General features: G+C 41.4%; 47 protein-coding genes and 1 pseudogene. 27 read left to right on the top strand and 21 right to left on the bottom strand.

The genetic code is table 11. The features are described from left to right. Positions 1 to 782: 782 nt before the first annotated feature. From aceB to L2735_RS17325, 3 genes are all read left to right on the top strand, one after another. Entirely contained in the window at positions 783 to 2,438 is a 1,656-nt protein-coding gene (gene aceB, locus L2735_RS17335; RefSeq protein WP_248985898.1) for a malate synthase A, read from the top strand. A gap of 327 nt (positions 2,439 to 2,765) precedes the next feature. Then, entirely contained in the window at positions 2,766 to 4,241 is a 1,476-nt protein-coding gene (locus L2735_RS17330) for an HDOD domain-containing protein (RefSeq protein ID WP_428848330.1), read from the top strand. Positions 4,242 to 4,346: 105 nt separating this feature from the next. Beyond that, positions 4,347 to 5,288 carry an alpha/beta hydrolase gene (locus L2735_RS17325; RefSeq protein ID WP_248985897.1) on the top strand — a complete coding sequence of 314 codons (942 nt, stop codon included), beginning with the start codon at positions 4,347 to 4,349 and terminating at the stop codon, positions 5,286 to 5,288. Between the two features lie 116 nt (positions 5,289 to 5,404). On the opposite strand, the gene L2735_RS17320 is transcribed toward L2735_RS17325, so the two are convergent. From L2735_RS17320 to L2735_RS17305, 4 genes are all read right to left on the bottom strand, one after another. Continuing rightward, complete coding sequence (locus L2735_RS17320; RefSeq protein ID WP_248985896.1) at positions 5,405 to 5,881, bottom strand: nuclear transport factor 2 family protein; 477 nt, start codon at positions 5,879 to 5,881, stop codon at positions 5,405 to 5,407. Between the two features lie 66 nt (positions 5,882 to 5,947). After that, entirely contained in the window at positions 5,948 to 6,772 is an 825-nt protein-coding gene (locus tag L2735_RS17315; RefSeq protein WP_248985895.1) for a M90 family metallopeptidase, read from the bottom strand. A gap of 224 nt (positions 6,773 to 6,996) precedes the next feature. Then, a complete protein-coding gene (locus L2735_RS17310) occupies positions 6,997 to 7,401 on the bottom strand; it encodes a CopG family transcriptional regulator (RefSeq protein WP_248985894.1) in 405 nt (134 codons plus the stop codon). Next, complete coding sequence (locus L2735_RS17305) at positions 7,361 to 8,107, bottom strand: AAA family ATPase (RefSeq protein ID WP_248985893.1); 747 nt, start codon at positions 8,105 to 8,107, stop codon at positions 7,361 to 7,363. Before L2735_RS17305 ends, L2735_RS17310 begins: the two co-directional genes overlap by 41 nt. 604 nt (positions 8,108 to 8,711) lie before the next feature. Here L2735_RS17305 and L2735_RS17300 point away from each other — a divergent pair. Then, positions 8,712 to 8,924 (top strand): DUF3820 family protein, encoded by a 213-nt coding sequence (locus L2735_RS17300; RefSeq protein ID WP_248985892.1) that lies wholly within the window; start codon positions 8,712 to 8,714, stop codon positions 8,922 to 8,924. Between the two features lie 181 nt (positions 8,925 to 9,105). Here the strand turns inward: L2735_RS17300 and L2735_RS17295 are convergent, their stop codons facing one another. From L2735_RS17295 to L2735_RS17280, 4 genes are all read right to left on the bottom strand, one after another. Beyond that, entirely contained in the window at positions 9,106 to 9,618 is a 513-nt protein-coding gene (locus tag L2735_RS17295; protein WP_248985891.1) for a GNAT family N-acetyltransferase, read from the bottom strand. A gap of 103 nt (positions 9,619 to 9,721) precedes the next feature. Then, positions 9,722 to 10,024 carry an NrfJ gene (locus L2735_RS17290; RefSeq protein ID WP_248985890.1) on the bottom strand — a complete coding sequence of 101 codons (303 nt, stop codon included), beginning with the start codon at positions 10,022 to 10,024 and terminating at the stop codon, positions 9,722 to 9,724. Between the two features lie 251 nt (positions 10,025 to 10,275). After that, the gene (locus L2735_RS17285; RefSeq protein WP_248985889.1) at positions 10,276 to 12,054 is read right to left on the bottom strand and encodes a bifunctional metallophosphatase/5'-nucleotidase; all 1,779 of its coding nucleotides are present in this window, start codon (positions 12,052 to 12,054) and stop codon (positions 10,276 to 10,278) included. Positions 12,055 to 12,381: 327 nt separating this feature from the next. Next, positions 12,382 to 13,542, bottom strand: a complete 1,161-nt coding sequence (locus L2735_RS17280) for a CNNM domain-containing protein (protein WP_248985888.1) — start codon at positions 13,540 to 13,542, stop codon at positions 12,382 to 12,384. 169 nt (positions 13,543 to 13,711) lie between these two features. On the opposite strand from L2735_RS17280, the gene rlmN reads away from it, so the two are divergent. The 15 genes from rlmN to L2735_RS17205 all read left to right on the top strand — a co-directional run bounded on the left by rlmN (position 13,712) and on the right by L2735_RS17205 (position 28,982). Next, positions 13,712 to 14,833 carry a dual-specificity RNA methyltransferase RlmN gene (rlmN, locus tag L2735_RS17275; protein ID WP_248985887.1) on the top strand — a complete coding sequence of 374 codons (1,122 nt, stop codon included), beginning with the start codon at positions 13,712 to 13,714 and terminating at the stop codon, positions 14,831 to 14,833. Positions 14,834 to 14,868: 35 nt separating this feature from the next. Next, the gene (gene pilW / locus L2735_RS17270; protein WP_248985886.1) at positions 14,869 to 15,651 is read left to right on the top strand and encodes a type IV pilus biogenesis/stability protein PilW; all 783 of its coding nucleotides are present in this window, start codon (positions 14,869 to 14,871) and stop codon (positions 15,649 to 15,651) included. After that, a complete protein-coding gene (locus tag L2735_RS17265; RefSeq protein ID WP_248985885.1) occupies positions 15,651 to 16,673 on the top strand; it encodes a RodZ domain-containing protein in 1,023 nt (340 codons plus the stop codon). The genes pilW and L2735_RS17265 overlap by 1 nt, the downstream gene beginning before the upstream one ends. A gap of 38 nt (positions 16,674 to 16,711) precedes the next feature. After that, positions 16,712 to 17,827 (top strand): flavodoxin-dependent (E)-4-hydroxy-3-methylbut-2-enyl-diphosphate synthase, encoded by a 1,116-nt coding sequence (gene ispG / locus L2735_RS17260; RefSeq protein ID WP_102528862.1) that lies wholly within the window; start codon positions 16,712 to 16,714, stop codon positions 17,825 to 17,827. A 158-nt stretch (positions 17,828 to 17,985) separates the two neighbouring features. Continuing rightward, the gene (gene hisS / locus L2735_RS17255) at positions 17,986 to 19,260 is read left to right on the top strand and encodes a histidine--tRNA ligase (protein ID WP_248985884.1); all 1,275 of its coding nucleotides are present in this window, start codon (positions 17,986 to 17,988) and stop codon (positions 19,258 to 19,260) included. A gap of 49 nt (positions 19,261 to 19,309) precedes the next feature. Continuing rightward, a complete protein-coding gene (locus L2735_RS17250; RefSeq protein ID WP_248985883.1) occupies positions 19,310 to 19,930 on the top strand; it encodes a tetratricopeptide repeat protein in 621 nt (206 codons plus the stop codon). Positions 19,931 to 19,942: 12 nt separating this feature from the next. Then, positions 19,943 to 21,130, top strand: coding sequence for an outer membrane protein assembly factor BamB (bamB, locus tag L2735_RS17245; RefSeq protein ID WP_248985882.1), 1,188 nt, complete (start codon positions 19,943 to 19,945; stop codon positions 21,128 to 21,130). Between the two features lie 79 nt (positions 21,131 to 21,209). Beyond that, on the top strand, positions 21,210 to 22,676 hold the full coding sequence (der, locus tag L2735_RS17240; protein ID WP_248985881.1) for a ribosome biogenesis GTPase Der: 1,467 nt from the start codon (positions 21,210 to 21,212) through the stop codon (positions 22,674 to 22,676). A gap of 253 nt (positions 22,677 to 22,929) precedes the next feature. Then, positions 22,930 to 23,496 carry a cytochrome b/b6 domain-containing protein gene (locus tag L2735_RS17235; RefSeq protein ID WP_248985880.1) on the top strand — a complete coding sequence of 189 codons (567 nt, stop codon included), beginning with the start codon at positions 22,930 to 22,932 and terminating at the stop codon, positions 23,494 to 23,496. Between the two features lie 341 nt (positions 23,497 to 23,837). Then, the gene (locus tag L2735_RS17230; RefSeq protein WP_248985879.1) at positions 23,838 to 24,317 is read left to right on the top strand and encodes a TlpA family protein disulfide reductase; all 480 of its coding nucleotides are present in this window, start codon (positions 23,838 to 23,840) and stop codon (positions 24,315 to 24,317) included. A 4-nt stretch (positions 24,318 to 24,321) separates the two neighbouring features. Then, positions 24,322 to 24,561 (top strand): DUF4266 domain-containing protein, encoded by a 240-nt coding sequence (locus L2735_RS17225; protein ID WP_076542707.1) that lies wholly within the window; start codon positions 24,322 to 24,324, stop codon positions 24,559 to 24,561. Beyond that, positions 24,552 to 25,850: a DUF3570 domain-containing protein gene (locus L2735_RS17220; protein ID WP_248985878.1), complete on the top strand. Its 1,299-nt coding sequence runs from the start codon at positions 24,552 to 24,554 to the stop codon at positions 25,848 to 25,850. The genes L2735_RS17225 and L2735_RS17220 overlap by 10 nt, the downstream gene beginning before the upstream one ends. Before the next feature lie 153 nt (positions 25,851 to 26,003). Beyond that, the gene (locus L2735_RS17215; RefSeq protein WP_248985902.1) at positions 26,004 to 26,837 is read left to right on the top strand and encodes an FAD:protein FMN transferase; all 834 of its coding nucleotides are present in this window, start codon (positions 26,004 to 26,006) and stop codon (positions 26,835 to 26,837) included. Positions 26,838 to 26,891: 54 nt separating this feature from the next. Next, complete coding sequence (locus L2735_RS17210; protein ID WP_248985877.1) at positions 26,892 to 27,551, top strand: response regulator transcription factor; 660 nt, start codon at positions 26,892 to 26,894, stop codon at positions 27,549 to 27,551. A gap of 33 nt (positions 27,552 to 27,584) precedes the next feature. Then, positions 27,585 to 28,982: an ATP-binding protein gene (locus L2735_RS17205; RefSeq protein WP_248985876.1), complete on the top strand. Its 1,398-nt coding sequence runs from the start codon at positions 27,585 to 27,587 to the stop codon at positions 28,980 to 28,982. A gap of 332 nt (positions 28,983 to 29,314) precedes the next feature. Here the strand turns inward: L2735_RS17205 and L2735_RS17195 are convergent, their stop codons facing one another. Then, complete coding sequence (locus tag L2735_RS17195) at positions 29,315 to 30,697, bottom strand: DUF3300 domain-containing protein (protein ID WP_248985875.1); 1,383 nt, start codon at positions 30,695 to 30,697, stop codon at positions 29,315 to 29,317. Between the two features lie 221 nt (positions 30,698 to 30,918). On the opposite strand from L2735_RS17195, the pseudogene L2735_RS20215 reads away from it, so the two are divergent. Next, a pseudogene (locus L2735_RS20215) lies at positions 30,919 to 31,116 on the top strand (hypothetical protein). A gap of 4 nt (positions 31,117 to 31,120) precedes the next feature. Here L2735_RS20215 and L2735_RS17185 read toward each other — a convergent pair. The 3 genes from L2735_RS17185 to L2735_RS17175 form a co-directional block, all read right to left on the bottom strand. Continuing rightward, on the bottom strand, positions 31,121 to 32,446 hold the full coding sequence (locus L2735_RS17185; RefSeq protein WP_248985901.1) for an ATP-binding protein: 1,326 nt from the start codon (positions 32,444 to 32,446) through the stop codon (positions 31,121 to 31,123). A 128-nt stretch (positions 32,447 to 32,574) separates the two neighbouring features. After that, positions 32,575 to 33,255: a response regulator transcription factor gene (locus tag L2735_RS17180; protein ID WP_248985874.1), complete on the bottom strand. Its 681-nt coding sequence runs from the start codon at positions 33,253 to 33,255 to the stop codon at positions 32,575 to 32,577. 2 nt (positions 33,256 to 33,257) lie between these two features. Then, a complete protein-coding gene (locus L2735_RS17175) occupies positions 33,258 to 33,638 on the bottom strand; it encodes a PepSY domain-containing protein (RefSeq protein ID WP_248985873.1) in 381 nt (126 codons plus the stop codon). 319 nt (positions 33,639 to 33,957) lie between these two features. Here L2735_RS17175 and L2735_RS17170 point away from each other — a divergent pair, with 319 nt between their 5' ends. Then, the gene (locus tag L2735_RS17170) at positions 33,958 to 34,512 is read left to right on the top strand and encodes a cytochrome b (protein ID WP_248985872.1); all 555 of its coding nucleotides are present in this window, start codon (positions 33,958 to 33,960) and stop codon (positions 34,510 to 34,512) included. Between the two features lie 289 nt (positions 34,513 to 34,801). Next, the gene (locus L2735_RS17165; RefSeq protein ID WP_248985871.1) at positions 34,802 to 35,752 is read left to right on the top strand and encodes a choice-of-anchor H family protein; all 951 of its coding nucleotides are present in this window, start codon (positions 34,802 to 34,804) and stop codon (positions 35,750 to 35,752) included. A gap of 118 nt (positions 35,753 to 35,870) precedes the next feature. On the opposite strand, the gene xseA is transcribed toward L2735_RS17165, so the two are convergent. Beyond that, positions 35,871 to 37,199 carry an exodeoxyribonuclease VII large subunit gene (gene xseA / locus L2735_RS17160; protein ID WP_248985870.1) on the bottom strand — a complete coding sequence of 443 codons (1,329 nt, stop codon included), beginning with the start codon at positions 37,197 to 37,199 and terminating at the stop codon, positions 35,871 to 35,873. 121 nt (positions 37,200 to 37,320) lie between these two features. Here xseA and guaB point away from each other — a divergent pair, with 121 nt between their 5' ends. The 3 genes from guaB (at position 37,321) to tadA (ending at position 41,304) form a co-directional block, all read left to right on the top strand. Then, a complete protein-coding gene (gene guaB, locus L2735_RS17155) occupies positions 37,321 to 38,793 on the top strand; it encodes an IMP dehydrogenase (protein ID WP_220753066.1) in 1,473 nt (490 codons plus the stop codon). Positions 38,794 to 38,956: 163 nt separating this feature from the next. Continuing rightward, positions 38,957 to 40,534 (top strand): glutamine-hydrolyzing GMP synthase, encoded by a 1,578-nt coding sequence (gene guaA, locus L2735_RS17150; RefSeq protein WP_248985869.1) that lies wholly within the window; start codon positions 38,957 to 38,959, stop codon positions 40,532 to 40,534. A 164-nt stretch (positions 40,535 to 40,698) separates the two neighbouring features. Next, positions 40,699 to 41,304: a tRNA adenosine(34) deaminase TadA gene (tadA, locus tag L2735_RS17145; protein ID WP_283104691.1), complete on the top strand. Its 606-nt coding sequence runs from the start codon at positions 40,699 to 40,701 to the stop codon at positions 41,302 to 41,304. A gap of 142 nt (positions 41,305 to 41,446) precedes the next feature. Here tadA and mltF read toward each other — a convergent pair whose 3' ends face one another. Further along, complete coding sequence (gene mltF, locus L2735_RS17140) at positions 41,447 to 42,922, bottom strand: membrane-bound lytic murein transglycosylase MltF (RefSeq protein WP_248985868.1); 1,476 nt, start codon at positions 42,920 to 42,922, stop codon at positions 41,447 to 41,449. A gap of 409 nt (positions 42,923 to 43,331) precedes the next feature. Here mltF and purL point away from each other — a divergent pair, with 409 nt between their 5' ends. Next, positions 43,332 to 47,213 carry a phosphoribosylformylglycinamidine synthase gene (purL, locus tag L2735_RS17135; protein WP_248985899.1) on the top strand — a complete coding sequence of 1,294 codons (3,882 nt, stop codon included), beginning with the start codon at positions 43,332 to 43,334 and terminating at the stop codon, positions 47,211 to 47,213. A 312-nt stretch (positions 47,214 to 47,525) separates the two neighbouring features. Here purL and L2735_RS17130 read toward each other — a convergent pair whose 3' ends face one another. The 6 genes from L2735_RS17130 to L2735_RS17105 all read right to left on the bottom strand — a co-directional run bounded on the left by L2735_RS17130 (position 47,526) and on the right by L2735_RS17105 (position 54,414). Next, complete coding sequence (locus L2735_RS17130; protein WP_248985867.1) at positions 47,526 to 47,969, bottom strand: hypothetical protein; 444 nt, start codon at positions 47,967 to 47,969, stop codon at positions 47,526 to 47,528. Between the two features lie 218 nt (positions 47,970 to 48,187). Then, on the bottom strand, positions 48,188 to 48,640 hold the full coding sequence (locus L2735_RS17125; RefSeq protein WP_248985866.1) for a carboxymuconolactone decarboxylase family protein: 453 nt from the start codon (positions 48,638 to 48,640) through the stop codon (positions 48,188 to 48,190). 525 nt (positions 48,641 to 49,165) lie between these two features. Beyond that, entirely contained in the window at positions 49,166 to 51,256 is a 2,091-nt protein-coding gene (locus L2735_RS17120) for a protein-disulfide reductase DsbD family protein (protein ID WP_248985865.1), read from the bottom strand. An 83-nt stretch (positions 51,257 to 51,339) separates the two neighbouring features. Further along, positions 51,340 to 52,407 carry a redoxin family protein gene (locus L2735_RS17115; RefSeq protein ID WP_248985864.1) on the bottom strand — a complete coding sequence of 356 codons (1,068 nt, stop codon included), beginning with the start codon at positions 52,405 to 52,407 and terminating at the stop codon, positions 51,340 to 51,342. Positions 52,408 to 52,484: 77 nt separating this feature from the next. Next, positions 52,485 to 53,093, bottom strand: coding sequence for an FMN-dependent NADH-azoreductase (locus L2735_RS17110; protein ID WP_248985863.1), 609 nt, complete (start codon positions 53,091 to 53,093; stop codon positions 52,485 to 52,487). A gap of 118 nt (positions 53,094 to 53,211) precedes the next feature. Further along, on the bottom strand, positions 53,212 to 54,414 hold the full coding sequence (locus tag L2735_RS17105) for an NAD(P)/FAD-dependent oxidoreductase (RefSeq protein WP_248985862.1): 1,203 nt from the start codon (positions 54,412 to 54,414) through the stop codon (positions 53,212 to 53,214). A 162-nt stretch (positions 54,415 to 54,576) separates the two neighbouring features. Here L2735_RS17105 and L2735_RS17100 point away from each other — a divergent pair, with 162 nt between their 5' ends. Next, complete coding sequence (locus L2735_RS17100; RefSeq protein ID WP_248985861.1) at positions 54,577 to 55,089, top strand: RrF2 family transcriptional regulator; 513 nt, start codon at positions 54,577 to 54,579, stop codon at positions 55,087 to 55,089. A 285-nt stretch (positions 55,090 to 55,374) separates the two neighbouring features. Here L2735_RS17100 and L2735_RS17095 read toward each other — a convergent pair whose 3' ends face one another. Beyond that, positions 55,375 to 57,342 carry an alkyl/aryl-sulfatase gene (locus L2735_RS17095; RefSeq protein WP_428848329.1) on the bottom strand — a complete coding sequence of 656 codons (1,968 nt, stop codon included), beginning with the start codon at positions 57,340 to 57,342 and terminating at the stop codon, positions 55,375 to 55,377. Between the last annotated feature and the right edge of the window lie 329 nt (positions 57,343 to 57,671).

Raw genomic sequence — 57,671 nt, 5'->3', positions numbered from 1 at the left:
TCTCAGCTTTCAATCTGTGTAGTTCTTTACTTTAAGTAACTGATAAGGTCTCAATTGAAGTTTTACTCCTCATTCTCAAACGCTACTTTCTGCTGATTACCAAATCAAAATAGTGAAAAATGACACTTTTTTTACTTTTTCATAAAAATATTTAACTTTTTTTGCTGTAAACCAATAAAAATAATGATGTTGATCGGGTAACATCGGCTTAGCTCTAGAGTAAATGTTCTAAAGCGAGATTAATGTTTACGTAAACGTAAGATTGAAACGGTCGTTTGAAATTGGCGCTTGTCTTATAAAAGTTAAGTTATTGTTTTTATGTGGCTATTTATCTTTACCTCTTGGTTAGTTCAAAACGGAAGCTTAATTCTACTTTGGTATAAATACTTAAAAATGTCGTATTAAATTGTTTACACTGTGTAATTAACTTTCTTGTAAATTATCCAATCGTAGTTATTGGGTAAGTTGTAAGACAATTTACCAACAATGTAGCCCTAATAATTGGGTGTGTTTTTTACCTGTTGTTTTTCAAACCCTTAAATTCATTCTCCCTTTGGTATTACCAATTTAAAATACAATTTCCTCATGATTTTATCCATTTGGGGTTGTTGCAAATGCAAAGGTTTCTCGTTAGGTTTTAGTTCGAAACAAACATTTGATGGTTAAATATTGGCAAGTTTGTTTAGAAGTAGAGAAAAGCATAAACCGTATACCTAAACGTTCATGCTGAAATGAACTGACTTCTCTCTTTTTAAAACCGACTCATGCTCAAGGGGCTTAATATGACAGCAGAACAATTAGTGGCTAGATATGCTAAATCACAGCCAAGTGCTGATATCGATTTACCGACAAGTGTCGATCTTGCGTTAATCGGCCCAAAGGTCCCAGGCCAAGAAGCTATCTTTAATGATGGTGCGCTTTCTTTATTAGCAACACTGTGTGCTGAGTTTAATCAAGAAGTACCAGAGCTTCTAAATAAGCGTAAACAAAAGCAACAACGAATAGATAATGGCGAGTTACCTGACTTTTTACCTGAGACTCGTGCTATTCGAGATGGTGAGTGGACTATTCGTGACATGCCTGAAGATTTAACAGACCGCCGAGTTGAAATCACCGGCCCTGTTGATCGTAAAATGATTATTAATGCTCTGAATGCCAATGTAAAAGTGTTCATGGCTGATTTTGAAGACTCTTTAGCACCTAGCTGGGAGAAAGTCGTTCAAGGTCAAATTAACCTCCGTGATGCTGTAAGAGGTGACATTAGCTTTACTGCAGAAAACACAGGTAAACATTACCAATTAGATGAAGACCCTGCGGTATTGATTTGTCGAGTCCGCGGATTGCACTTAAAAGAAAAGCATATTGAATTTAAAGGCGAACCGATTCCAGGTGGATTATTCGACTTTGCGATGTATTTTTATCATAACTATCACCAGTTACTGGCGAAAGGCAGCGGCCCTTACTTTTATATTCCAAAACTTGAAAGCCATATTGAAGCGCGTTGGTGGGCTAAGGTATTTGCTTTTGTGGAAGACCGTTTTTGTTTAAAGCCTGGCACCATAAAATGTACTTGTTTGATTGAGACATTACCTGCGGTTTTTGAAATGGATGAGATCCTTTATGAACTGCGCTCAAACATCGTCGCATTAAACTGTGGTCGCTGGGATTACATTTTCAGTTATATCAAAACACTGAACAAGCATGCTGACCGTGTTTTACCTGACAGACAATCCGTAACAATGGATACACCATTTTTAAGTGCATATTCACGCTTACTGGTTAAAACCTGTCATAAGCGTGGTGCATTAGCGATGGGCGGCATGGCAGCCTTTATCCCAGCTAAAACTCCTGAAGCGAATGAGCAAGTATTGCAGAAGGTAAAAGGGGATAAAGAACTTGAAGCTCGTAATGGTCATGATGGCACATGGGTGGCGCATCCTGGGTTAGCTGATACCGCAATGACCATTTTTAATGATTATATCGGTAATGGTACTAACCAGCTGCATATTACTCGTGATGTTGACGCACCGATTCTAGCTGATGAGCTACTGACGCCATGTGAAGGTGAACGTACTGAAGAAGGCATGCGTTTAAATATACGTATTGCGCTACAATATATCGAAGCGTGGATCCAAGGAAACGGCTGTGTACCTATCTATGGTTTGATGGAAGATGCCGCGACTGCTGAAATCTCACGTACTTCAATTTGGCAGTGGATCCAGCACGAAAAGTCTTTATCAAATGGAAAGCTTGTCACTAAAGCGTTGTTCAAGAGCATGTTAAGTGAAGAGCTTGGTACGGTAGAGCAAGAGTTAGGCAGTGAACGATTTAACCAAGGTAAGTTTAACCAAGCGGCAACCTTATTCGATGAGATCACCACATCAGATGAACTAGTCGACTTCTTAACCTTACCAGGATATGAGCTGCTAACAGCTTAATTTAAAAAGATTGAATAGGTTTAATTATTAGTAAACCTTTGCGGAAAGAGTCACTTCATTGATTGACTCATTTCTGAAACAGTTTAGCTGCTTTGCAGCTGATGCACCCCGGGGTTACTCACCTACAGGTTACACCGGGTTTTTATCCAGTATTCGGAATATTAGCGTAAGCTAGTTGTGGTTCTAAATGCGAGGATTTTTAACTTCCTACCCAGTAAGTTTTCAACCATTCGCTTGTGTTGCGGCTCTTCGGAGTCGTTTTTTTTGTCCAAAAATTGTTAGTAAAAGGTTATAGTAAAAATACTGTCATAATTGATGAGTAAGTATTTGAAAACTTCACAACCAATAACAAAAGGTGTCGATTACTGGACTAAACGTATTAGTGATCAAGAAATGCCTGCTTTATGTTCCACTATTAGAGACTTAGAAAAACTGGCTAAGGATGATGTGTCTTCGTTGGCGTCTCTTGGTCGCAGTGTGATGCACGATAATGCATTGACGACTCGTATTTTACGTGTGGCCAATAGTGCGATTTACAATAAAGGCACTAGCCATGTGACGACGGTCAGCCGCGCTGCTGTGGTGTTGGGCTTTGATACTATCCGAAATATTTGTATTACTGCCAAACTGCTCACTAGCTTACTCGAAAACCATAACCTTTCAGAGTCGGTATACCAGCGGTTAATCAAGTTGATGGCGCATTCATTTCAAGCGGCGATGATCTCTCGCGTGATGCTAAAAGACTATGATGAAGCGCTGCGCGAAGAAGTCTTCATTGCATCTTTGTTATATCGCATAGGCGAAAGCGCCTTTTGGAGCATTGGCGGCGAATTTGTTGATCATCTTGACCAAGCCTTGCTTGCCTGTGATTCACCCAAACAGCAAAAAGTGGTGGTGAGAGAAAAACTGGGCACTTCGTTTTCGCAGCTCACCCAAAGCATTGCTAGAGCCTGGGGCTTAGGCGATGTATTAACGACGTCGCTATCACATCCTGATGAAAGAATGCCTGAAATTCGCAGTATTTTTCTGGCTAATGAAATAACTGATGCGCTAAACCAACCTCATATCAATGTCGAAAAACTCAATGAATTATTAACTGCCGCGGCTGAGATTCAAAACATTAGTTTAGAGCAATGTAAAGTGCGCATAAGCCGCTGCGCGGAAGCAACCATACGCTTGGCTGAAGATTATGGCGCAATTGAATTAGTGCAGCATTTACCTGATACGGCAGAGATAATCTCAACGTTAGATAAACCTGAACCAGCCATAGCGTTTCGAGAAACCAACTTAGTGTTACAGCTTAAAAAGTTACGTGAATTAACTGAATTAGCTATTCAAAAAGCAGATTTTAATCAAGTAGTACAAACCACCCTTGAAGGTATTTTAGATGGCGTAGGTGTCGACCGCTGCGCGGTTATGTTGCTGTCTCCGAATCGCAAGCAACTGTCACCGCGTATTGCATTTGGAGAGGGTGCCGATAAGTTTAAGCTTGAGTTACTGATTGAAATGCAAGGTGAGACTAACCCATTTTTGTACAGTATTAATCATAAGCAAGCGGATTGGTTACATGAGTTTGATGAACGAGAACCAGAGTCGTTAGCCTCCTATGTGAGTGCTAATTTTGACGCTAGCCAATTCAAATATGGCTACATGATTGCCCCAATTGTGGTTAATGACAAAGCAATCGGTTTGTTTTATGCCGATAAACACTATTCCTCAAGACAAATCACTCAGCAAGACTTTGATAGCTTTTGTCATTTAACTCAGTTAGCGAATCTTTGCTTTGGGCTAACAGTGCATTAGTCTAATGTTTGATTTTCGAAATACTTAACCTGATTGAGGTCATCATTGCTTAATCATCTTGTATTTAAGTGCGGATATCTTTCGCAAACATTCAAGGCGCTAGTATTGAGTGTATTAGTATTGAGTGTGTTATTAGCCAGCTCGCTTGTGACAAAGGTAACTGCAGCTGATGAACCTAACGATTCTTCTAGTACCAGTTCACCTAATATCAGTTCAACTACTACTAACTCACCTGCTACTGGCTCACCAAGTACCAGCAAACTTTATTCAGATAGTCTTATCGTTGAAGATATATCAAGAGAGCGATTGATCCCTGTTGAGCTCTATTACCCTGTAACTGAATTCAATTGTAGTGAAGCTAGCAAGTGCCCGGTAATGATCCTAAGTTCTGGATATGGCTTGCTTCACACTGAATATCAATTCATAAGTCAGCATTTTCAACAGCAAGGTTATTTAGTGATTGCAGTGCGTCACGAATTACCTTCATATCCACCCTTATCAAGAGTTCAGCCCTTTGCAGAAACACGCCATGAAAATTGGCAGCGCGGAGCGGATACGCTGAACTTTATTCAGCATTACTTTAGTCAGCAGTACGTTACTCCCCAGTTTGTTAGTCGGCAGTTTGTTAATCAACAGTATGTTAATCAAAAGCAGTCATCAACTGATTCAACTCGTTATATAGCTGAAAACTTTGATTTTAAACATATCACCTTAGTAGGGCATTCAAATGGTGGTGATATCTCGTCTTTGCTAGCAAACTCAGGTGCAAGCAATATTGAGAATAATAAAGTCGATTACATCAGTTGTATCATTACCTTAGACCACCGTAGGGTGCCTCTACCAAGAGATCCTGCAATTAAAGTCCTATCTATAAGAGCAAGTGATTATCCTGCAGATGAAGGGATCCTGCCTTCTGAGGGTGAGAACGCGAGTAATATCTCAGTGATAATGATTGATGGTTCAAGGCACAATGACATGAATGATTATGGTCCTACATGGTTAAAGGATAAGATCCTTAATCTCATCGATGAGCATATGCAGTTTTAACTACGTTGAATGGGCTTGATAACCAAAACTAAGGCCAGTGGATTAATGAATCCTCTGGCCTTAGTTTAAAGTATTATTGATTACCGTTTGAGTTTGAGCAGTTATTCACTTAGGTATTACTTTGCGCCAATCAGCTTTGCGACTGCTTTAGCATCTTCATTAGGTACTGCAATACTCAAATGATACTGCACAATTTTCCAACCTTCCTCTGTCAATTGCAGTGCGCCAGTGCCACGGCATAAGCCATAACTGGCACTTTCAAGTAATTCATCAAATACGATGGTATTGTCAAATTGCAGTAATTGACGAGATTTTACTTCGTAATGCCAGCCATCAGTGGGTCTTGCATAGCCAGAAAATTGCTTCATATCCCAACGCTCACTTGCATCAGTACCTAGAAACACAGCTTTTGGATCGTACAAAGAAAAATAGCTGTCCCAATTGGCATCAGTAGCATCTTGATGAAGTTGATCCAAAAGAGTATCAGCCTGTTGTTTTGACTCAATTGAAATAGTGTCACTTGCTTGTGCTGGAAGTGATGACATTACCCATAAACTACTGGTTAGTAAGAAGGTAAGCAGAGCATTTTGCATGGGAATTCCTTGTTCGTTTTTTTAGTCATAGTCAGTTTAATAATCTGAAATTGGCTTAAATTTAAGTTACTGCCAATTAATAGGGTCAAGCTGATAAAAGTGGCTTAGCTCTTTATAAAGTAAATTGTGTCGCTGGTAAAACTCATGGGGCCTTTCAAAAAATGTTTCGCTTATAACAGCGAAAAATTCAGCAGGATTAGTGGCGCCATAATAATTGAATAAAGAAGGGATTTGCTGTCTGGCACAATGCTGTAGAGTTTCAAACTCTTGGCCTAATATTTTTGACCAAGCTGAATAATGTGTAATGTCTCTAAGTGGTGGTGCGCCATTCGCTTGGCCATTTTCTTGATCAAGTTGATGGGCAAACTCATGAATCACTACATTTTGACCATCGAATGGATCCGCAGCGCCATCAAGTGTACTTTTCCAAGATAATATTATTTTGCCATTGCCCCATGACTCGCCCAACAACACATTACGTTGGTTTGATTCAACACCAGCGAAATCAGTGCCTCTTTTTTCCACAATAAAGGCGTGAGGATAAACCAGGATTTGTTTGAGCTTAGGGTAAAAGTTTGTTTTACGGTTGAGTAATAACAAGCATGCTTGAGCCGCGATGGTGACTTTTACTTCATCAGTGATATTAAACCCATCACAACCGACAAACTCTTTTTCTTCAATGAAGACTTGAATGTGTTTCTTTAACTGCAATTGCAGGTCAGTAGGCATGGCTTTGAAGTATGGAAATCGACGTTTAAGGATTTGTCTCCATGCTTTAGGGAAAGGTTGTTGTGCAATGCTTTCACGGCGTTTTTGGGTACGCTTAGGCTTAGTGACAATAAGGCCAATGGCAATAATTGAAATTATAATCAGAACCAATAATGCAATCATATGCCTTCCTTGAAGAGTAATAAGCTTAAATCAGTTATTGGGTGATAGCAGGCAAAATTCAAGTAATTATTTTAGTTATTGCTAATTGATATATTTTGGCAATCATAAAAAAACTGGCAATCAACTCACGTTGATGCCAGTAAAGAGGGGAGGGTTCATATAGTTCTTGTATTTTTTTTATGCGTTAGGTCATCACTAGTGTTTTATTGTCCTTCATTATGGGTTTATTTAATGTTTATCTCACTCTCTATGGCTCTTTGCTCTTGTTCAGAAAGTGAAAAGTGTTGTTGGATTAACTGCCTAATTAATCTCGACTTAGCGGTATGGCTGCTTTGGCTAAGTAACGTCAGTTGTTCTATCGCAGCTTCGCTTAATGTAAACGTTGACCTTCTAAAAGGCTGTGGTTTACTTGTTACGTGCTGCGTTTCATTTAATGGCTCATTAGCTTGTGTTAAAGCAAATAATTGCTCCATCGCCTGCTTATTTGAATCATGCAGGCTTCTATCATTTGTATGGGGTTTACCCATTGCATAAGAATTTGCAGCTTCAATAAAATCATCAACCGACATTTGCGGCGAAAATTGGGCATTACATGGCGTAACGTTTTTCTTGAGATCTGCTAGCCCCATAAGTCCCCCTCAGCTGCGTAACATTACCTGCGTCATTACGTTGTTGGATAATCTGCTGTGCATTTTTCACTTCAAGCAACTCGCAAGCAATGTTGCGGATCTCATTTGCAGCTTTCCCGCTAGGGTCTATTTCAATGACTGATAAACCTGACTCTTCGCTGTCATCATAAATATTTCGGCTGTATGTGATTGCTTCAAGTACATTGATATCAAAGGTGTTACACACCTCTTTGGCTTCAAAAATTCTGCCAGCTTGATTAGGTAAACTTGGGCATTGGGTAATGACAAAAGAAGCTTTCATTTTAGGGTTAATCATCTTACATGTCGCAATGATGTCATCCATATGCTCAACAGTTTTTAAATCACGACGTTTAGGGCGCAATGGCATCAACGCATGGGATGCGACAGAGAGTGTGGCACGCAGTGCGAGGTTATCCTGTCCGCCACAATCGACAATCACATAGTCATAATGCTGTTCTAGGCTGAGTAAATCGTTTCGGATTTTTCCGTATAGCTGCACACAATTAATTGGAGGAAGTTCAGGATTATTATTTCTGGCTTGGATCCAGTCTGAGGTGGTTCTTTGCGGGTCACAATCGACCATTATGATGCTTGATTTAGCATCTTTTGCGAGAAACACCGCGACATTTTGAGCGAGGCAACTTTTGCCACTACCGCCTTTTTCTCCACCGACTAATATGATCATCTTTACTTCTCCTGATGGGACAACGAGAACGATTGAGTAAAATCTCGTTGTTGTAATACTCGGTCAAATCTTGATGCAACTGAACTTACTGTCAAACTGAACTTCCAGCCAATGCACATGTCATTTAAAAGCAACATTTAACTTTAATGCTATTAACTTTATGTGTTGAGTTGTAACAGGTCAATTGGCGGTAATTTGACGATAAAGTCATTTTGACCTGTTGATGTAATTTTGACTGAAGTGTGCTTTTGGCAGCTTTTTGACTTGTTAGAGTGAAGTGATTTGGGGAGGGTTAAACCTGTTGGTTTTGCGTAGCTTAGGGCGCTAAAACATTGACACTGCACTATTGTCGGTCGGTTTTTTTCGCCTATAGGTCTTATGACTGACATGTATTGATAGCTAAATAGTATTAGAAATTATTCTTATATTTCTAATTGATATATTAAAATGGATATAAAAATGCCTAAAGTAAAAAGTTTAAGGCATAACTTACTCCGCTGGCGAGCTGTTGTAAGAATTTTGCCGTTAATCTATAAGTCGTTTGGTTTTAGCTTTAAGAACATAGATAATAGATTTGCATTGAACAAAGTCGGAAATAAGATTGATGAATGAAGCATTATTATTAGAAGCGATTAATCAAAAGATGCCATTTGGTAAATACGCTGGCAGAAAACTATTGGAGTTACCAGAACCTTATTTAGTTTGGTTTCATGGTAAAGGTTTTCCTGAAGGGAAATTAGGCGAGCAGTTAGCGTTAATGTATGAAGTTAAATTAAATGGCTTGGAAGAAATGCTAAGGCCTTTGCTTAAGAAATAGCTTTAATGAAAAAAAGCTTTATTGAGAAATTCGTTTGAGCGCCTCTTATTAGACTAAAATTTGAGTAGTGGTTGTTTATCTAAGTTAGTGTTTTTATTTAAGTGAGTGGCTTTTTTATTTAAGTGAATAGATACGGATAAACTGGAACCACTGTTTATGCCAGGCATAGCCCCTCTCTAGCTTAATCAGCTAATTCTTTTGTCATGTAAAAGCCATTTATTACTTGGTTTTTAGTCATTTGGTAACTAGGTTGAATTTGCTTAAAACCCTGTTTAACAAAAAAGCCCTTAGATAGGTAAGATGCATCCACACTCAGTGATGTGTAGTTTTGGGCTTGTGCCCAGCTTTCAAGGGTATGAAACAGTTTCGCTGCTAACCCTTGACGCTGCAGGGATGGCAGTACATACAGACTATCTATATAGCCTCTGCTGTGAAAATGGGTTTCAACATTTATTATCCCCACCACTTCTTGTGTTTCAGTTGTTGTTTTATCTGTCACTAATAGCCAGCTTTGGCTTCGCTGAAGCCTTTGTTGCCAATGTTTTTTAGAGCGAGGCGCACTAGACCATGCATTTAGCTGAGCTGCGTTATAGCGTGGGTGATCGATGCTCTGAACGCAATCATGAACTAACTGGCTCACAGGCTTTGCGAACTCGGGGGAAAAGGCAACGATAGAGAGGTTTGCATTATTCATGACTGTTTAACTGCATGCTTAAAGGGCTTAATCTTGATTTAAAGTCAAAAAAATCGACTAATAATGATTAGTCGATTATGCGTTTATCTGAGACTAAAGCGAGTTATTTCTTCTCGATTTTGCCTACGAATAATAATTCGTCAAAAGTTTTATTAAGCGTGCTGCTTGTGAAATCATTCATCCACATTTGCTCATTCATGCTAACGGTATCGCCTTTAGTGATTTCAACTTGAGGACCTGCTGCCCAGAAAGTTTTATCTTCAGCTTTAACTTGTACGTACGTATAGCCACCACTATTCATTGTGTCCACTACTTCACCTTGGTGCATGATACCCGCAGCCCAAGCTGAAGATACGCCTAACGCTAGTGTTGCTGCAGCTGCTAATTTGATTAATTTTGCTTTCATGAAATCGTTTCCTATTTGATTAGGCTAATATTTGCAATGATTCAAGTCATGAACCTACATAAAGATACATCATTAAATCATGAAGCTAATACAGGGTCTGTGATCAGCTGCAGATTTGTGAATACTACATTATCATAAATTATATTAACGGTGACTAAAGTAGCCAGTTATGTGTCGTTAAAATCCATTTACTCATTAACTTAATGGAAGTTCAGTCATTCGAGTTAAACCTTTTTAAATTAAGTCATCGATTATCTGTGACTGATGTAATACACATTTGGTTGCAACGGATTTTCGATTAAATTGCCATGTTGGGATACAAAGTCCACAAATGCTTCTGGCAAAGTCATGGTATTTAAATCTTGCTGCCAGTGAGCTTTTAATAGGGCGTCATAACCTTCTTTACCTGCTGCGGTATAAGCACTTGAAACACCGATATAAAGCTTTTCTTTATCAATCTCACGCCATTCGCCTTGCTGATATGCTTCAATCAAAGTAATACGCTGGTTCATCTCAAGCTTGCCATCATAGAAATAGCGAATGCCGTAAGTGTAGGGGAAGCTGCCAGCCCCAGTTCCTGTGACGCCATTATTTGTGGCTGAGTTAATCGCTGACTCTAATACTTGGTAAAGGTATTTACCCTGAATTTGATATTTAATTAAAGGCAGCTCGAATGGCAAAATCCTTCCAAGCACGTCGGCAACAGACAAGTTTCCCTTATTGAGTGACTGTCTTACGCCGCCTGCATTGTGCAAAGCAAAGTCTAATTCTGGCTCTGATAACTTAGTGGCTTTATACATACTCCGGCACACCCAAGGAGCTATTTCACTGCCATGGGGGAAATGTTTACTAGGTAGACGAGTGTGGATTAAATCCCGTGGAATATGAGCTAGAACTTGCTCTTCAAGAGCATTTAACGCTGGACGGTAATCGCGCATGATCGTTTCGTGAACCTCGGCGCAGGCTTCACTGCCTAGCACACCAGGATGCGCCTTTAGCTGAGTAATTACTTTTGCTTCTTGCTCAGCAATGATTTTTAACGGCGTATTTTGTAATTGTTTATGTGTGTTGTCTTGCGCTTTACTCGATGGCAACAGCGAAACTTCAATATGATCATCGATCATAAAATAGTTATTGCCATTAATAGAGGTGCACTTTCCTTGCTCATCAAACTCAATATCTGCAAGCCCTAACACTTCGGCATACTTACTGGCATGAATAATTGGCGTGTTATTGATGTTCTCGGCGTATTCAGTGTGGCTTAAGCCTAAGTCACTAAAACTGCCTTGTAATGTATGGGAGTGACCGCCAACAATAATACTTAAGCCATCAACCTTTTCGGCAAGTTCACGGTCTTGATCAAGTCCTAGATGACTGAGAATAACAATATGATCGATGCCTTGCTTGTTAAGCATCTTGACCGTGTTGATTGTGGTATCGATAGCATTAATAAAGTGGGTGTCAGGATCCGGTCTAGCAATGAGTGGCATTTGATCAAGGGTGATGCCGACAATAGCAATTTGTTTATCGTAAAAAGGTTTGATTAAAACTTTGGCACATTGTTGCTGGCTATTGTAATCAAATAGCATGGGGTGGTCTTTTAGTCGTCCCTCTTTATCTACTATCTCCTCACTTAAATCCATATTGCCCGCTAAAAGCGGGAACTCGATGCGGTTTAAAAAAGCTAAAACGGGGCTATTACCAGCATCAATCTCATGGTTACCTAGTACCATAGCATCAGGTTTTAGCATGTTTAATAGATGTGCATTCGCTGCACCTTGAAATTCGCGGAAATATAATGTGCCTTGAAAGCTGTCGCCACCGTGAAGAAACAGGAATGCTTGGTCGCTACTTTGGGCTTTTTGTCTTGCGATTTCAATTTGATGACTCAGACGAGCATAACCACCCGTTTTGGTGTTTGCCTGAAATTGTTGGCCATCTACACTTAGGGTAAATTGAACTCGGCTTGGCTCGAAATTTGAATGCGTATCATTGATATGAGCGAGCGATAAAGTGTACTTTGTAGGCATTATTTCCCTCTATAATTTACAAGGTTATAGGCTTGCATATTCCCTTGTTGAGTAACAAACATCGACGTGACAGGATTCATTCTAGCTATACGCTATAATACCAATCAGCATAAGAATATGATCATTCTTACTGGCTAAAACCGCCTATAACTTCATTAGAAATTTTGTAGGTAGAGCAACTAGCTGCAATTCCTGCCTTGTTCTAAACGATTTTTCCTACGCAATACCTGATCACTTATTTATCCCGATTGGTATAAAACTTTTTTTAGTCAAAAAAGGGAGCAATGCTCCCTTTTATTCGATGGCTACTTTAATCTGATGTGATATTTAATCAATTGATTGATCATCAGCAGGCTTTGAGACTGCTTGTGTACTGACAATTTGGGTCTTTTGTTTGCCATTTAAGCGTGCGTTATTGTTAACTTCTTGTTTTGAAAACTCACCGTCATCAGACAAGACAATACCTTTATGCTTCATACGGGTGCTCCATAGCTTACGAGCTAACTGCTGCATATCGGTAACAGGATCGTTTGAATCAACGATTTCTAAACCTAATAATGACTCTACAATATCTTCTAAAGTAATAATTCCTTCACCAGAACCATACTCGTCAACAATCATCGCAATTTTAGTATTGCGCTTAATCATTAACTCGAAAATCGGTAATATTTTTGCCGTTTCAGGGATAACTAACAGGTTTTTTTTCAATACACCGATAGATTCTTTTGGTGTATACCGTTCTGCTTGAATAATATTGTTACGATTGACATAGCCAATAATATTATCTGGATCATTTTCGTAAATCGGAATACGCGTAAAAGGTTTGGCCAAATATTGTTGCACAAACTCGCCTTGCGACAGATGCAGGGGCAGCTTAAACATAACGGTTCTTGGGGTCATAATCGCTGAAACAGGCATTTCTTTAACCGACAACATCTGGGTTAAAATGGCTGACTCTTGCTTATCTAACTCACCTGATTGGCGGCCGATTTCTGCCATCGCACTAATTTCTTGTCGAATATATTGTCCTTCATCGCCTTTGCCCATTAGTTTTGTCACACGCGATGACATCCAAATTAACGGCTTAGTGACTTTTTCCATCCAAACCAAAATAAGCGAAACCGGTGCCGCTAATGTGCGCCAATTGTTTGCACCTAATGTTTTAGGAATGATTTCTGAAAAGAATAAAATCAAGAAGGTAAGCACACCAGAGAATACACCGAGCATTTCATCACCAAACACTTTGGCTGCCTGAGCACCCGCAACGGCTGCACCAACAGTATGAGCTATGGTATTCAATGTCAGAATAGAAACCAGTGGTGATTCCACATTTTGTTTCTGTTTATCAAGCCGCTTAGCAGCCTTCGGGTTAGTTTTTGCCAAGGTGGCAATATAACTGGGAGTAACAGAAAGTAATACCGCTTCAAATACACTGCAAAGAAACGAGATTGCAATGGCGATAAATACTATAATGATAAGAGTTATCATAAAGGTGGAATTACACCTCCATATGGCAGACCAATATTAGTCCAAGGAAATTTTAGCATAGTTGCGAAAGTATCAAAGCTTTAATACACGCGCACTGGCGAAATTTTGTAAGGATCTGTATAATTCGCCGCCCGCCAGCAGGTTTTAGGTTTTTTTGAGGTTACACAAGATGAGTGAGAAAAAGATCAATTTATTGGATCTTGATCGTAAGGCAATGAGAGCGTTATTCACCGAAATGGGCGAAAAACCGTTCCGAGCTGATCAATTGATGAAATGGCTTTATCACTTTGGTGTTAGCGACTTCGAAGAAATGAATAACATAAACAAAGTACTACGAGCTAAATTAGCGCGTAAGTGTGAAGTGGTTGCACCTGAAATTTCTAACTTCCAGAAGTCTGAAGATGGCACCATTAAGTTTGCTATTAATGTCGGCCAAGGCCAAGAAGTTGAGACTGTTTATATCCCAGAAGAAGATCGCGCAACCTTGTGTGTATCGTCTCAAGTGGGCTGTGCTCTGGAGTGTACTTTTTGCTCAACCGCGCAACAAGGCTTTAACCGTAACCTGACCGTTTCAGAAATCGTTGGCCAAATTTGGCGCGTGTCGCAATTTTTAGGTTTCCAAAAAGACACTGGCGACCGTCCTATCACTAACGTAGTGATGATGGGAATGGGTGAGCCGTTACTTAACCTCGCTAACGTAATCCCTGCAATGGACATCATGCTTGATGACTTCGGTTTTAGTTTATCAAAACGCCGCGTAACCTTATCAACTTCAGGTGTTGTACCTGCGTTAGATAAATTAGGCGATGCACTTGATGTTGCTTTAGCCGTCAGTATTCATGCGCCAAATGATGAATTACGTGATGTGTTAGTGCCGGTAAATAAAAAATATCCACTGCAAGAATTTTTAGCAGGTATTCGCCGTTATCTAGAAAAGTCGAATGCCAACCGCGGCCGTGTGACTGTTGAATATGTGATGCTTGACCATATTAACGATAGCACTGACCAAGCTCATGAATTAGCTAAGCTAATGAAAGAGACACCGTGTAAAATTAACTTAATTCCATTTAACCCTTACCCAGGTTCACCTTATGGTCGCTCTTCTAATTCAAGAATTGACCGTTTTTCAAAAGTATTAATGGAATACGGGTTAACTGTGATTGTGCGTAAAACCCGCGGAGACGACATCGATGCTGCTTGTGGTCAATTAGCAGGTGATATTCGTGACAGAACTAAACGATTAGCGAAAAAACGCATGCAAGAAAACGCTATTTCGGTCACAATGGATTAACTCTTTGTTTGTATAGATTAATAGGCGTAAGAAGTATGCACGGATTGCCGAAGCTTTTAATTATTGTTGCCATATCATTACCTTTGGTAGGTTGTGTTACGGAAAGAACGTATAGTGGTACTGATATTCCAGTTTCTGAAAGAACACTGGATAAAACTTCAGCGGCTAAAGAAAGAATGCAGCTAGGGTTAACTTACTTACAACGTGGCAACATGGAACAGGCAAAGTTTAATTTGAATCGTGCAGTTGAGTATGCGCCGCAGTTAAGTGCTGTGCATACCGCTATGGCTTATTACTATCAAACGGTTGATGATGTAGTGCGTGCTGAAGAGTCCTATCGCAAAGCAATTAATACCAGTGACGCTACTGGTGATGCGATGAATAACTTTGGTGTGTTTCTATGCCAACAAGAAAAGTTTAGTCAAGCAGAGGCAATGTTTAAAAATGCCATTGACGCAAAAGAATATACCCGCACCGCATCAAGCTATGAAAATTTAGGTGTGTGTAGCCTTTCTGCTGGTGAGCCTGAAAAGGCTAAACAGTACTTTGAAAGTGCATTACGTTACGATCCAAGAAGACAGTCTACCTTGATGGAACTGATTGATTTAGCTATCGCAGAAAATGATTATGATGTGGCTAAATCAAGCTTACAGCGATTCCATCGAGTGGCACAGCAAACGCCTGAAAGTTTAGCTTTAGGAATTAAAATATCGCGAGAATTGGCGGATGATGAAGCGGTTAAACGCTATGGCATTACTTTAATAGCCAAATATCCCACCTCTGAACAAGCGAAAGAATACAGGGCTACTTTGCATTAATGACAAATAATAACAATGAAAACTCCCAGCTCGACGGGAACCAAGTCGATGGGAATGATGCAGATCAAACTGAGTTACTAGAAGTATCGACTGCAGGTATGCTGTTAAGAACAGCGCGAGAGGCAAAAGGTTTATCGGTTGATGCAGTCGCAACCCAGTTACATTTGCGTCCCAGTGTCATTGAAGATATTGAAAACGATATATTTGATAATATAGCGTCGGCAACGTATGCCCGAGGTTATGCGAAAAACTACGCAAAATATGTTGAAGCTGATGCAGAGGCCTTACAGCAATGTTTAGCCCAGCAATTACCTGACGAAACAGCAGCAATGCAGAGTTTCTCACGTAAAACGACTCGTGAAGCTCGTGATAGTCGTTTAACGATAGTGACTTACCTCATCATATTAGCTTTGCTAGCCTTGCTTGTTGTGTGGTGGGTACAAAAAGATTCATTGCTTAGCGGTATTGATTTATCAAAACCGACAGCTGAAGAAGTGGCTGCAGCAAGTGTTCCCGTTGTGAATCAAACTGAAGATTTATTAGAGCCAGAAATTGATCCTAATTTGGCATATATCGAACCTTCAGATATGCCTACAAAGTCATTAACTCAAGCGGCTAGTGAGATTCAAACTACGGATGACACAGCTAATGATATTATCGATAATGCTGACAATGACGTTGAAACATTACAGTCAGCGAGTGCATTGGTTACTGAAGTGAACACAGCTGTAGACACTAATGCAGACAGTGTACAAACTGACCTCGAGTCATTGGCAGCAAATGATGCTATATCAATGACGTTTACTGCTGATTGCTGGGTAAACGTGGTGGATGCAACAGGAAAGACACTGGTTGATGGTGTTAAAGGTTCTAGTCGAGTTGTTGAAGCGAAAGGCGTTGCGCCATTTAAACTTATCTTAGGTGCGCCGCAAGTGGTTACAATTCAATTTAATGGCGAGAATATCAGTTTAGCTGACTTCTCCGAAGGCCGTGTGGCTAGATTAACGTTACCAAGAGTGTAATGTTAATTGTAATTATGTAAGTAGTAGAGCAACAGATTATGTATAACGAATCTCCAATTATTCGCCGTCCTTCAAGTCGTATTTATGTTGGCGATGTGCCTATCGGTGACGGTGCCCCGATAGCTGTTCAATCAATGACGAACACCAAAACTACAGACGTAGAAGCGACTGTGGCTCAAATTCGTGCACTTGAAAAAGTCGGTGCTGATATTGTGCGTGTTTCTGTTCCTACTATGGACGCAGCAGAAGCATTTAAGCTGATCAAACAAAGTGTTAACGTGCCTTTGGTGGCAGATATTCATTTTGACTATCGTATCGCGTTAAAAGTGGCTGAATATGGCGTTGACTGTTTACGTATCAACCCTGGCAATATTGGTAATGAAGAACGTATTCGTAACGTTGTTGAATGTGCGCGAGATAAAAATATCCCGATTCGTATTGGCGTCAATGGTGGTTCATTAGAGAAAGATCTGATGGATAAGTACCATGAGCCAACGCCTGAAGCATTACTTGAATCAGCGATGCGCCATGTGGATATTTTAGACCGCCTTAACTTTGACCAGTTTAAAGTCAGTGTAAAAGCCTCAGATGTGTTTTTAGCCGTTGAATCTTACCGTTTATTAGCTAAGCAAATAAAACAGCCATTGCATTTAGGGATTACTGAAGCGGGCGGAGCACGTGCGGGTTCGGTGAAATCAGCGGTTGGTTTAGGTATGTTACTGGCTGAAGGTATTGGTGATACATTGCGTATTTCACTCGCCGCCGATCCAGTAGAAGAAATCAAAGTTGGTTTTGATATCTTAAAGTCGCTGCGTATTCGTAGTCGCGGCATTAACTTCATTGCTTGTCCATCATGTTCTCGTCAAGAGTTTGATGTGATCAACACAGTTAATGCGCTTGAAATGCGCCTTGAAGATATAACCACTGCAATGGATGTTTCTATCATTGGCTGTGTGGTTAATGGCCCAGGTGAAGCATTAGTTTCAGATATTGGTTTAACAGGTAGCCATGGCAAAAGTGGCTATTACGATGACGGCAAACGTCAAAAAGAGCGTTTTGATAACAATGATTTAGTGGATTCTTTAGAAGCTAAAATTCGTGCAAAAGCAGCGATAATGCAAAACAGAATCGATATTAAAGACGCAACAGAATAAGTTTGTTTTAGATAGTAAATACACCTTACCAGCGATGGTAGGTGTATTTTTGTGTAAGGCATGTAGATTAATTTAAGCCCTCGGTCATCGATTTTAAATCAAGCAAAACGATTTAACTTTGAGCAAAGCCAAGGCGAGTTAACACAAGTAGGCAAAACGTGGCTAAACAGATCCAAGCAATTCGCGGAATGAATGACATTCTGCCAACGCAAAGCCCAGTATGGCAAAAAGTAGAAGCGGTTATTCGCTCAACGGTTAGTGCATACGGCTATAGCGAAATTCGTACTCCGATTGTTGAATCAACTGATCTTTTCAAACGTTCAATTGGTGAAGTTACCGATATCGTTGAAAAAGAAATGTATACCTTTGCTGACCGTAATGAAGACAGCTTAACGTTACGTCCAGAAGGTACAGCATCAACAGTTCGTGCAGGTAACGAACACGGTCTACTGTATAACCAAGAACAACGTTTATGGTACATGGGACCCATGTTCCGTCATGAGCGTCCGCAAAAAGGTCGTTACCGTCAATTCCACCAGTTTGGTGTTGAAGTGTATGGTATTCCAAGTGCTGATATTGATGCTGAAGTATTAATGTTATCAGCGCGCCTGTGGGAATCATTTGGTATTACTGAACATGTTAAGTTAGAGCTAAACACGCTGGGCGATCCAGCTGAGCGCGCCGCTTACCGTGATGCATTAATTGCATTTCTTGAGCAACATAAAGAGCAACTTGATGAAGATTCACAGCGCCGCATGTACTCAAACCCGCTGCGTGTCTTAGATTCTAAATCTCCTCAAGTACAAGCATTATTGGCCGATGCGCCAGCGCTAATGGAGTACTTAGGCGAAGAGTCAAAAACACATTTTTCAACCTTGTGTGAACTCTTAGACGCTGTCGGCATCCAATACACAATTAATCCTCGTCTTGTACGTGGTTTAGATTACTATAACCGCACAGTTTTCGAGTGGGTTACTGATAGCTTAGGCTCTCAAGGTACTGTATTAGCGGGTGGTCGATACGATGGCTTAGTGGGTCAATTAGGCGGAAAAGATACTCCTGCTGTTGGTTTCGCAATGGGTCTTGAGCGTATCGTTTTACTGCTTGAAACACTTGAGCTAAACAATGATGTTGCTCCAGTTGTTGATGTTTATGTCACAGCGATGGGTGAAAACTGTTTAGTTGAAGCAATTAAAATTGCTCAAGAGTTGCGTCAAAGCCTGCCACAGCTTAAAGTCATGAGTCATTGTGGTGGCGGTAACTTTAAAAAGCAGATGAAGCGTGCTGATAAAAGCGGTGCTGAATATGCGTTAATCATTGGTGAGAACGAAATTGCAAACCAACAGGTTGCTGTTAAGCCATTGAGAAACAAGAACGAACAACTTTTGGTGGCCCGAGAAGATTTGGCGACCACGATTAAATCATTATTTTAATATTAGCGTTTAGCTAATAATCAGAACTGAATAGAAAGGGGAAGTGCGCGTGGATATATATAGCACAGAAGAACAACAAGTAGATGCTATTAAGCAGTTCTGGAAAGATTACGGTAGCTCAATCATTGTTGGTGCCGTCGTAGGTCTAGGTGGATTATACGGTTGGAATTACTATTCTGACGTGAAAATCGAAAATGCTGAAGCTGCTTCTGAAGCATTCCAAAGCATCGCAGCGAATAGTGCTGACAGCGCAGCTGTTATGGCGGCAGTGAGTGACTTTGGTCAACAACATGATCAAAAAGGCTACCAAGCATTACTTGAGTTAATGTCAGCTAAAGCTGCTGTAGAAGCGGGTGATTTAGATAAGGCCGAAGCTGCCTTCACTAAAATCATTGCTGCAAACCCAGGTGCATCTTTAACTTCATTAGCGACTATTCGTTTATCTCGTGTACAAGCTGAGCAAGGCAATTTAGGCACAGCTTTAGCTACATTAGATCAAGTTAGCGATGAAGCATTTACTGCTCAGCGTGATGAGCTAAAAGGCGACTTCTTAGTGCGTCAAGGCGACATGGATAAAGCTAGAGCAGCTTACCAAGCTGCTGTTGATAATGGCGGCTCGTTATCAAGTCCTGCATTACAAATGAAGCTAGACAACTTAAACAAGGCATAAGGAATTAGCCGAATGAAGTCTTTATGCAAAACCTTGCTAGCAGCGGGCTTAAGTGTCGCGATGCTATCTGCTTGTTCTTCAAGTGATGTTGAAGAAGAAGTTGTAACAGAGCTTACTGAAATCCAAGCGACTGTATTTCCAGAAGTAAACTGGACTGTCAATGTGGGTCATGGTGTGGGTGATTACTACTCACAACTGAAACCTGCTGTGTTTTATGGTCATGTCTATGCTGCAGACCGTAACGGTACTGTCATTGCATATGATCAAGAAACAGGTAAGGTCGCATGGCGTAAAGATTTAGCGGCAGAATTTAAAGATACTGCACTGGCTAAAACTAAAGAAGCACGTATTGCTGCTGGTGTTACCGTAGGCCGTAATAAGGTCTTTATTGGCGGCGAATCAGGTTTACTTGTTGCTTTAGATGCTAAAACTGGCGACGTCATGTGGCATGCTATTGCGAGTGGTGAGCTTTTATCGGCACCTACAGTGTCTGAGGATTCTGTCGCTGTGCATACCAGTGATGGTAACTTTGAGTCATTTTCAATTGAAGATGGCAGCAAGTTATGGACCCACGAAATGCAACTGCCAAACTTGACCCTTCGTGGTACAGGTTCAGCAGCATACGATTCTGGTGGTTTCTTCCTAGGTACCGCAGATGGTAAAATATCAGTTATTGTCAAAAATAACGGTCAAGTAGCTTGGGAACAAGCAGTGTTTACGCCAACCGGTGGTAACGAGTTTACTCGTATGGCCGATGTAGACATGAAACCGTTAATTTTGGGCGATAATTTATACGCGGTAAGTTACAATGGTAACTTGGTGTCAATGGAGCTAAGAACTGGTCGAGTTGTTTGGACTCGTAAGTATTCAAGCTTCAATGAATTAGCCGCAGCAGGAGTTGGACTTTATGTCGTTGATGACCATAGCCGTATCTACTCAGTAGATAGACGCAATGGTTTGGAACTCTGGAGTAATACTACGTTAACTAACCGTAGCTTAACGTCTCCTGTCGTTATTGGTTCTTATATTGTTGTAGGTGACTTTGAAGGTTATCTGCACTTTATCGATCGCAACACTGGCGAAGTCGCTGGTCGAGTTGAGGTTGATAGTGATGGTTTATTCTCGCAGCCGGTTGTGGCTGGAGACAAAATTTATGTGCAAGGTCGTAGCGGGAAGCTATCTACTGTAATCCTGCCATAAATTAACCAGTAAACCTTATTAGAGCCCCTGGAAGTGTGTTCCGGGGGCTTTTTATTTAAAAGTTTTTAGAGGCAAAATCATGATCCCTGTAGTGGCCCTTGTGGGGCGACCTAATGTTGGTAAGTCAACTTTATTTAACCGTCTTACTCGCACAAGAGATGCGCTTGTCGCCGATTTTCCTGGTTTAACCCGTGACCGTAAATATGGTCGTGCGTTTTTATCTGGTTACGAATTTATTGTGGTTGATACTGGTGGTATCGACGGCACTGAAGAAGGGATCGAAACAAAAATGGCTGAACAGTCGCTTGCTGCGATTGAAGAAGCTGATGTCGTATTATTTTTAACTGATGCGCGCGCTGGCTTAACATCTGCTGATTTAGCGATTTCAGAGCATTTACGTAGCCGTGATAAGACAACCTTTGTTGTTGCCAACAAAGTTGATGGTATTGACGCTGATTCGGCTTGTGCTGAATTCTGGTCATTGGGTTTAGGTGAAGTATATCAAATGGCAGCTGCGCAAGGCCGCGGTGTGACCAACATGATAGAGTACTCACTAGCACCTTATGCCGAAGCGATGGGAATTACTCGCCAAGATTCTGATGAAGAAGGTGAAGAAGTTCGCGAATACACCGAAGAAGAAGCGGAAGCAGAGCAAGAGCGCCTGCAAAACTTGCCAATTAAATTGGCTATTATCGGTAAACCAAACGTAGGTAAATCAACACTGACTAACCGTATTTTAGGTGAAGAACGTGTGGTGGTTTACGATGCACCTGGTACCACTCGTGACAGTATCTACATTCCAATGACACGTGAAGACCGTGAGTATGTATTGATTGATACTGCCGGTGTTCGTCGTCGCAGCAAAGTGCATGAAACCATCGAGAAGTTCTCGGTTATTAAGACTTTGAAAGCGGTTGAAGATGCTAACGTGGTGTTACTGGTTATTGATGCACAAGACGGTATTTCTGAGCAAGACTTAGGTTTATTAGGCTTTGCTTTGAACGCCGGTCGCGCAATCGTGATAGCAGTGAACAAGTGGGATGGTTTAGACCAGTCATTTAAAGAAAGCGTTAAAAGCGAGCTTGATCGCCGTTTAGGCTTTATCGACTTTGCACGTATTCACTTTATTTCAGCGCTTCACGGTACTGGTGTAGGTCATTTATACGAATCAATTGAAGAAGCTTACGACAGTGCGACTCGCCGAGTGAGTACTTCTATGTTGACCCGTATCATGCAAATGTCTCAAGACGACCATCAGCCTCCTTTGGTGCATGGTCGCCGCGTTAAGCTTAAGTATGCTCACGCTGGTGGTTATAACCCGCCAATCGTTGTTGTTCATGGTAACCAGGTGAGTAAATTACCTGACTCATACAAGCGTTACATGATGAACTATTTCCGTCGTTCATTAAAAGTGATTGGTACGCCAATTCAAATCCGTTTCCAAGAAGGGGCTAACCCATTCCAAGGTAAAACGGAGAAGTTGACGATTAGCCAAGAGCGTCGTCGTAAGCGCGCGATGAGCCATATCAATAGTCGCAAAAAATAATTTATTTTCTGTGAGTTACCCAAAACCTGAATGACTAAAAAGTGATTCAGGTTTTTTTATGTCTCTGACTTACTTGTGTTTGAACTGAGGTATTTGAACTGAGGTTATTGACAGTTATTGACAGTTATTGACAGTTATTGACAGTTATTGAGTGTTATTGGCTTGGTAAGGTGAAACCCGCAATGAACTAGCATAAGCGAATGTTAAGTTTCAGCTCTTATAGTGAATATTTACTTTAAGCTAAGAGGTTTTTATGAGTACTCACAGTCACTTTCCTGCTATCCATCGTCTTTTGCATTGGGGGCTTGCGCTGTCAATGTTGGTGATGCTGTTAACCATCTTACTGCGTTTAGGCTGGATGGAGAAAAATCATATGGCCGAGATGATCCAGCAAGGATTATTGCAGCTTGACTTACTCATCAGTGACAAACAAGCCGTCATTATTGCTAAAAGCATTCGTAATGTGATGTTTAAGTGGCATCTTTATTTTGGCTATGCGGTGGCTGTTTTTGTTTCGCTGCGGTTTATTTACATGGCAAAATGCGGCTTACAATACCCTAGCGCATTCAGTAAACAGGCTAGCGGCCGTGAAAAATTTCAAGCATGGGTGTATTGGTTATTTTATCTGGGTATTGCGCTATCTGTCACCACAGGCTTGTTGATTGAATTTGGGCCTGATTCAATTGAACACCAATCTGAAACCGTGCATAAACTTGCCTTGTGGTATTTTATTCCGTTTATCAGTTTGCATTTGGCCGGAATAATATTGGCCGAATTTACCCACGATAAAGGCTTAGTCTCGAGAATTATCAGCGGGTAAACACATTCACCACTTGTGTTGAACTAAGCCTATTGAACACAGTATCACACAGTATCAGCGGTTGTTTTTATTGCTTCAAGACTGCGTCATGGCGTTAGTGCTAGCACGGTGCTTATCATTCTTCATTAACCAACTCTTATTCGCTATCCCATACTCGTCAGACCTTGTTAACGGGTTAATCGTTACCTATTTAACTCGCGCACTTAACACTCTATTAAACTTATTCGTCACAATGCTTAATAAAACCTTAAGATTGAAGATTTAACTTGGATGATATTGAATCATTTACAAGTCAGTCATTCATGACACCTCAAAAATTAAAACTAACAAAGCGAGTCTCCATGAAGCGATCATTACTAGCGAGTTTGTTACTCACATTGGCCTTTAGCGGCTCATTATTTGCTGGGCCTTCACTTGATCATACTGTACTCACCAAAGAGGGCACCGAAACTAGCTTGAAAGAGTTTGCTGGCAAAGTGGTGTATGTGGATTTTTGGGCCTCGTGGTGCGGTCCATGTCGTAAGTCTTTTCCTTGGATGAACCTGATGCAGGCCAAGTATCAACAGCAAGGTTTTGAAGTGGTTGCTATCAATCTTGATGTTGATACTGAGTTAGCCCATGAGTTTCTCACTAAAATCCCCGCTAATTTCAATTTACGCTTTAATCCAGTTGGGGATGTGGCAAGGGAGTTTGATTTACCCGGTATGCCAAGTAGCTATTTATTTAACCGCCAAGGCGAATTAGTTCAGCGTCATGTTGGTTTTTTTGACAAGAACAAGCCTGCTTACGAGCAAGAAATTCAACTGTTGTTAAAGGAGTAAAACGATGAAAATATCGAGTTTTAAGCAATATATTAAGCTGTTATTTGCCTTGTCGATTATCAGTAGTTTAGCGGGCTGTTCGAGTTTAGGGGTAGAGCCGTGGGAAAAGGATCAATTTGCCCGCGCCGATATGGCACTTAATAACGAAAAGTTAGATTTAGCATTAGATGACCATATTTACTTCAGTAAAGAAGGCACCAGTGGCGGACGTTCATTAGCTGGAGGAGGTTGTGGATGCAACTAACTTCGAAACAAAGCATCGCTAGTGCATTGGCTATGGCTAGCTGCAGTTTGTTGTCACAACAAGCCAGCGCACAAGAGCCTGTACCGGCAAACGATGATTGGAAGGTCGATGCCGCCATTATGTATTACGGTGAGCAAGACCGTGTACAAGCCGTTGAAGCTATTGGTAATGTGCAAAAAGCCTTTGGTGAAGATTCGCTGCTCGATATGAAAATTGTTGTCGACAGCTTAACTGGCGCTTCAGCCTCTGGCGCTGTAGCACAATCCATCAGCCAAACCTTTACACGACCTTCAGGTAAGGGAGAGTATACGGTCGACCCAGGTGAAACACCCCTTGACGATACGTTCCAAGATACTCGAGTGCAGTTAAGTGCCAATTGGCAGGAGATTTTAAATCCTGACTGGACGGTTAACTTGGGTGTTTATGGCTCTAAAGAATACGATTATTTATCATTAGGCTTAAATGCGGGTGTGGAGCGCAGTTTTAACAAAAACAACACCACCCTTGCCTTATCGGGTGCCTATACTAATGATACTGTTGATCCTGTGGGCGGTCGTCCTGTGGCATTATCAGAAATGGTATTTCGCGGTGATTATGATGGCGATGATGCTTTTCAAGCCGCATTTGACGCCACTCGATTAGACGGTGATGACACCAAGCAAACCGCTGATGTCATGCTAGGTGTGACCCAAATTTTGAATCGCAATTGGTTAATGCAAGCTAACTATGGCTTTTCAAGTGTGTCGGGTTATATGACCGATCCCTATAAAATTCTCAGTATGGTCGATGGTAATGGTGAGTCCCATGGTTATCGCTACGAAAACCGCCCAGACTCGCGCACTAAGCACAGTGTTTTCTTGTTAGCGAAAGGCGCATTGGACTCAGGGGTGATTGATTTTTCTTATCGCTACAATACTGATGACTGGGATATTCAAGCGCACACTTTAGAAACCCATTATCGCTATTACTTTACCCCAAGCTTATATGGCCAGCTTCATTTGCGTTATTACCAGCAGCAAGCTGCTGATTTTTATCAGCCATTTTTGCGCACAGAAGTCGCATTACCTGAGTATGCCAGTGCTGATTATCGCATTGGTGACATGTCAGCTTATACCGTAGGGCTTAAGTTTGGCCATCGCTTATCTGGCGGCCATGAGCTGAGCTATCGTATTGAGTATTATCAGCAAAACCCTGAAAACAACGGCACAGATATCCCTGGTGAGTTAAATAATCAGGATTTATTTCCATCGGTGAAAGCAATCGTAGCTCAAATAAGCTATTCGTTTTAAATAAATAGTCTTAATATAAATAAACGCAAAACATCAGAGTTATTGAAATTGTTAAATAAAGCCGCTGTTACATCACAAGCCGCTACATCTAAGGCCCCACAGGTCGCGACGCTTATACGTCGCCCTTGGGGCTTTTTAGGTTCATTTAGCGCCATGGCAAGTCCATGTGAAATGTTAATGCGACTTGATGATGAGCGCATTGCCCAGCAGATGTTAAATATCGCGGTAGCTGAAGCCGGCAGAATAGAGCGTAAATATAGCCGTTTTTTACAAGGTAATATTGTTTGGCAACTCAATAATGCCCAAGGGCAGGCGGTTAACATTGATGCTGAAACCGCACATTTACTGCAATTTGCCCAGCAATGTTATCAATTAAGTGACGGCGCTTTTGATATCAGTGCAGGTCCTCTAATGAAGTTGTGGCGCTTTGATGGTAGCCATCAAGTGCCAGCAGCTAGTGCGATTAAATCGGCATTAAAGCTAGTGGATTTTAGCGCCATTGATTTTACTGACAGCCAATTGACTATGGCTGCAGCAATGAGTTTAGATTTTGGTGGCATAGGCAAAGAGTATGCGGTGGATAGTACGGCGCAATTACTCAGCAAGCGTTGGCCTAAGATCTCTGTGCTAGTGAATTTTGGCGGCGATATCGCCTGTCCCATCCTTAACCCTGATGGCTGGCAAGTGGGGATTGAAAACCCGCAGCAATTGGATAATGCCGCGGCGCTGTTAACCATACGCCAAGGCGCATTAGCCACTAGCGGCACCACTCGGCGCTACATTGAAGTGGATAGTAAACGCTATGGCCATATTATTAATCCTCGAACCGGATATCCGGTGGAGCAAGCGCCGCTTTCTGTGACGGTATTAGGGCCAAATAGCGTAACCGCGGGAATGCTATCGACCATGGCAATGTTAAAAGGCGCTGCTGCTGAAGCCTTTTTGAGTGAGCAAGGTGTTGACTTTAAAGTGTTTAGATATGATTAAATCGCGCTTTAGTTATTATAAATTCAATATATAAGAGCAATAAGGGAATAACCGATGCGGGTATTGTTAGTCGAAGACAATCAGTTATTAGCACAAGGCGTGGTATTGAGTTTGGCTAAAGAAGGGATCCAAGTGGATCACTTATGTTCTTATAACCAAGCGTTAGCCGCGTTGGATAATGAAGATTTTAGCGCCATTATTCTTGATTTAGGTTTGCCTGATGGCAATGGCGAAGATTTATTAAAGCACTGGCGTAAAGCGGGAGTATCTTTGCCGATTATTGTGCTTACCGCCAATACGGATTTTGATACTCGCTTAAACTGTTTAGACATTGGCGCAGATGATTATCTCAGTAAACCGTTTGATGTACGGGAACTAGTCGCCAGACTGCGAGCGATTGTTCGCCGCCAACACGGCTTAGATAACAATCAATTTAGTTTCGGCGCCTTGACCATCGATTTTACTCGCTGCGAAGTCCATTTTCGAGAGCAATTAATCAATCTGCCACGGCGGGAATATCAACTGTTATTGGAGTTTGCCCAATCAGCAGGGCGAGTGCTAACCCGCAGTCAGCTTGAGCAATTAACCTATGGTTGGGATGAAGTAGGCAGTAATTCCATTGAAGTGCATATTCATCATTTGCGTAAAAAAATGGCCTCAGAACTGATTAAAACCGTTAGAGGCATTGGCTATATTTTAGCTGAAATTCAATAAGCATTAATGGTCAGCAGATCATAAAAGGATATTATGTTTTCGTTACGTTTCTCCCTTAGTTTATTGATGTTAGTCGGGATCTTACTCACCGTATCGGTTGCCAGTGCGCTGAGTAGCCGCGATGCCATGTACGAGATCGAAGAGCTATTTGATGCTGAAATGGTACAAACCGCCAAAGTGTTGGATTTATTTTATGTCAAAAGGCTCACTGCCGCCAAAGTGGCAAGCTTGATTGAGCAGCCTATTCGCTTTCATGTGTCAGAGTCTGAAATAGAAACCTTTGCCGAGCAGTCTAGGGTAGAAACCCTCTCTTACGAGCGAAAGCTGTCATTTCAATTGTTTACCGCAGCAGGTGAGTTACTTGCATACTCAGATAATACTGGTGTAAAACCGCTCACGGATTTTAACCACGGCTATGCCTATCAGGCAGTCGGTGAGCACACTTGGCATGTTTACAGTTTGTTTTCAACTGCACAACAGGTGTGGATTGTGACTGCTCAGCGTGATGATGTGCGCCAAGAGTTGGTGGATAAAATTAACGCCAATAGCTGGCGCTCACCTTTAATTATTGCGCCTATAATGTTGCTGATTATGCTTTTGGTGACTTACTACTTATTTAAGCCCATCAAACTACTTGAACGTCACTTAGCTTATCGTAGCGCCGAAGATTTAGCGCCCATTAATATCCGTTTGCCATCTGAACTTATTTCAATTCAGCAGGCACTTAACCGTTATTTAGCCCGTATTGACGATATGATGATCCGCGAACGCCGCTTTAGTGCTGATGCCGCCCATGAGTTAAAAACTCCCTTAGCCATCATTAAACTTCATGGTGATGGTCTAGAAAACGTGATTAACTCATCAAACGATGAAAGCTTAAAGCAACAAGCAATGCCTTATACTCAAGCCATGGGGCAAGGCATTAGGCGCATGAGTCATACTGTTGAGCAGTTGTTATTGCTATCAAGGGTTGATGCCATTGAAGCGATTAATAAAACTGAATGCGATTTACAAAGCCTAATTGATAATGTGATTAATCAGTTAGTGCATATTGTGGCCGATTATCAGTGGCAGCTTGATATCCCGAAGGGACTTACCGTTAAAGCTGATAGCTTTTATCTTGAATTAGTATTAAAAAATATTATTGAAAATGCCTGTAAATACAGCCCTAAAGAATCGGTAATTAGCATTTGCGCTGAACAAGAGGCTAACCAATGCGTTATTAATGTGATTGATCAAGGCATAGGCATGTCTGTAAGCGAAATTGATTTAGCCAAGAACCGTTTTTATCGGGTTGATGAAAATGTATCCCAAGGTGCAGGGCTGGGGTTATCCATTTGTCAGCTCATTATTATGTTGCATCAAGGTGATATGAGTTTTCATCAAGCCACGCCTCAAGGACTAAAGGTCAAGACTGTGCTACCCAATTAAACTAACTTAGTTAGGGCGTGTTGATCTTTACTGGTTAAATTTTGTTCGAGATAAAAGTGTTTTAATTGAGGCGGATGGATTGATGCCTAGTCATCTAAGCGAAATTCATCCAACAAAGAGTAAAACACTTTTAGTCGAACCCTTTGGGCAGCGTTTGTTGGCGATTTTTACTGCGTTATCGACTTTTTATGTAGAATAACTACACCACAAAGTCTCTGCCTTGTATAAATGGCCAACAATTCGCTGCAAAAACAACCTTGAAAGATCAACACGCCCTAATCTTGGGATAGAAAAAAGCCTGAGTCACAGTGAATGTGATTCAGGCTTTTTGCTTATTTCACTCGCTGCTTAGACGAGTGATCACTGCTTGAGTGACTGCCACCACGATTGTTGTGAGATACATTACTCGCTCTTTGCTGCGGTTTGGCGCTACGGTTGTTACTCACTCGCGCGGTTTGGCTGTAGCGCTTGCTACTTTGCTGTTTATTAACAGTCGGTCTGCTGGTCGCTTGTCGATTAGTAACCTGCCTGTTGCTCGGCTGTGATTTATTTGCCGTTCTCAAGGCTTTATCATGCTGGCCATTATGCATTTTATTGGTATTACTTGGTCTAGTACTTGGCTTAGTACTGGGTTTGGTGCTCGGTCTAGTATTCGCTCTAGTGCTGGGCTTTGCGCTATAGTTTGGCTTAGCATTATGATTATTTTTTAATGCTTTATTCACCCGTTGCTGCTTTGCTATATGGCTTGGCTTAGAGTTATGCAGCTGAGCAGACTTACCTTTATGAGCAGGTTTTTGAGTATGAGCCAGTTTGTGGCTTTTATTATAACGAGCACGATCATACTTATGGCTTACTCTCGGCGCTTTATAAGCTACACCACGACGGTGGGCTGGTTTATGTTTCCAGCGCTGTGAACCATTGCTATAAGCTATTTTGTGCGGTTTACGGTAATAACGCGTGTTGCGATGATTGACCACCACTACACGGTGATGTGACCAATGCACAGCGCCGAAAAAGTAGTTGAAGTTAATATAGACACTCGGCCCCCAATAGATAGGGCGATGGTGTGGTCGATGATGCGCATAAGCTGGATAGCGCCAGTAAACAGGTGGATATGCATTCCAGCGCCAATGGCCATACACGACTCTCGTATCGTAAACTGGAACATAAATTACTTCTGGCTTTGCAGGTTCAATAATGATCTGTTTCTCAACCCGAGTGACAGTCATATTATCCATATCGCTAAAGCTATCAGCCTCATCGGCTTGTTGTCTTAGGGTTTGGATGCCAGCAAGCACCACGGCTTCATCTTGTAAAAAGGCTTCGCCTAAGGTCTGAGTCCAGTCTAAATCTTCATTTAATTTCTCAAGCACAGTAGGGAAGGCTGTGAGCGCGGTGACACTGGGGTCCCATGACTGCAGCTCAGCTTGCTGCATTTTTTGCTCGCTATCTAAACTGGCATTTTCTTTTACCCAGCGATGGGCTTGCACAACTTCAAGTGGATAAGTCGACGCAATTAAAATATGGGTAAGCAAACTATCTGGATACAGTGCAATAGGTGCTAGCATTTGTGCCAGCTCCGCCTCAGATTGCTGAGTTTGTTCATACTCTGACGCATTATTGCTATCAACAGCCAGCGTTGCTGTCGGCGACAATAAACATAAGCAGAACAATCCAGCTTTAATTAATTTATTGGGGATAGATAATAATGTCATGTTATCTCCAGGTACCAAGTTGCGGTACTTTACGAATGTTAGAGATAGCATAACCAAGTGAAAATGAACGTAGGATGAAAGCGAATAGCGTAAGGATAGTTATTTTAGATAAATACTAGGGCCTGTTGAACTTTGCTGGTTAAGTTTTGTTCGAAGTAAAAGCGTTTTAATTGAGGCGGATGAATTGATGCCTAGTCATCTAAGCACTTCTTTTTAAAAAGATGCATCCAACAAAGAGTAAAACACTTTTAGTCGAACCCTTTGGGCAGCGTTTGTTGGCCATTTTTACTGCATTATCGACTTTTTATGTAGAATAACTACACCACAAAGTCTCTGCCTTGTATAAATGGCCAACAATTCGCTGCAAAAATAACCTTGAAAGATCAACAGGCCCTAATATTGAAGGCTGGCTTACATAATAAACTAGCTGGCAAACGTTAATGTGAACTTAGCGCCGCCATAACTTTCGGACTGAGACACAACTAACTCGCCTTGGTAGGTTTTTACTAAATCCTGAACGATAGCCAAGCCAATACCATGCCCTTGATGGTAAGTATCTGCTCGCATGCCTCGTTCAAATATATTCTGGCGTTGTTGCTCTGTGAGCCCTTGGCCATCATCTTCAATGATAAAGCTCAGTACAGAGTCAGTTTGCACAACAGATAAACAAACTTGGGACTTAGCGGCTTTACAGGCGTTATCCAGCAAATTACCTAACATCTCATGTAAGTCTGCTTCTTCGCCTTTAAACATTAACTTAGGCGCAGCTTGGTAATCGATATCAACGTGAGAGTCTTGATAAATTTTGGCTAAGGTTCGAATCAGTTTACTGGCAACATCATCAATACTGATGCCTAAATGCCATGCTTGGTTAGCACTAGATTTAGCCTTGTTCAGTTGATAGCTAATGATGTTGTTAATATTTGTCGCTTGCTCTTTAGACTCTTCACTTAACTCTGTTTGGCTTTGCAGAACAGCTAACGGGGTTTTTAAACTGTGAGCCAAATCAGCTAAGGCATTACGATAACGTTGCCTTTGTTGTTGCTCAGTATTTAGCAATACGTTTAGCTGTTTAGCGACTGCATTTAACTCGTTAGGATAATCTTGATTAAGGCGTGTTTGCTGGCCTTTATCCACCAGTGCAAGCTCTTTAGTAAATTGATTTAATGGTTTTAATGTCCAAAATAACCACACTCCTTGAACGAGTGCTAACACTATCATTAACACTATGAGCCATGTCCACAGGGTGGTATTAAATTCACTAATTTGCTTTTGATAATCAGCATCATCTTTAACAATATGCACTGTGATGGCTAATGGTTTTTCATTGGTTTCAAAACTTACACTAAAGCTATATACCACATGGTTGTTGTCGCCATTTCCGGCTAAATCGTCAAATCGAACCTGAGTTAACGAACCTTGTCCCATAACAGGAGTTGGCAGTGCTAAGTTTGTAGAACTTGTTGCAGGCAGATCTAAGCCAAAGAATGATTCAGAATGCCATACCAGTTCATTATTTGACGTGATAAGTGCATATAGGCCAGAGCCGATGACATTGAACTGGTTTTCTAACAAGTAATTGGGCATGACGACTTTATCGTCTTTGACTTCAGTGACCGCAAGTACTGAATAAACATAAGCGCGTAATTGATTGTTTATCGATTGGGTAATTTGATGCTGAAAGGCGCTATTTACGGTGACACCGATAAGAGGCAGTAACACCAATATCAGCAATAGACCACTGAGCATTAAACGAAACGTTAATGAGTTTACGCCACCAAATACCCTTGTCAGTATTGGCTTGTTTAACCATTGGCTTTTGAGTCTGCTAAGCCCTTGGGTTAAACGATTAATGGCGCTAACTCTATTCATGGCTACTAGCTCGAACTCAACTGACGCAAACGATACCCTTGACCGCGTAGAGTCTCAATTAACTTATAGTCACCTTCTGGGTCGAGCTTTTTTCGTAAGCGTCTGATAAACACTTCAATGACATTAGAATCTAAGTCAAAGTCCTGATCATAAATATGTTCAATCAAGGTTGGCTTAGAAATCACTTCTCCTTGGTGGAGCATGAAGTATTCAAACAATTTAAATTCAGAGCTACTGAGAATAATTGGATTTTGCAGGTGCATTAACTCAAGTGTGCGAGTGTTCAAACTAAAAGGGCCGTTTGTTACTGTTGGACTTGCTTGACCAGCAGAACGGCGGATCAGTGCATTTAACCGGGCTATAAGTTCTTCTGGTTGAAAAGGTTTAGTCAGGTAATCATCAGCGCCTGAATCTAATCCCAGTACTTTATCTTGCCAGCCATCTCTGGCCGTTAATATCAAAATAGGATAATCAATTTGCTTGTTACGCAGTTGAGTAATCAAGCTAAGGCCATCAATTTTAGGCAGACCTACATCGATAATTGCGGCGTCATATTGATACTCAGTGGCCTGAAATAAACCATCCTCACCATCTGATGAAATATCGACACTGTAATTGGCTGCCTGTAAGTGCTCACTTAAATTACGTTGTAAGCCTAAATCATCTTCAACTAGCAATATTCTCATGATTAATTCCTTGAAACTGACCCTGTTCGCGCATTAACGGTGGCATAAAATACCGCCCCTTGATTGGAGAGCAATTTGACTCGATAACCAGGGGAACCACCGACTTTTGTAGATTGGACCGATAGTACTTTTGCTGAATATTGTCTTTTGGCGAGCTGAGCAGCTTGTGAAGAACTTTTTATGGCTAAAGATTGCGATTTGCCAGAACCACCTTTTGATGTGTTATTAACCCCTGGTTGGTTAGCATTGGCAAAAGAAGACATTGAAATAGCGCTGCTATGACTAACCATTAATATTGGCGCGGCTTGTATTGCCCCTGTTGTCATGGAAAACAACATGAGTGATAACAAGGTATTGGCTAATTTTTTGATTAATTTGCTCATTTGCGGCGTCCACATCAATAAATATCTTTAAAATCAGTTCTCAGTGTAAAAGATCCCTTTCAATATAGAAACATCTGCTTGGCTGAATCATTTGTTCATATGAAGATTGAAATTATGGCGCTGCTTAAATGAATAGAAGATGAATGCCTTTAATACGGGGCGAGGTTGAAAGTATTTGGAAAAATTTGCAGTGCAAAGTTATGTCAACGTCATTGTGATAGCTGAATATACCCTTTAAATTAAAAGGGTAATTATTCTGTTGTTTCGAAAGTGTAGGAATATGAAATGCTTTTGAATGAGTTTACATGGAGAAAACGATATGCAACTCGACACCTCGACCACGTTAAGCCCAATAACCCGAACACTACACTGGATTGTTGCTGTAGGTATGATTTCCTTGCTTGCCATTGGCGTATTTATGGTAGAAACCAAAACCTATAGCCTTTACTCATGGCATAAATCATTTGGCTTTATCATTTTTTTTGTGGTGCTATTACGCGTATTTTGGCGTATCAAAAATGGTTGGCCTCAAGCGGCAGGTAACTATACAAAACTAGAACACATCTTGAGTAAGCTAGTACATTGGTTGTTAATTGTTGGCACCTTACTATTACCTTTATCAGGTTTTCTCATGTCGTCGCTAGGTGGCAACGGTGTTGAAGTATTTGGCCTTGAGGTTGTGGCACGTAATGTTGACCCTGCCAACCCACAAAAAGCGCTGGCACATTATCCGCAAGTCGCTTCATTTTTTCATAGTGTTCATCATTGGGCGGGTTATGCCATTATCGCATCGGTATTTTTACATGTGGCAGGTGCGCTAAAGCATCATATTATTGATAAAGACAGTACCTTGAAGCGTATGCTTAAAGAGTAAAACTTTACTTGTGTCATTGTTTATTAAAAGGAGCTTCAAGCTCCTTTTTTGTATTAAGAATCCTAAATTAATATGCCGTCTATACAGGTCATTGAAACTCACTCACTCACTCACTCATTCACTCATTCACTTATGTCGCTTTGGCTATCAATGTTCATCTTGTATTCATTTTCATTGTTTTTAAATAGCCCTTAAATCACAGACAAAACATTGATGTTGTGCAGCGACTTTCATCGGTTTTTTATTAATCGAAAAAATTAGCAAGCACTGAAATAAGAGGGATTAACCAATGAACTTATTAAATACCCTAACTCAACGTATGACATTAAACATAATTAGCTTGAGCTTACTTTTCATTTTACTTATTTCTACAGGCGTTAAAGCTGAATCGCATCTGGACAATATTGTCGTGAGCCAAGGCAGGCAAGTAGCTCCTTCTGAAACACAAGTCGTCACTCAAAAAGCAGGTAAGCTAACTGAATCACAGCGTGAGCTAATGAAGCAATTAATTGCTGATGAGAAACAGCGCTTACCGAACTTAACTGAGAAGAAGTTAAGCCGTGAGCAAATAACCTTGCAAAGGCAAAGTGGCATACTGTCTGTGAATGCGTTTCAGAGCATCAATCAAAAGGAGCAGCTAAAGGTTAACAGTCAGACTGCTACTGAAAAAAGTAAAAATGCTATTCAATTTCAGCAAGTGCAAACTCAGCAGCAATCTATTGCTGGTTATCGTGACTTTGAGATATACCAAGCTTACAGCCGTTTATTCGATGATTTTGATGAAGATGGCTTTTACCAAACCTTTAGCGTGACCTTTGATGCTGATGTTTATGGCTTTACTCAGGGCGAGCCTGCCAATGTTTATGCAGAGCTATATTTAAGCCGCAATGGTGGGCCATGGGAGCACTATTACTCTACTGAAGTATTTACTATTTATGGTGATGCTACAGACGATGATTACGAAGTATTAACGACGTTAGCTCAAGGCTATAAAACCGATTATTACGATGTGTTGATTGATTTATATGAGCTAGATTATGAAGACATTGTGGCGACACTAAGCGCAGATGAGTCAGATGGTTTATATGCCTTGCCATTGGAAAGTAGTGACAGAGATGAAGTGTACGAACAAGAATATGTTGAAGTAATCGAGTCAGAAGTGATTGTCAGTGGCGGTAGTGTGTCATTAATGGCTTTATTGATGCTACTGATAGTGAGGCTTTATCGCCTTAAGGCATGAATTAAACATTAAATTTTTTAGGCGAGCCTAAGATATAAATAATCCCGCCATTAGCGGGATTATTTTTGTTTTAACTCGGAATTGAACTGATTCTCTATTGAACTACAGATTTATTGCTCTACTGAACAACTGACTTAATCTCACCTTGATTCAAGGTGGTTGTCAGCGTATCGCCAGCATTAACTTGCTTGGCGTTATTCAAAATTTTGCCTTCACCATCACGGGTAATACTATAGCCACGACTTAACGTTGCCAACGGACTAACCGTTTCTAACTGATGGGCACTGTAACTGACTTGCTGATTTGCATTGGCTAACCGTGCTTTCATCGCCTCTTTTAGGCGACTAGTTAAAAAACCGACTTTATTTTGTTCTAACGTTAGCTTATGAGCTGGGGATTGCTGCTGAAGTTGGCCTTTTAAGCGTTGCTGTTTTAACGCTGCGTTGGATAACTTGTATTGCATGGCCGACTCAAGTTTTAGCTGCATTTCATCAAAGCGTTGCTCAAGTTGTTGTAGTTGCCTTTTAGGATCTTCACGTTGCAGCTGGTGGCTTAACTCAGTCAGTAGCGTGCTTTGGTGTAATAAGTAATGACGCATTGCTTGGCGAAGTCTTGAAAAGGTGAGATTGAGCTTTTGCGTTTTATTGCCTTTATCATCCGATAATAACTCCGCACCTGCTGAAGGCGTTGGAGCGCGCACATCAGCCACATAATCACTGATTGTGGTATCAATTTCATGACCTACAGCGCTGACAACGGGCAGGGCACTGTTATAAATGGCGTGGGCAAGGTCTTCATCGTTAAAACACCATAGATCTTCGAGTGAGCCACCACCACGGGTAAGGAGCAGTACGTCGACTTCTAAGCGCTTATTGGCGGCAGCAATCGCCTTGATAATTTGTTTAGCTGCAGTAGTACCTTGTACTTGTGTGGGATAAACAACCACTTCAATAGAAGGATCACGAGTCGATAAAACTTTAACAACATCTCTTACAGCAGCGCCAGTGGCAGAGGTAATCACACCAATTCGTTGAATATTTTGTGGCAATGGGCGCTTGGTTTCTGTTGCAAACAGGCCTTCGGCCGCTAATTTGAGTTTAAGTGCTTCATATTGCTGTGCAAGAAGTCCATCACCAGCAGGAAGCATTGACTCTAAAAGGAGTTGGTAGTCGCCACGAGGCTCGTAAACACTGATGGAGCCTTTAACTAATACTTGTTGGCCATTAACGGGTTTAAATGGAACGGTTTGATTACGACCTTTGAACATCGCACAGCGAATTTGCGAACGACTATCTTTTAGGGTCATATACCAATGACCTGAATTTGGGGAAACAAAGTTCGAGATTTCGGCCTCAAGCCACACCTTACCTAGCTCACCTTCAAGCAGCTGGCGGACTTCACCGTTTAATCGGGAAACGGTGTAAACATTATTTTTCGAGCTTTTCATCAAATTCAACCGACCAAGAGTATTTTTTCACTATTTTCCATTTACCAACCTAATTATGCAAGGTATAATCCCGCCGCAATATTTACCCTTTCTAAACCCTACACTTTCTGGGAGATGTTGCATGTTAAGATTAAGAAATGACGCACTAACATTTGATGATGTACTACTAGTGCCTGCTCACTCAACCGTCCTCCCAAATACCGCTGTTCTAAAAACTCGTCTGACTAAAAAAATTGAATTAAACACCCCTATTGTATCTGCAGCTATGGATACCGTCACTGAAGCTCGCTTAGCGATCGCAATGGCGCAAGAAGGTGGTCTAGGTTTTATTCATAAAAACATGACGATTGAACAACAAGCTGAAGAAGTTCGTAAAGTTAAGATTTACGAAGCCGGTATTGTACAGCAGCCTGTAACAGTGACGCCAAGCACTACGCTTGCTGAGCTTAAACAGTTAACTGAACGTAATGGCTTTGCTGGTTACCCAGTGATTAACGATGCGAATGAGCTTGTGGGTATTATCACTGGTCGTGATGTTCGTTTTATTACTGATTGGAGCCGTACCGTTGAGCAAGTGATGACGCCGAAAGATCGTCTAGTTACTGTGCTTGAAGGGACTAAATTAGATGAAGTTCAAACTTTAATGCATTCACATCGAGTTGAAAAAGTATTAGTAGTTGATGACAACTTCAAGCTAAAAGGCTTAATTACAGTTAAAGATTTCCAAAAAGCAGAACGTAAACCAAATGCATGTAAAGACGAGTTAGGTCGCTTACGTGTAGGTGCTGCTGTAGGTGCTGGTGCAGGCAACGAAGAACGTGTTGAAGCATTGGTGAAAGCGGGTGTTGATGTGCTATTGATTGACTCTTCACATGGTCATTCTGAAGGCGTTCTACAACGCATCCGTGATACACGTGCTGCATTCCCAGATTTACAAATTGTTGGCGGCAACGTGGCAACCGCTGAAGGCGCATTAGCCTTAGTTGAAGCGGGTGTTGATGCGGTTAAAGTGGGTATCGGCCCTGGTTCAATTTGTACAACTCGTATCGTTACTGGTGTGGGTGTACCGCAAATTACTGCAGTATCTGATGCTGCTGAAGCCATTAAACATCTTGATATACCTGTCATTGCAGATGGCGGCATTCGCTTTTCGGGCGATTTAGCTAAAGCATTAGCTGCGGGCGCATCATGCATCATGGCTGGCTCTATGTTTGCTGGTACTGAAGAAGCACCTGGCGAAACTGAGCTTTATAACGGCCGAGCATACAAGTCATACCGTGGTATGGGGTCGTTAGGCGCAATGACCCAAACCCAAGGTTCTTCTGACCGTTACTTCCAAAGCGATAACGCTGCTGACAAATTAGTACCAGAAGGTATTGAAGGTCGCGTGGCTTACAAAGGTAAGTTGAAAGAAATCATTCACCAGCACATGGGCGGTTTACGTTCATGTATGGGTCTTACTGGTTGTGCAACCATTAAAGAATTAAATGAAAAAGCTGAGTTCGTTAAAATTACCTCAGCGGGTATGGGTGAATCTCATGTCCATGATGTGACGATCAGCAAAGAAGCGCCGAACTATCGTAGCGGTTCTTAATGATTCAAGGCGGCATATAGTTATGCCGCCTTTTTTCAATCTTTGTTTTAGTCAGTATCTATTGTTTTATAAAATATCTATAGATAACTGAAAGCTTGCAAAGATTGACGTACACCTACAATGAATACTTTTTTTAAAAGTAAACCCAGATATAAGGTATCCCATGAGCAACATTCATGAGCATAAAATCCTGATCCTAGATTTTGGATCGCAATACACGCAGTTAATCGCCCGCCGTATTCGTGAAATCGGTGTTTATTGTGAGCTTTGGGCTTGGGATGTATCTGAAGAGCAAATTAAAGAATTTGCTCCCAATGGCATCATCTTAGCCGGTGGCCCTGAAAGTGTGACGGCTGAAAACTCGCCGCGTGCTTCTGAGTATGTATTTAATGCAGGCGTGCCTGTATTAGGCATTTGTTATGGCATGCAAACCATGTCAGAGCAACTTGGTGGTAAAGTTATCCAAGGTGTGGGTGAAGGTGAGTTTGGTTACGCACAAGTTGAAGTGCAAACTGAATCAGCATTATTCAAAAGCATTGAAGATGCGATTAGCCCTGAAGGCAAACCTTTACTTGACGTATGGATGAGCCACGGTGACAAAGTTTCAGAAATTCCTGAAGGTTTTGTGACCGTAGCTAAGACTGAAACCTGTCCTTTTGCTGCTATGGCAAATGAAGACAAGAAGTTTTACGGCGTACAATTCCACCCTGAAGTGACTCACACTCGTCAAGGTAAGCGTATGCTTGAGCATTTCGCCCTCGACATTTGTGGTTGTGATGCAAACTGGAAACCATCTTCAATTATCGAAGATGCCATTGAGCGTTTAAAGAAACAAATCGGTGACGATGAAGTTATCTTAGGTTTATCGGGTGGTGTTGATTCATCTGTAGTGGCTATGCTGTTGCACCGCGCCATTGGTGACAAGCTAACGTGTGTATTTGTTGATAACGGCTTATTACGTTTAAATGAAGCTGAACAAGTAATGGATATGTTTGGCGATCACTTTGGACTGAACATTGTTCACGTTGATGCTGAAAATCGTTTCTTAGATGCGATGGCTGGTGAAGCTGACCCTGAAGCTAAGCGTAAAATCATTGGCCATGTATTTGTTGATATCTTCGATGAAGAGTCTAAAAAATGCGTTAATGCTAAATGGTTAGCTCAAGGCACTATTTATCCTGATGTGATTGAATCTGCGGGTAGTGCGACAGGTAAAGCACATGTGATTAAGTCTCACCATAACGTTGGCGGATTGCCAGATGATATGGAAATGGGATTAGTTGAACCATTACGTGAATTATTTAAAGATGAAGTACGTAAAATTGGTTTAGAGCTAGGTCTGCCATACGACATGCTTTACCGTCATCCGTTCCCAGGACCAGGTCTTGGCGTTCGCGTACTTGGCGAAGTGAAGAAAGAATATTGTGACTTACTGCGTTTAGCAGATGCTATCTTTATTGAAGAGCTGCATAAAGCAGATCTATATAATAAAGTTAGCCAAGCATTTACCGTTTTCTTACCAGTACGTTCAGTTGGCGTAATGGGTGATGGCCGTAAATATGACTGGGTTGTTTCACTGCGTGCAGTTGAAACTATCGACTTTATGACGGCGCATTGGGCACACTTACCGTATGACTTCTTAGGTCGTGTTTCTAACCGCATCATTAATGAAATCGATGGTATTTCACGTGTGGTTTACGATATCTCTGGTAAGCCACCTGCGACAATCGAATGGGAATAAGTTTCCATTAATTAAAAAAGGCGCTTAGGCGCCTTTTTTATTGGGATAAATTTATTATTGTTTGCCGTATAATCTAATGAAGTTGATGCATTGCCCTTTACTAAAAGATTTAATGATTAAGCTATATTCAGTAAGTTAAACATAGCTAAGCCTAAGAGACACTCATGACGTTAGAAAACAAAGCCTATATCAGCCAAAAACAGCAAGCGAGTCAGGCAAAACCATTAACACCTGAGGAGCTAGCAGTACGTGCAGCTCAAGATGAAAAGTGGATGCGAGTGGCTTTAGCGCTGGCCACTAAAGCTGAAGAATTAGGTGAAGTCCCTGTTGGCGCTGTGTTGGTGAAAGATGATGAGTTAATTGCGTCTGGATTTAATCTTAGTATTACCGAGCATGATCCCAGTGCCCACGCTGAAATGCTGTGCATACGTGCGGCTGGCAAAGTGTTAGAAAATTATCGCATGCTTGGCGCAACCCTATATGTCACATTAGAGCCTTGCCCAATGTGCGCAGGCGCTATGGTCCATAGTCGAATAGAGCGGGTGGTGTTTGGCGCGAAGGACTTAAAAACGGGCGCGGCGGGCAGTGTGATTAACTTATTACAAGACTCGCACTTTAATCATCAGTTAACGGTTGAATCAGGCATTTTGGCTGAAGAGTGTGCGAGTCAATTGAGTCAGTTTTTTAAGCGTCGCCGGGATGAGAAAAAAGCGTTAAAAAAACTACTAAAACAACAATCAGACTTGTTGCTGCAAAAAGGCGAAGAATAGTTTTTGACGATTAAGCATTCTACGTTGTTTCAATTTAATACTGCTACGACGTCTAGCATTATTATTCATATTGGCTTTTCTCATTATTCACCTTCATTTAAATGATGTATTTTGGCTATGTTAGCCTGTTTTGATGACTGTTTTATTGCGCAGAAGATTTAATCACATCTTGTGGGTTTTCTGAATTATCAGCATTGAGACTCGTTTCGTCAGCGAGTTCACCTTCAATTGTGCTGCCCTCAATATCTATCAATTCTTGCTTTTTATTTTGATTATCTACCCAAACTAAGGTGTCGTAATAACGGCGGATATTATCAACATAATGAGCTGCTTCATTACCTCTCGCATAGCCATAACGAGTATGTTGATAATACTTACGCTGTTGCAGCAAAGGTAAAACTTGTTTCACATCGCGCCAAGCACTGGGATCTTTGCCCATGCCTTGTGTGATTTTACGGGCATCTTCCACATGGCCTAAGCCAATATTATAAGAGGCTAGCGCGAACCAAATACGTTGGTTGTCAGGGATTGAAGCTGGCAATCTATCGATCATTTTTTGTAAATAAATTGCGCCGCCTCGAATACTTTGTTCAGCATCTAAACGGTTATCCACCCCAACTGAACTTGCAGTAGGTTGGGTTAGCATCATCATCCCACGTACGCCTGTTGGCGAACGTGCTTTAGGATTCCAGTGGGACTCTTGATAACCAGCAGCAGCAAGTTTACGCCAGTCTAAATCACCTGCATGTTTTTCAAATAATGCCTGATATTCCGGTAACACATTATCAATTGCGCGAATAAAGGCGCGAGTATCCACATAATCAAAACGTTTAACATGGCCAAAGTACTTTTCGTTTAAGTGCTCTAATGTGCCATTACGTTTTTGAATATGCCAAAACGATAATAGTGAACTCATTAAATAGTCGCTATTAAGAGGTGGTAACAGCCAGACAACTTGGGTCTTTTCATCCAACACAATGCCTGCACGTAATTCAGGTAAATAACGTTGATTGATCAAAAGGCTGTTTGAATCGGCAATGGTGTAAAGGATATCGCCTGCGGCCACCATCGAAAATAGTTCTTCGTTGTCACTATTATTAACTTCTTGCCAAGTCAGATTAGGGTTGGATTGTTTCAGTTTTGACAGCGTATCAACAGCTGCAGACTCGGAGATAACGCTAATATCACCTTGAAGATTATTAAAGTCACGGGGTTTTAGGTTACCTGATTTATAGATCAACACCTGATTGACTTCATAAAGGGTAGGGCCTAATAAAAACTGTTCACGACGATTGTTGGTCGTGGTAATCGCCGCAGCGACAATATCAATTTCGTTTTGACGTAAGGCTTCAAATAACTGTTGGCGATTATGATAAGGCACCATTTCTAAAGGCACATCGAGATACTTTGCAAACTTCGCAGCCATTTCATAATCGAAACCACTTTCGCCTTGATCAGATCTGAGATAGGTTTGCGAGCCGTAAAGTGTCCCTACCTTCAAAACGGTACGAACGGGGATCTGTTCAACAAACTCAGTGGCTTTCATATTGGCTTGATGGCAAGCACTCAGCAGCAAACTGATTGAAATAATGGCGACTAGCGTTAAATGTTTCGTCATGTCCCTCGGTCAATGAAATAAGTAAGGAGGAGGTAGAAAATAATGATAAATGTGCGGGTGTTAGTCGCGGATTTTCTAGGTTGCCGCCTATTTGTACTTCAAAGCGTCATTTAAAAAATATGGGTTAATAAAGATACTGTAGCAGTAGTTTCGTATTTCACCTAGTCCGATACCTTAGTGTGTTAAATTATACGGTTGAATTTATTAGTAAAATCGAAATTTAAAAAATAAAATAATGATGAAATGTTGCTGAAACATTACTGCGATAATTTGTGGTTTATTTCTGATTGTTTTCGTTAACGGGAAACACTGTTCTAGCAAGCCTTCTTAGGTGATTTATAAAGTGCGATTCCCTATAATAGCGCCAATTCTTACCCTGCCATTATAATCAATAAGGTGAATTGACGTGATTGAGATCATTCGCGGAGCCCCAGCACTTTCAGCTTTTAGAGTTCAAAAGCTTATGGAGGCCTGTGAAACAGCAGCCCTTCCTGTTGAGCAAATCTACGCTGAGTATGTCCATTTAGCCGATGTAAGCGACAAGCTTGATGATAAAGAATATCAGCAACTTGAAACGATTTTAACTTACGGGCCAGCCATCGAATCTCATGCACCAGAAGGTGCGTTGTTCTTTGTAACACCTCGTCCAGGCACTATCTCTCCTTGGTCTTCAAAAGCAACTGACATTGCCAAAAACTGTGGTTTAAGCAAAGTAAAACGTCTAGAACGTGGTGTTGCTTACTATGTTGCTGGTGCACCGTTAACGACTGAGCAATTAGAACAAGTAAAAGGCTTAATCCACGACCGTATGGTTGAGGTGATTTTGCCTGAATTTGCAGCTGCATCAGTATTGTTCGAGCGCACAGAGCCATTACCATTTAAGAGTATCAATATTCTTGCTGAAGGTCGCCGCGCACTAGAGGTTGCTAACGTTCAGTTAGGTCTAGCACTCGCAGAAGATGAAATTGATTATTTAGTAGATAATTTTGTTCGCTTAAATCGTAATCCTAACGACATCGAGTTAATGATGTTTGCTCAAGCGAACTCAGAGCATTGTCGTCATAAAATCTTCAATGCTGATTGGACTATCGACGGTCAAGTGCAGCCTAAATCATTGTTCAAAATGATTAAGAATACCTTTGAAGTTACCCCAGATAACGTATTGTCAGCTTATAAAGATAACGCTGCGGTAATGAATGGTAGCGTTGCGGGTCGCTTTTTCCCTGATCAAGACGGTGTGTACAACTATCACACTGAGCCAATGCACATCTTGATGAAAGTGGAAACCCACAACCACCCTACAGCAATTAGCCCATACCCAGGCGCAGCAACAGGTTCAGGCGGCGAAATCCGTGATGAAGGCGCAACAGGTCGTGGCTCAAAACCTAAAGCAGGTTTAACAGGCTTTAGTGTTTCTAACCTTAAAATCCCAGGGTTTGTTCAACCATGGGAAGGCGATTACGGCAAACCTAGCCGTATTGTTACGCCATTAGAAATTATGACTGAAGGCCCATTAGGTGGCGCAGCATTTAACAACGAATTTGGTCGTCCAGCGCTTGTGGGTTACTTCCGTACTTACGAGCAAGAAGTATCAAGCCATAACGGTGTTGAAGTCCGTGGTTACCACAAGCCAATTATGCTTGCTGGTGGTTTAGGTAACATCCGTGAAGACCATGTTCAAAAAGGCGAAATCACCGTAGGCGCTAAGCTGATTGTATTAGGTGGCCCTGCAATGAACATTGGTTTAGGCGGCGGCGCTGCTTCATCAATGGCATCAGGTCAGTCTAGTGAAGATTTAGACTTTGCTTCAGTACAACGTGAAAACCCAGAAATGGAACGTCGTTGTCAGGAAGTGATCGATCGCTGCTGGCAGATGGGTGATGACAACCCAATTCAATTTATTCATGACGTAGGTGCTGGCGGATTATCAAATGCCTTCCCTGAACTTGTGAATGACGCAGACAGAGGCGCACTATTTAACTTACGTAATGTGCCTTCAGATGAGCCAGGCATGAGCCCACTTGAGATTTGGTGTAACGAATCTCAAGAGCGCTACGTAATGTCAGTTGCACCTGAAAACTTAGAAACCTTCAGAAAAATTTGTGAGCGTGAACGCGCGCCGTTTTCTGTAGTGGGTGATGCGACAGAAGAGCAGCATTTAACCCTTGAAGATAGCCACTTTGACAACAAGCCGATTGATTTACCGCTTGAAGTACTATTAGGCAAAGCGCCTAAAATGAGCCGTGATGTGGTATCAGCTAAAGCGACCTCACCAGCGCTTGAGCAAGGATCAATTGATATTAAAGATGCGGTTTCTCGTATCTTACATTTACCTACCGTTGCTGATAAATCATTCCTTATCACCATTGGTGACCGCTCGGTGACAGGTTTAGTTAACCGTGACCAAATGGTTGGGCCTTGGCAGGTACCAGTTGCTGACTGTGCTGTCACTGCATCTAGCTTTGATAGCTACGCAGGGGAAGCCATGTCTATTGGTGAGCGTACGCCGCTTGCACTACTTGATTTCGGCGCATCAGCGCGTATGGCGGTAGCAGAATCAATCTTGAACATTGCTGGTACTGATATTGGCTCATTCAAAGACATTAAGCTTTCAGCTAACTGGATGTCTGCAGCAGGTCACCCAGGTGAAGATGCGGGTCTTTATGAAGCAGTAAAAGCTGTCGGTGAAGAGCTTTGTCCAGAGCTTGAGTTAACTATCCCTGTGGGTAAAGACTCAATGTCGATGAAGACAGCTTGGAACGATGAAGGCCAAGACAAAACAGTCACTTCGCCAATGTCACTAGTGATCACCGCGTTCGGTGTGGTTAAAGACATTCGCCATACTGTCACGCCTGAGCTTCGCACTGATAAAGGCGACACTGAGCTGTTATTAGTTGATTTAGCGAACGGCCAAAACCGTTTGGGGGGTTCTTGTTTAGCTCAAGTATTCAGCCAGCTAGGTGATGTAGCACCAGATTTAGATAATGCAGCAAGCTTACGTGGCTTCTTTGAAGTGATTCAGCCATTAGTCGCAGATCAAAAAGTGATTGCTTACCATGACCGCAGTGACGGTGGTTTATTCACCACGCTTGTTGAAATGGCATTTGCTGGTAACACTGGTTTAAACATTGATTTAGCTGCATTAAAAGGTAACGACTTAGAGCGTTTATTTAATGAAGAGCTAGGTGCGGTTATTCAAGTATCTAAAGCTGATAGCGCAGATATCAAAGCACAATTTATCGCCGCTGGTGTTGCGTGTCATAGCGTTGCGACACTCACCAATGACGACAATATTACTGTGGTTGATGGTGAGCGTGCAGTATTCAGTAACTCTCGTGTAGCACTTCGCACTATGTGGTCAGAAACCACTTACCGTATGCAAGCAATGCGTGATAACCCTGAATGTGCTAAAGAAGAATTTGAGCTTAAGCAGCAAGCTAAAGACCCAGGTCTAACGGTTGATTTAAGCTTTAATCCAAGTGAAGACGTAGCAGCACCTTATATCTTAAAAGGCGCAGCACCTAAGATGGCGATTATTCGTGAGCAGGGGGTTAACTCTCACGTTGAAATGGCCGCCGCATTTGACCGCGCTGGTTTTGAAAGCCGCGATGTTCATATGTCAGACATCTTATCGGGTCGGATTAGTCTTGAAGAGTTCCAAGGTCTAGTGGCTTGTGGTGGTTTCTCATACGGTGACGTACTGGGCGCAGGTGAAGGTTGGGCTAAATCAATCTTATTCAACGAGCGTGCTCGCAGTGAGTTCTCTCAGTTCTTTGAGCGTGATGCGACATTAGCACTGGGTGTATGTAATGGTTGTCAGATGTTATCTAATCTGAAAGAAATCATTCCAGGCAGTGAGCATTGGCCACACTTTGTCCGTAACCGTTCAGAGCGTTTTGAAGCCCGCGCAAGTTTGGTTGAAGTGCAAAAGAGTCCTTCAATCTTCTTCGAAGGAATGGAAGGTTCACGCATGCCAATCGCTGTATCACACGGTGAAGGTCGCGCTGAATTTAAATCTGTTGAAGCACTAGCAGCGGCAGAAGCTTCTGGTACTGTGGCACTGCGTTACGTTGACGGTAATGGTCAAATCGCAACGCAATACCCACAAAACCCGAATGGTTCGCCAAATGCGATTACTGCATTAACGACAACAGACGGTCGAGTAACCATCATGATGCCGCATCCAGAGCGTGTATTCAGAACCGTTGCTAACTCATGGCACCCAGACGAATGGGCAGAAGACAGCCCATGGATGCGTATGTTCCGTAACGCACGCGTTAAGTTAGGTTAAGTTTTACTTAACCTAGTAATGAGTTAACAGCTAAAAGGCGACCAAATGGTCGCCTTTTTTATTGGATAGAAGTTGTGTTGAGATTATAGCTAACTCATTTCTGGGCAAAACCTGATAGAGCTTAAGCATTATAATTGATGCTTTTCATTAGAAATGTAATCTTGGAAAGCAGGATTATATTCACTAAGAGATGGACTGATTGCTGTTCACTAGCCTAACTAGAAGATGAGCTAGTTTTTCTAAATGATGTCCTGTACAGAGCATCATACTGAGTTATGCGGGGCTGGAGGCTAGACACTTCCAGCTACACGATTATCCCTGGTTGTCCGATTTGATAGTTTGTTCAGGTTGTAAAGATGCCAGAAGGAACGCGGAAGCTGCTGCTGTCCAGACAGAATACGTGAACGTCGATTCCAGCCCAAACGCAAATGCCATTGACAATCCAAATGAGAGTAGCAGCAAACCGCTGGCGAAAGCGAAACCTCTAATGTAAAAGCCACTCAAGAGGCCTATTGCCAAAACAAACTCTGAAATCGTGGAGGCCCAGCCAAAAAATGAAATTGTAGAAGCAGGCAAAAAGGGGAGTATAAGGCCAGTGTATTCGATAAACGATTCAAATGTCCCCCAGGCTACATTGGGCGTACCGGGCGGCCCCCAAAGCCCAAAGCGATCGGCAACAGCCGATAAAAACGACAACGCCAAAGCGACCCGCAATATCATAGCGGCAATTCGGCGTAAGGTAGTGGAGTTATTCATTGTTATCAGTTTCCTTTTTATTAACCGACGAGTCAATGCAGGCTTAATCAAGCGCCAGCGGATTTTCCATATGAAACGAAAGACAATTTAACTTAGGAGGTTATTAGTAAGTGAAAAGTCTATCTAATAGATATAGCATGCTTGGCAATCGAACACTAAGAACTGCGGTTTTTCGCCCCCAGAATTTAAACTTTAGAAAAGTATTGAGACTTTTAAGTTTAAAGTTCTAGGTTTGGTACGAATTGCATACTGACCGCTACTCGGTTCCAGCTATTTATAGCTAGCACAACCGTTGTTAATTCTAGTAAGTCTTTTTCTCCAAATGCGGCCAATGTTTCTCGATATATAGCATCATCGACTTCACCTTGGCTAATAAGTGTTAATGACTCTGCCCATGACAAAGCAGCACGTTCTTGAACTGAAAAGCAAGGGGCTTCTCGCCATGCTGGGAGTACATCTAAACGGGCTTGTTTTTCACCATCTTGTCGTGCCTCATTTGAATGCATATGCTGACAATAACAACAGTGATTGATTTGTGATACACGTAGTTTAACCAAATGCTGAATAGTTTCATTGACCGACGAGTCGTTGCTGACTTGATCAAGCGCCAATAGATTTTTTGGAATACGTGCAAGTGAATATACTGATTTTTGCGAAATTCTAGATAACATAAATAACCCTTTATTTGTTGAATAAGAAGTCAGCGTATCGGCTGAACTTTCTGTTTAGTTGTTGATTTTCGTCAAATTACTGCAATCTTGCTCACTTGGGGTTTCTTGAGTGAAGTTCTTAAACTATGACAAAAATGAGCATGATTGTAATATCCAAAGTCTAATGCTATTGAGATCATCGGTTTCTTTATTCAAGAGTTATCCCTGAGCATTGTGCATTTGATAAAATCGGTTTATGGCGCAGCTGATGGCGCCGACTTCATTCTGTAACTTTCGCTCCAAAATTAGTTTACTCACTCCCAGTAACTTCGGACCTATGGTTGCAATTGATTGGTGGGAGAAATAGTTAGCAATTTAATTGTTGGAACTTAACAGAGGGAAAGACATTCATAATAGTTGTTACTCTATGCATTGAGCCAACCTAAAATTGCGACCCAATTTAGAGGACGTTATTTTTGGCCGTTGATTATTTATAAACTTCACTATCAACTTAATGTGTTGATAGTGAAGCCTATATCCGTAGGTTTAGTTATTATGAGCACTTATTTGGTCTAGTAGTGTACCCGGCGTTAATACTTGTGGTAATACAGTCGGATCCGTTGCTCCTTTTTTGTACCATAAATATAAAGGCACGCCAGAACGACCATGTCTGGATAGAAATTGAGTGATTTCACTGTCACCATTAGTCCAATCACCGACCATAGTGACAATATTATTTTCACGAAGTGCCGCTTGTACGTTCTTTCTGTCAATAGACGTTTTTTCATTGACTTTACATGTCAGGCACCAGTCTGCTGTAAAGTAAACAAATACATCATTTTCAGCTTTTAGCGCAGTTAACTTATCTTCATTAAAGCGAATAATGTTAGTCGTCTCGCCTTCGATATTACTCGATTGCAACCTCTGGCTTGGTGTCACGTAAAGCACTAACAATAGAGGCAAGAGGGTTAATACAATAGCAGGTAACCATTGATATTTACCTTGTGAATGTTGTTTTAAACCTGTCCACCATAACCCCAAACTAGACAACACAGTGGCGGCAAGTATTGCTAACACAAAGTCTTCATTTGATTGACGCATTAATATCCAGACTAGCCCCAATGCCGTGATAAACATAGGTACGGCTAGAATACGTCTAGCGGTTACCATCCATTGTCCCGGTTTCGGTAGCTTGTTACGTAATCGAGGAATAAAGCCGACTAACAAAAAGGGCAGTGCCATGCCGATGCCTAATCCAGCAAACACCATAAAGGCAAGGCCGATAGGTAACACCATTGCTGCGCCTAGTGCTGTTGCCATAAACGGGCCGGTACATGGTGTGGCAATGAAGGCAGCTAAAACGCCCGTCCAAAAGTCACCTAAAGGCCCCTTTTTGTCTTGTAATTTAGAGCCTGATGTTAAGGTGCCAAGCTCAAACAACCCTGCTAAGTTAAAGCCAATAGCGCTCATTAAAATGATAAGCAGTGCAATCACGTTGGGGTTTTGTAACTGAAAAGCCCATCCAATTTGGTGCCCTAAAGCCCGCAGCCCTAGAATGATGCTACCTAGCAACAAACAAACCAACACCGCGCCAAGTGTATAGGCTACTGAACCAATCTTGGCTTCACGCTCAGAGCTAAGATTAGAAAGGCTAAGAATTTTTAAACTTAATATAGGGAAAACACATGGCATCACGTTAAGTAACAAACCACCAAGAACAGCCCCCATTAATGCCGTGATAGCTAACCAAAGTGTGGTGTCATTTTGTTGTGTTATCGGATTAACTGCCAAAGCAATATGGTCGGTTTTATCTGCCGAAAAACTTAACGAGGTGCCATTACCTAGTACTAATACACCTTTAAATTCATCTGCAATGTCGTCGCCACTGAGCGTTTTTATGGTTAATTGATCATTGGAATGGCTAAATTTCTGAGGCGCATTATTTTGTAATAGCTCATTCACAATAGGGTAAAGATGGGCACCGTCAACACTGACAGAATCAGGTAACGGTAAACTTAAGGTGAAAGTACTATCTTCAACTGAAAATTGGCCTCTCACATTTAAAGGCTTAGGGAGTTTGGCTTGCCATTGTTGAAACTGTTCAGTGACGACTGGGCTGGTAGAGCCTTGTTCTAGCGTGATTATAGATTCAATGGTTTGCTGCTCGGGTAAGCAAGTCTGGGGATCACAAACCAAGTAGCTCATATCTAAGCTTAAAGGTAGAACTGTCCCATCAGTGACTGTTTTGTCGATGCTAATAGGCGCCAATAAGACATACTCACCATGGTAGATGTAGTTCATGATGTCACTAATTAGCAATTGACTTGGTGCTGGGTATTCAAACGGGCCTATGGTTACCCCTTTAGGCAAAGTCCATTGAAAACTATTGGCAAACCCCGCATCTCCTGGGTTTTGCCAATAACCATGCCAGCCTTTTTTGGGGGTCATGATCAATGCAAGTGTGGTTTGTCTATTGCTCTCATTTAGGCTTGACTGGGTGATTATCGATGTTGAAACCAGCTTGGCATTATTATCGAGTGGATTTGCCGCGACTTGAAAAGAAACGGCTAAGCAAGACATCACGACCCCTGTGATGAGTGCTAGCACACAGGCAAAGCGAGTGGCGACATTATTCATAATGGACCTCAATTGATGTAAAGATAGTTGCTACTTCCTTATTCCGTTAATGAGGTTGAGCAGCAACTATTGATTGGCAGACGCTACTTAAGATTCGAAACGGCGTCTATTGCTTGGTCAAAATCACTATCTTGAATAGAAGATTTTACGTTGATAGTGCCATCGGCATCGATTAAGGTAATCGTTGGGATTTGATTCACTCCAAACGATTTAAACAGCTCGCCATCAGCATCGAATACGATTGGTAGAGTTGTGCCGTAGCTTTTTTTATAATCATGAAGCTCTGACGTAGACGCCCAAACATTGGTTGATACTGTTACCCAGTCAATACTGCTTGCCTGTGATTTTTCCTCTAATAACTCCCTCACTTTGGTACATGCTTGAGAGGTTTTTGGTGACGTTTCTTCTAAATACCATTCACACCATGGGCCAAAGAAAACCACCCCAACTTTTTTGCCATTAGTATTGTCAAATTTAAAATTAAGGGCTTCATTATCGATGGTGGTAAACGTTAATTCCGTCAACTTATCACCGACCTTGTAAGCTGTATCATCAAGGTTCAGACTATGATTATTAACATGACTTTCATGGGCAGGCTGTGCAATCACATTGGTTAATGCTTGATGGAACTCCTTGTCATCGACGTGACCGAAATAGGCAAACTTCCCATCTCTATCAATCAACAAGTGCTGCGGTGTCACCCTTAAGTGGAAAGCACGCGCCAGCTTACCGTCATCGATGGTCGTTGGCATTGTTAAGCCCATCTTTTTAAGGAATTTGGTTACCGATGCTAAATCATCGTTTATTCCAGTATTAATTGAAATGATTTGAATATCTTCACCGTATTTTTGATAAATTTCTTCAAATCCAGGCATTTGTTGTCGACAAGGTATACACCAAGTTGCCCAGAACTTAATGTAAACAGGTTTTTTACCATACACCTTTGCAAGGTCGATGACTTTACCGTCAAGCGTGGTAATACTCATTACTGGAGCTGGCTGTCCAATTAATGATTCGCCAGCAGATTTAGCACGGCGTTCACCGTCAGCTGAATAATCAACGTCATCTGCAAGCACATGCTGTGAGAGAGTAAATAAGCATAATACTGCCATTAACGATGTTTTTAACATTGAACTCAATTTGAATTTCATCTGTATTTTCCTATTTTTAATCCATTAGTTAAGGTAATTAGGTCTTACTCGATATTGATAACGTAAAGCTATAAATATTAAATTTTGATCTTGGCTAGTTGATCTTTAATCTGTTCTTTAGTGTGGTTAAGTTTTTCCTTGACGATGTCAGGGCTAGAGGCCGTGCCTTCAATAGTAAAGAAATGGACATTGTTAAGCCCAATAGTACTCAGTACTTCTCGCATAAAAGGCGTAAAATAATCGGGTTGATATGCCTTGTCGCTGGAGAATACGCCACCAGAAGAGATCAGAACATAGACTGGTTTATCAGTTATTAACCCATGCTTTCCTGTTGCGTCAATATAAAATGTACGCCCAGCTCTCACGACATGATCGACCCAACTTTTGAGACTCGAAGGTAAAGAAAAATTATGCATAGGAGAAGCTATTATTACAAAATCAGCTTGCTCTAACTCGGTGATTAATTTATTTGAGACTAATAAACTTCCGGTCGATTCATCTGGCTCTAAATCTGGTGAGCATACTGCCATAGCATACTCTGCATCTAGGTGGGGAAGCTTTGACAAGTCTGGTTTTGTTACACTAACATCAGCTTTGTTCGATACTTGTTGGATGATCGTTTGAGCTAAAAGGTATGTACTGGATTGCTCTAGTCTTGGGCTGCTATTTATTAACAATATGTTCACGAATTTTGCTCCATTAGTTAGGTAACTTTGTTGTACTCGACATTGATAACCAGCCCCAAAGTGATAGAGGGGTATAATGCCCCCCCATCAACATCCATAGATTATGGTGGGATTGTTTTTATACGAAAGCAGCTAGCGGATCTGCCTGTTCAATGATGATATTAACGTCGGCTTTGGGTGGATAAATCAATTCGTTGGTAATGGATATTTTAAGTGCTTTCGCCTCTTCCTTGACCATCTTAACTTGTTGATCCCAACCTTCTGTAAACACAGCACCCCATGAGCCAAGATCTAAACAAGTGACGTAGTTTTCTTGCTTATAATCAATCGCTTCGCAACCTAACAAACTCGCTGCTACATTGTTACCCGCAAACTTACCCATTAATATTGCATGCTGGCAACTCATCAGTGCGTGGTTGCCTTTATTGTCAGTTGCTGCATAAGCAACATCACCAGTAGCAAATACATTATCTTCATTAATGACTTGCAATGAAGCTGTGACATTAAGGCGCCCATTTGGGCCTTTTTGCGCTGAAAAAGCATTTGTTAATTCATTGGCCTTTGCACCCGCAGTCCAAATAACGGTATCAGACTCAATTAACTCACCCGACTCAAGGATTAAACCTTTTGCTGTGATCTCGTCTATTCTGGCATTTAGCATCCACTCAATTTCTAAATCATCGGTGGCTTGCTTAATGACATCTTGTAACTCTTGACTATAGTTTGAGCCAATTTGCTCGCTACGCTCTACGATAATAACTCGTACAGGCCCATCATCATTGAATTGTGCTTTGAGTCTTGCAGGCAGTTCGGTTGCCATTTCAATACCTGTAAAACCACCACCACAGACCAAGACTGTATTTCGAGCAGCTGATGAAGGCTTGCTTGCCAAGTTATTGATGTGCTGATCAAGTACTGCAGCAGACTCGAGTTGATCGAGGTCGAATGCATGCTCTACAACACCTTTAACTAGGTCTGTTCGTAAAGTAGACCCCGCCGCTAACACAAGTCTGTCGTAGTGTTTAACCATCAAGCTGTTGTTGGCATCCACAAAATGAACGGTTTGAGAATCTGCATCGATTTCATTGACCGTACCTTGTACAAAACGCACCCCCATAGCATCAAACACAGGCATGAGTGGTGAAACCATTGAGCCCGCATTCGCTTCATAAAAGCGTGGGCGAACATGAAGCTCAGCAACTGGCGCGATAACCGTAATCTGTATATTTTCGGCCCCTTGAAGTTTTGCTAAACGAGCCGCACTCAATGCTGCCCACATGCCGGCAAAACCAGCGCCAATAATTACAATTTCTTTATTCATGAGTTATTCCAAAATTTTATTACCTTTAAGATTGAGCAGGAGTATACAAGATAAAATTAAATCCGACAACATTAGTCGGAGTTTGTTTTTTCCTATCGTTTCGATTAGAATAAGAGCCAAGTTACAAATAACACTCAAGAAAAAAAGTCATAAGGAAAGCCCGTGGCGTTGTACAGTTCAGGTGTCGAATATGGTATTCATTGCTTGGTTAATATGCTCGATGAGCAAGGCCAGCCAATCGTCATGTCAGTGAGAGAAGCGGCTAAATTACAAGGTGTTCCGTATGAATATTTAGGCAAAATATTCACTAAGCTATCAAAAGCAGGATTAGTCGAGAGTATTGAAGGTCGCAAAGGGGGGTTTAAATTAGCAAAATCACCTGTTGATATTAATGTGCTAGATATTGTGCAAGCAATCGATGGTGAAAAGTCCATTTTTGACTGCAAAGAAATTCGCCAGCGGATGGATATTTTTTCAGATGAAGTGCCAAGCTGGGCGTGCAAAGGTATGTGTGGAATTCAAGCTGTCATGCGTAAAGCACAAGTTCAGATGGAGAAAGAGTTGGCTAAGCATACTATCTCAATGCTGTCTCAACAGTTGCACTCAAAGTCTCACCCTACCTTTGCCCTAGAAATGAAAGAATGGTTGGGTTCTCAACGAAATGATGTGGTGTAGTTAACTTGGGCTCGGAATAGAAATAAAATAGAGCTAACCGCTAGTTAACCGACGTTTTGCCATGTCGACATTTTTTAAAAGCTTTTCTAGCGGAATGATAAAAGAGTAAACTCAATCGCAATTATTTAATGCCAGAAATTAAGACGATGATATTAGATATCTTAAGATTTAAGACATCACAATAGCTTTAAAAAATAGTCAAAATGAAAAGAGCTACCTTGAAATAGGTAGCTCTTTTTGTTTTCATGTTATTGATTAATAGCTTTATTTATGGCGTAGCCATATTTATGGAGTCACTATATTAAACCAAAAGTTGAAGCTATCAATCATTGCAAAGAAATCGGTGACTAATTTTTGATCGCCTTGTATTTTGATATCTCCATTTTTAATCGCATCCTCAAGTGTTATCTCTTTCAGCTGGATAGCATTCATTGTCGCCATCGTCATGGTGACTTCAACATCAGCACTTTTGTGCTGTTTAGAAGTATGATTTAGCACTGAGTTGTTAATCATTAATGTATGTTTGCTATCAATATCCGTGAAACTGATGTTGATATCAAACTTGCGACCCTCTGCTTTTTCAGGGTTTAAACGAATCGCTAAATAATCAAACAATAACTCTGGTGACATCGCCTTAATCGTATCAGGAGTTGCAGTTTCTGTTCCGCCTGATGCTGGAATGCCATTACGCAGTTCATAAGCGCCTTGTAAATAAACAGAACGCCATGGTCCAGACTCTGCTTGGTAACCAAGTTGTTCGTAAGAATCTGCAAGTAGCTCTTTCGCTTCTGTACTCTTTGGGTTTGCAAAAACAGCATGTTTCATTACCTCTGCAACCCAACGATACTCCCCTTTATTAAATGAAGCTGTCGCTTTCTTGATGACTTCTTTTTCTCCACCCATAAATTCCATGTATTTTACTGCGACTAATTCAGGGGGTAAATTGTTAAGGTCAGATGGGTTTCCGTTATACCAGCCCATGTAACGTTGATAAACAGCACGACTATTATGGCGTAAAGTGCCGTAGTAACCTCGAGTTGCCCAGTTATTTTCTAATGATTCAGGAAGCTTGATCATTTCAGAGATTTCTTCACCAGTGTAACCCTGGTTCATCAAACGAACCGATTGATCATGAGTGAACTTATAGATATCTCGTTGTTTTTCAAAATAAGGCATAATATTTTCGTTACCCCAAACAGGCCAATGGTGCGATTGGAATTTAACAGTAACGTCATCTCCCCACATTTCCATTGTTTCGTTTAAGAAATATGCCCATTTTTGCGCATCGCGAACAACTGCACCACGAAGGGTTAAGATATTATGCATGGTGTTAGTGGTGTTTTCTGCCATCCAAAGTGCTTTCCAATCAGGAAACCAAGTGTTCATTTCGGAAGGTGCTTCGGTGCCTGGCGTCATTTGAAAAACCATTTTTACACCGTCAATGGTCAGCTCTGTACCTGTGGTTTTGATTTCTTTTGAAGGTAAGATTAATCCGGCCAAGCCTGTTGAGGTTGTTTGGCCTAATCCACCGTTAACACCGCCTTTTTCATTACGCGGTAGCATGGCGCCGTACATGAAAACTGCACGTCTGCCCATCGCATTACCGGCTATAACATTTTCCGCAACAGCATGCTCTGTAAAATGCTCTGGAGCTAGCACTTGAACTTTGCCCGATTTTACATCTTCCGCTGAAGTGATACCAACAGCGCCACCGTAATGATCTAAGTGGCTGTGACTATAAATGACAGCAACCACAGGACGCTCACCTAATTCTTTATTAATCAGATCAAGTGCGGATTTAGCAGTTTCTGGAGAAATAAGTGGATCAAATACGATCCAACCCGTGTCACCTTTCACAAAGGTAATATTAGATAAATCGTAGCCCCTAACTTGAAATATATTGTCATTTACTTTAAATAATCCATTGAGCATATTTAACTGTGCATTTCGCCACAGGCTAGGGTTAACAGTATCTGGTGCTGGCTTATCTAATGAGATATATTTTTTATACTCCTCTAAATCCCAAACAGGGGTCCCTTCTTTATTGGTAATGGTTAGCACATCAGGGCTTGCAATAAAGCCTCGTTTTGCATTTTCAAAATCTTGCTTATCTGAAAAAGGTAAACTTTTCAAAACGGCTTGATTTCTTTCAATAGTATATTGAGTCGCAGGCTTAGATTCTGTAGCAGCATAAAGGCTTGTTGAAATAGCCATCGTAATGCTGACTAACGCTATTCTATTTAAATTTATCAATGTTCGCATCCTTGTAGACATCTTTCTGAGGTAGTTGGTACTGACTTTGTTTATAGCGTATACCGAGTGAGGGTTGATGTTATTTTAACCGCTTCAATAAGATTAGTGCAAGCTTAACCTTTGTAAAGTATAAAGTTCTGTATGAATTTATTGTGATCGTTTAATGAACTGAGTCGTTGAAAGTCATCTAAATGAGTATCATTAATCCATTAGTTGACTAGGGCGTGTATATGGTCTCCTCCAATATTGCAATATAAAAAATAGCGTTGTGACAGTGATAGGTTTGCGTTCGTATATCCGGCTTCATAATTGAAACGCTTGGGTTTCGA

The sequence above is a fragment of the Shewanella olleyana genome, from assembly GCF_023283825.1.
In the GTDB taxonomy this organism is placed as follows: Bacteria; Pseudomonadota; Gammaproteobacteria; order Enterobacterales; family Shewanellaceae; genus Shewanella; species Shewanella olleyana.
The sequence above is the reverse complement of the archived record's forward strand: the minus strand, read 5'-3'. Positions and strand labels throughout refer to the sequence as shown.

Bases quoted from the DNA above. Each gene is read 5' to 3' on its own strand.
- aceB (WP_248985898.1), top strand. From the start codon at position 783: ATGACAGCAGAACAATTAGTGGCTAGATATGCTAAATCACAGCCAAGT.
- L2735_RS17320 (WP_248985896.1), bottom strand. From the start codon at position 5,881: ATGCAAAATGCTCTGCTTACCTTCTTACTAACCAGTAGTTTATGGGTA.
- L2735_RS17315 (WP_248985895.1), bottom strand. From the start codon at position 6,772: ATGATTGCATTATTGGTTCTGATTATAATTTCAATTATTGCCATTGGC.
- L2735_RS17310 (WP_248985894.1), bottom strand. From the start codon at position 7,401: ATGGGGCTAGCAGATCTCAAGAAAAACGTTACGCCATGTAATGCCCAA.
- L2735_RS17305 (WP_248985893.1), bottom strand. From the start codon at position 8,107: ATGATCATATTAGTCGGTGGAGAAAAAGGCGGTAGTGGCAAAAGTTGC.
- L2735_RS17300 (WP_248985892.1), top strand. From the start codon at position 8,712: ATGAATGAAGCATTATTATTAGAAGCGATTAATCAAAAGATGCCATTT.
- L2735_RS17295 (WP_248985891.1), bottom strand. From the start codon at position 9,618: ATGAATAATGCAAACCTCTCTATCGTTGCCTTTTCCCCCGAGTTCGCA.
- L2735_RS17290 (WP_248985890.1), bottom strand. From the start codon at position 10,024: ATGAAAGCAAAATTAATCAAATTAGCAGCTGCAGCAACACTAGCGTTA.
- L2735_RS17285 (WP_248985889.1), bottom strand. From the start codon at position 12,054: ATGCCTACAAAGTACACTTTATCGCTCGCTCATATCAATGATACGCAT.
- L2735_RS17280 (WP_248985888.1), bottom strand. From the start codon at position 13,542: ATGATAACTCTTATCATTATAGTATTTATCGCCATTGCAATCTCGTTT.
- rlmN (WP_248985887.1), top strand. From the start codon at position 13,712: ATGAGTGAGAAAAAGATCAATTTATTGGATCTTGATCGTAAGGCAATG.
- pilW (WP_248985886.1), top strand. From the start codon at position 14,869: ATGCACGGATTGCCGAAGCTTTTAATTATTGTTGCCATATCATTACCT.
- L2735_RS17265 (WP_248985885.1), top strand. From the start codon at position 15,651: ATGACAAATAATAACAATGAAAACTCCCAGCTCGACGGGAACCAAGTC.
- ispG (WP_102528862.1), top strand. From the start codon at position 16,712: ATGTATAACGAATCTCCAATTATTCGCCGTCCTTCAAGTCGTATTTAT.
- bamB (WP_248985882.1), top strand. From the start codon at position 19,943: ATGAAGTCTTTATGCAAAACCTTGCTAGCAGCGGGCTTAAGTGTCGCG.
- der (WP_248985881.1), top strand. From the start codon at position 21,210: ATGATCCCTGTAGTGGCCCTTGTGGGGCGACCTAATGTTGGTAAGTCA.
- L2735_RS17235 (WP_248985880.1), top strand. From the start codon at position 22,930: ATGAGTACTCACAGTCACTTTCCTGCTATCCATCGTCTTTTGCATTGG.
- L2735_RS17230 (WP_248985879.1), top strand. From the start codon at position 23,838: ATGAAGCGATCATTACTAGCGAGTTTGTTACTCACATTGGCCTTTAGC.
- L2735_RS17225 (WP_076542707.1), top strand. From the start codon at position 24,322: ATGAAAATATCGAGTTTTAAGCAATATATTAAGCTGTTATTTGCCTTG.
- L2735_RS17220 (WP_248985878.1), top strand. From the start codon at position 24,552: ATGCAACTAACTTCGAAACAAAGCATCGCTAGTGCATTGGCTATGGCT.
- L2735_RS17215 (WP_248985902.1), top strand. From the start codon at position 26,004: ATGGCAAGTCCATGTGAAATGTTAATGCGACTTGATGATGAGCGCATT.
- L2735_RS17210 (WP_248985877.1), top strand. From the start codon at position 26,892: ATGCGGGTATTGTTAGTCGAAGACAATCAGTTATTAGCACAAGGCGTG.
- L2735_RS17205 (WP_248985876.1), top strand. From the start codon at position 27,585: ATGTTTTCGTTACGTTTCTCCCTTAGTTTATTGATGTTAGTCGGGATC.
- L2735_RS17195 (WP_248985875.1), bottom strand. From the start codon at position 30,697: ATGACATTATTATCTATCCCCAATAAATTAATTAAAGCTGGATTGTTC.
- L2735_RS17185 (WP_248985901.1), bottom strand. From the start codon at position 32,446: ATGCTCAGTGGTCTATTGCTGATATTGGTGTTACTGCCTCTTATCGGT.
- L2735_RS17180 (WP_248985874.1), bottom strand. From the start codon at position 33,255: ATGAGAATATTGCTAGTTGAAGATGATTTAGGCTTACAACGTAATTTA.
- L2735_RS17175 (WP_248985873.1), bottom strand. From the start codon at position 33,638: ATGAGCAAATTAATCAAAAAATTAGCCAATACCTTGTTATCACTCATG.
- L2735_RS17170 (WP_248985872.1), top strand. From the start codon at position 33,958: ATGCAACTCGACACCTCGACCACGTTAAGCCCAATAACCCGAACACTA.
- L2735_RS17165 (WP_248985871.1), top strand. From the start codon at position 34,802: ATGAACTTATTAAATACCCTAACTCAACGTATGACATTAAACATAATT.
- xseA (WP_248985870.1), bottom strand. From the start codon at position 37,199: ATGAAAAGCTCGAAAAATAATGTTTACACCGTTTCCCGATTAAACGGT.
- guaB (WP_220753066.1), top strand. From the start codon at position 37,321: ATGTTAAGATTAAGAAATGACGCACTAACATTTGATGATGTACTACTA.
- guaA (WP_248985869.1), top strand. From the start codon at position 38,957: ATGAGCAACATTCATGAGCATAAAATCCTGATCCTAGATTTTGGATCG.
- tadA (WP_283104691.1), top strand. From the start codon at position 40,699: ATGACGTTAGAAAACAAAGCCTATATCAGCCAAAAACAGCAAGCGAGT.
- mltF (WP_248985868.1), bottom strand. From the start codon at position 42,922: ATGACGAAACATTTAACGCTAGTCGCCATTATTTCAATCAGTTTGCTG.
- L2735_RS17130 (WP_248985867.1), bottom strand. From the start codon at position 47,969: ATGAATAACTCCACTACCTTACGCCGAATTGCCGCTATGATATTGCGG.
- L2735_RS17125 (WP_248985866.1), bottom strand. From the start codon at position 48,640: ATGTTATCTAGAATTTCGCAAAAATCAGTATATTCACTTGCACGTATT.
- L2735_RS17120 (WP_248985865.1), bottom strand. From the start codon at position 51,256: ATGAATAATGTCGCCACTCGCTTTGCCTGTGTGCTAGCACTCATCACA.
- L2735_RS17115 (WP_248985864.1), bottom strand. From the start codon at position 52,407: ATGAAATTCAAATTGAGTTCAATGTTAAAAACATCGTTAATGGCAGTA.
- L2735_RS17105 (WP_248985862.1), bottom strand. From the start codon at position 54,414: ATGAATAAAGAAATTGTAATTATTGGCGCTGGTTTTGCCGGCATGTGG.